The sequence below is a fragment of the Ruegeria sp. CDSB029 genome, from assembly GCF_059611125.1.
On record NZ_JBXWOX010000003.1, the window covers coordinates 1 to 57494 of the forward strand.

Here is a 57494-nt window from a genome sequence, read left to right on the forward strand (position 1 = left end):
CTTCGGTCTCTTGTTTGCCATTCGTGGTCCTCCGTTTCCTAAACATAACGGTGGACCAGTTCAGTGGGGGAGGCTCAGATGGCGGATTGGGTCGTCGATGATCTGGAGTGAATGTATCGCATTGTAGACCTAATGCTTTTGTGCCCACCGACGGACTGCGCTGTCGCTAGATCATTTGATGCGGCGATGTCAGAGAGCACATTGTGCCGAATATCATGTAGCCTCAACTCTGGTAACCCCGCACGTCTCCGGACCATTTCCCAAGTTCGCTTTATGTCTTTAAGAGGCTGTCCGACTATGCCGCCAGGAAACAAATACTCGCTTGTGGCGCGCTTATGGAGTTCATCAAGCCAGCTATGGAGGTCGTCGGACATGTGTTGCTTGCGATCACCTGATTTGGCCCCAATGAACGCTATAGTTTTTCGTTCAAAGTCTAATTCATCCCATCTCATGCGCAGTGCTTCACTGCGTCTGCATCCCGTAAAGAACATGAAGATAATTGCGTTTAGCGAGGCGTCCGAGCCGGGATGCTTGGTGCGAACGTAGTCTAAAGCTTGCGCTAATCTTTCGGTCTCTTCTATTGTGAGTAACCGCTCTACGGCTCGTTCCGTATAGGGTTTAACGCCTTTTGCTGGATTGTAGTCATCGCAGAGACCAATGTTTTCAGCCCAATTGAAGAGCCTTCGGATCAAGGCAATTAGCCGGTTAGCTGTATATGGGGTATTGGCATGATCCCGATGGAAATGGAGTAGGTCATTTCGGGTAATTGATGAGATTGGCCGCTTGCCCAGAGAGTTGACCAAGTTTGCCCGATGCAATTGTCTGTACCCTTTGATCGTCGAAGATCGGAGGTGAAATTGGCCATATTCTTCTAAGAACCGTTCGAACAATTCGTTCAAAGTTAGGCCATGACGTTTTTTTGCGCGCTCGTCGGCTGGGTCGTGGCCCGCAGCAATGTTGTTTAGATGACGTGCTGCCATGTTGCGCGCGAGCGTTACGCTCATGTCTGGAAAATCACCCAGCTTGAACTTTTTTTCCCGTCCAAAAGAATTCCGGTACCTGATTAAGAAACTGCGATTTCCTGCTGGGGTAATTTTTACTTTTAGGCGGGGGACTTCAGTGTCCGCGACCAGATAGTCGTACGGAAAGGAAGGCAGACCCTCTATAAAAGACTTGGTCAGCTTAGCCTTCGATGGTGGTTTTCTTGGTGGTGTCCTTTTTTTGATCGGCATACCAACTCAAAATCCTAGGACGCGTATAGGACGCGTCAAACTGGTAAATCAAGGTAAATCAGTAGTTCAAGATCGGTAAATCAAACGGGATTTTGGTATATAAGTCAACGTACTTTCGATGTTTAGGTAAATGTAGGTAATTTAATGGCATTAGATTTGTAATCAGTAGGTCCGCGGTTCGAGTCCGTGTGGGGGCACCACTAAATCTCCAATATCTAAGATGCAGTAATGTACCGGAATGACTGCACGAACAGATCGATTCTGTCTCAGTCAGATTGGGGCGCTATCTGCGCGCTTGCTCTAGCTGCTATTTGGTGGCTGATTGGGCGATATCAAAATTCTGCTTCGAATGGTGCACGACTCACTTTTCCGCTGCAGCTGGCAGCGATCCCTCGGCCCCCGATATTTAGTTTAATCCGATAGTGATGCCAAAGATGTATAGGCTGGAGGGCTCGGTAATCTTTTGCATGAACTCAACCCAGTCCTCACTGTACATTCGTTCGAATTGAACGGGGTAGGCCCAAACCAGATTGTGGAACGTGAAAGTTGTCAACAAGACCCCAACTGTGCTGGCACTTGCGAACTCTTTTTGCTTGTCCCTGAGAAACATCGAAATGACCATACCCGCCAGACTGGCCATCGCGATGCCGATAAAGTCCTGCGTGTTCACTTTGCCTGCTTCCGGCACGCCCACCATTTGAAACTGAATGAAACGGGTCAGAAAAACCACCATGGAGCCAAGCGTAAATGCGCCCAAGAATGCCCCTGGATAGGCGAGGCGTTTCCAGATGTTATCGGTTTTGGGTCTGGGATTTTTCCGGGCTGTTTCTTCCGTACGTTTATTGATTTGGGCGATACGATCCTCAAAGGACTTTTGCTCGGTGCTCACGATTTAACTCAATTGCTTTTCTGCTCTGCAGCATAGTTTAACTCCAAGTGGAGGTTAAGCAAGCGTCATGCAACCCAAGAGAAAGTGATTGAAGTGCCGCGGCGATGGACGGGCAGGGGAAATGCGGGGGATACCGCGACGTTTTGATGCCGAATTTTCCCAGGTGAAACGCATTGAATTCGTGATCTGATGGCCTTACTGAGTTCCTGAGGTCCAACAGAGGCTTGGCACGCTGAGCGGGCGTGATGGAATGGTAGACATATCAGACTTAAAATCTGAAGGGCGTATGCCCGTGTGGGTTCGAGTCCCACCGCCCGCACCAGCGCATTGTTAAGCTGGAAACCCAAGATCGTTGATCAGTTTCCACATTTCCCGGTTCGCCACTGAAAGTTGGTCGACCACCTTTTCGATTTCTTTCATCGCGCCCTCATCAACCGTATCCTGGCGGCCCAGTTTGATGTCCGTCTTCCGGTCTGCAATGCGCATCAAGATTGTCTTCGGATTGCCGCTGTCGGGGTCGAAGGAATAGATGCAATGGTTGTATCTGTTCCGAATTCCCGAAAGCTTGCTGAGACGCTGCGTGTGCTTAAGGATAGGGTCACGTATGTCTGGCGGGCGGCCTTCCATCTTGGCCAGCCGCTCGACCAGATCAATTCTGGCGCGGGTCGTGTTCAGCGTCAGAAAGATGATGACCGAGATATCCTTGTTGGTGCGGGTCAACCCGGCGATCAGATGAATCAACAGGCTTTCCGTGTTGGTCCACATGTAGTTCAACTTGCCGACCAGCAGGATCAGGCGGTCAAATCGGGCTTCGAAATCGTCAGTCAACGGGCAGTTCTCGCGCTTCGTCCGGCGCAACCTCGAAATAGAATTGCGCGGCTGCAGTCCGGTTGCTGACACCGATCTTGCCCGCCACATTGTGCATATGTAGTTTGACGGTGTGTTCGGTGATGCCCAGGTTCGATGCGATGATCTTGTTGCTTTGACCTTTCGACACCAGTTTCAGCACCTGCTTTTCCCGGCGCGTCAGCTTTGAGTATGTCGGGTGGAGGTCGCTGGGATTTGATGTCGCTACCGGCGCGCCGTACGACTGCGTCGGCGCATGCGCCACGCAATCCGCAAGAAAACACGGCAGGTAAAGCTCTTCATGCAGCAGGAGGCGCAAAATAGATCGCCATACATCCGGCGCGACGTTCATCGGCAGGTATCCGATGTCGCCGAATTTGCTGCGATCCCACTTTTCGAATGCAAGCCGGGCAGCTTCTTCCTTGCGGTAAGCAAAGGCCAAGCTGCCTGATCCCGCGATTTCCATATAGGCCTGCGGTCGGTTCAACAGGTCGTCCAGCATCATCTGGTCGACGACGACCACCTTTCCGGCCCCAACGTCCGAGCCGCTTGGTGCAGACAGCGCGTCAATTGTTTCGATCCGGCGCGTGATCACGCCAAACTCGGATTGGACACCATGGATCGTTTGATTTGAATAGAAGAGTTCTTTGCCGACGAAATTGATCGAGAATTCTTCGGGATTGTAATCGTTTTGACCAGCATCTTCCTGAATCGGAATGCCCATTGCCACGCCCCCTTTTAATTAACCCACGCCGCGAAAAATAACGGCGAAATTGTAACCAGTACTGGTAGAACAGAATTAAAGTAACTTATGCTATTGGGGCACGACTATAGCTGAAAGTACAAGTTTTATCAATGATGTGCGCCGTTCCGAAAATTCAGTTCTAATGCTTTCGTTTAGGTCGGCAGTACTTCCTCTCGCGTAAGTGGTGGAGAACAATGGGTTTCCCAAATTGTGAGATTTGACCCGCGCGATTGGCCATTGCTGCGACTGCTATTCGATCACACGAGCATTACAGTAATGAAATCAAGGCCCTGGGCGTTCTAGTCCTTTAAGGTAGCTATTCACGACGCGCTCTGCCTGTAACCATGATCCCGCTTCTATTCTGAAGCCTTAATTCCTGATGTGTCCGCGAATCGCGCATTTCCGCGAGCTACTTCCGCAGACACGGCGTCGGCTAAGCCGAGAAAGGAGGGTGGGTAAAATTCACTGAACGAAACCGCACACGCGTGTTTTGCGTATGAGTGCGGCCCTTATTATTCAACTGCGCCAGTAACCGTTTTAGAGATGAGTGACGGTCAGCGCGCTTCATAAGTGGAGAACTATTATGAGTAGACGCAACCAACCGTACAACGACATTACTGCAATCGGTGAAGTTGAGGTCGAAGAGGCCCATGTTGATATCGATGCCGATATTACAGTCGAAGAAGCTCAGATTGACGCAAATCTAAATGAGCAAGAGCAAACCAACGACAACAGCGTCGACAACGAACAGAACCAGCAACAACAGCAAAAGAACAAGGTCGAAAACGAACAGGGTCAGGATCAGGATCAGGGTCAAGACCAGGATCAAACACAGTCGCAATCAAATGAAAACGGTGGTGACGACAGCAACGACAACTCGAACAGCAATGCTGTGAACATTGACTTTGGTGGTGGCGAGTGGATCCCGCGTGATGACGATCAAGTCGACCTGGATCTGGGCGACAACGCCAGCATGGGTGACGTAATAATTGCTGGTCGCGATCTTGACTATGATCCCGGCGACGACATGAATCTCAACATTTCGTTGGATGGCGAAGGAAACGATATGTCTTTTGTCAGCAATCAGTTGGCAAGCCTTGAAGACAATGACGACCTCGACAACGCTGAGGTCGGAAACTACGGCGACTTCCAGCAGAATGGCGATGCCAATGGCGGTGAAGCCAACGCTAAGGAAGGTATCGGTTCCGCAGCAAATGGCGCGAGCTCCGGCATGGGCGGCGACAGCCGCGGTGGCGACGGCTATGGTGGCAAAACCATCGGTAGCGATGCGTACGGCGAAGGCGGTCAGACCGGCAACGCAGATGCAGACGCAGAAGGCGGTTATGGTGGCCATACTGGCGATGCCGACAATGAAAACACCGGTAAAGCGCGTTCGAATTCAGAAGCGGATGGTGAAAGCGGCGGTGGCGATGGTGGCGAAGCGGGTAGCGACTCGAACGCTGACAACTCGACCGACGCTGACAACGATGCAGACAATGCAGGCGGTGACGGTGGTTATGTAGACTCTTACGCAGAGGGAGTTGGGACTGCTGATGCCGACAGCGACTCGAATGCACAAGCCGATGGTGGTGACAACGAGTCCGCGTCCAAAGCCAAAGGCTACGGCGAAACCGACAACGATGGTGACGCCTCCGGAGCAGATGGTGGCGATGGTGACGCAGATGCAGACGGCTCTGCTGACAACGCCAGCGACAACAACACCGACGCCAGTGACAATGATGCGGGTGATAATACTGCTGACGGTACAGGCAGTGGTGAATCCGACAACGATACCTCGGCGGCCGGCGGTGACGGAGAAGGCGGCTTCTCGCGTCTCGTAGAAGAAGCCATTGCGCGCCTCCAACAGGAAATCTCGGAAAGCGGAAGAGGCGACGCAGATGCCGACACCGGTAATTCCCAAGCGGATTCTGGTAGCGGTTCGTCGACAGCCGGTGATGGCAACGGTGGTGATGGCAATGCTGGAGACGCCGCTGCAGATGTCGATGGCCAGGGTGTAGGCGATCAATCCGCTTCTGGCCCGGATGTCGACCAGACCTCGGGCGACGTTGCTGGTGCTGCCGATAACGCTACTGATGCGGATGCAGATGGTGGCGACGGTGGAACCAATACAGCTAGCGGTGCCGGCGATGGAACTGGCACCGGTAGCTCAGCAGCTGACGGTGATGGTGGTGCAGGTGGAACAGGCTCTTCGGCGGCTGATGCTGACGCTGATGGCGCCGGTACAGCACAATCTGACGCAGTTGGCGGCGGTGGTGGTGCAGGTGCACTCGACTCCGTGTTCGAAGCCGATGGTTCGGCAGACAGCTTGGCTGAAGCAATCGCCGGGTACGGCGGCGCGTCGGCATCCGATAATGACTCGGATTCGTCCGCTATGAACGAAGCCACGGGTACTGCTGCTAGCGGTGCTGGCGGTGCAGGCGGTGCCGGAACGGCAACGGGCGGCTCAAGCGGCCAGGCCACTGTCGACGTTATGTCCGGGGATTCCATGGGTGGTGACAGCATGGGCGGTAGCTCGGCCGGCGCATACTCGGGCGACGGCGGAGCTGGCGGAAACGCAGGAACCTGGGGCTCTAACAACGGTGGCGACGGTATCATCAACGGCGAGTCGTATGCATCTGCAGCCGCAGTTGTCGATACTTCGGCCTTCAACCAGTCGATCGTCATGGGTGCCAATGTTCTTGGCAACTCGGTCGACACCACGATGGTTGGCGGTGCGATGAATTCGAGCTTCGCAAGCGACGACACCGACGTGTAAGTCGCAGTCAGGGCCCGAATTATCGGGCCCCGACCTTCTGACGAAACCGCCGAGGCCGCGACAAGTGGCCTCGGCACAACAAACCCAAAGCGGAAATTTTAGGCCGGGGCGGGGAAAAGGAAACCGATATGTCTCTCGACAGTATTACAGAAACGATAGCGCATTTTATTGGAACCTTTGAGCTTACGATTGAACAGGCCCGGCTGAGAGATCAGTACGAAGAATTCACGGCGCTTCGGCGCAAAGTCGAACTGGATGAACTTGACGATCCGATATCCATACGGATCGCTACTGAATTAGATCTCCCACCAGGAGAATATGATCCACTCCCTTATAAACTTCTGCCTCCTCCTGCCGATCTTCCTTTGCCGCCCGTGCCCGATGGGCCGCTTGCGTTGTCAGAGATATATGTCGGTCCCAGCTTCGGACCCGATCCCTATATTCCGGATGTTCAGTTGGGGACGGCGCAGACAGCAGTATTAATTCTGGATCCACAAGTCCCACCACTCATCATCGGCTCGGCCGTGACCTACACGTTCCAGGCGATTGTCCTGAACGACAACGATGTCATCGGTCACGGCGATTTTCGCGATATCGAAATCCAGATTGCGCAAGGCGAGCAGATGCTGGATGTCGCGTTGTCGATGCACGCCATTGCAACGCCATCTCTGAACATTGAAGACTATAAGTCGCTGGAATACCTCGAAAGTCTGGCTGAACAGATGCAGTCGCCGATGATATCTCAAATCGAAGGCGTGACCATTCACCAGTTCCACGGCGAGGACGCGCTGGGCGTTATTGTGAATGGCGAAATGGTCGAAGAAATTCCGGATTGGGACGATCTTCTGCCCGCGCATCACCAGACAGAAGACGAGGAAGAAGACGATACGCCAGACATGACCCCGGACGAATGGGATCGCTCGGATGATGATGAGTTCGGCGAGGGCCATACGGTTATCGCGGGCGGAAACCTTGCGGTCAACGAGGTTAACATCACTGTGGCCTGGGTCGACGCGCCCGTCATCGCAGTGGGCGGCAAGTCCGTTAACCTGACAGTGATCAGTCAGGTGGCGGTGGTGTCCGACATCGATCAGGGTGAACCCGGTGTTCAAAGTGACACCAATGTGGTTCAGGCGTCATTTATCGGGACCGAAGCCAGCGAACAGTGGTGGCAGGACGACAATGTAGCAGAGCCGGGTGCGGATCCGATTGTCTCGGTCACGTGGATACAAGGCGATTTGTGGGTCACGAACTTCATCAAGCAGGTGATCGACGCCACAGATATCGACAAGATCAACACGGAAGTCACGGCTTCGACCAGCCTGTTCACATTGGGTGACAACATTCTGACCAATGTTACAAACATCGTTGAACTGGGCAATTTCTACGATCTGATCATGATCGGTGGAAACATGATTTCGGTCGATATGCTGCACCAGACCATCGCGCTGTTGGACGATGACGTCTATGGCGCCGGCAAGCCGGAAGAGGGTGACGACAATCTGGTTATGAACCAGGCCAATCTGACGACGACCGGCGAGGACACGGTGGAAGAATTGGACATGGCCCATGCCGAGGCTATGCCGTTGCAGCAGATTGATCGCGAGGCCTTTGAAGACGCTTTGACATCCAATCCGGACTACGCCGGCATGGAGTTGCTTCGCGTACTGAAGATCGACGGCGATCTTTTGCAGGTCAATTCGGTCGAACAGGTCACATTGTTGCAGGATCAAGACGATATTTCGCTTGAAGCAGCAGCTGCTGTTGATGCCGCGGTCAACGGAGCCGGAAACGCCCTGTTGAATGCAGCCAACATCACCAAGACTGGTGTCGACTCAACCATTATGGCAGCGGGCGGCGAATATTCGGACCTGCTGTTGCATCAGGCAGCACTGATTGACATCCCCGAAGTGCCAGACGCTTCGGAGTTGGCCAATGAAGTCATTGCCATAATAATGGAAGAGACGGCTGGGATTGGCGAAAACGCTATCGCACGGGCACAATCGAACCTTACGCCTTCTGAAAATGCTAGCAACGATGATGCGATGCAAACGATGCTGGCGTGAAATTTCTACCTGATTTGGTCAATTCGTGTTAGCGTAATGACTGTATTTGTTACGAGTGTTCCGAAAGTTATAAAATGTCGATTGTATTTTCGTCGCGTCGTTCTTCTGATGCCAGCCCGCTTGATATTGAGGGCGTTGGCACGCCCACGCAGCCGCATGGCAGCGATGAATCCCTACCAAAAGCAGCTAAGACGCCAAGTTTGCGTTTGAACAAAGAAATGCGTGTACCAGATCCAGAGGACAGTCCCAAGATGACTGCGAAAAAGGACGATGCGGTTGCCGCAAAAGCTGTGAAGCCCAAAAAGCAGGCGACCAAAACCAGGTCGGAACCACCAACTCGTGCCGCGGCTTCGCCCCGGCGCGAACAGTCGCAGCCCGCTCAAGATCAGAATGCCCAGGGCCGCGACGCTGGGGTGGCCGAAGAAGCCCAAAGCCCCGATCCTAACACCGCCACAGAAACGACTGCGCGGGTGACCCCCCAAACGCGCTCGAAGGGCGGTGAACACTTAGGTGCCACTATCGAGGCCAAGGCGAACGAGCCGATGCAACTCCGACAAACGGGCGGAGGTGACGGCAACGGGCCACCCCAGACATTCCACAAACGCACGCCGCCAGAGGATTTCCAAAATACTCTGCGCACCTCTCTAAAGGCGATCTGGCGCAATCTGGCATTTGTCCTGGTTCTGACCTGCGCGACCAACATCCTTATCCTTGCGATCCCGATCTACCTGTTTCAAATCAGTGACCGGGTGCTGACCAGCCGGTCTTTGGATACGCTGATCATGCTGACCGCCATTGTTGCGGGGGCTGTGATCTTTCAGGCGGCATTTGACGCGGTGCGCCGTTTTATTCTGATGCGTACAGCGGTCGAGGTTGCCGCGCGATTGGGCGCGCCCGTTCTAAGTGCGGCAGCACATGCGTCGCTGCACGGCAACGGCCGGGAATACCAGACGCTGGGCGATCTTCAGCAAGTGCGCGGATTTCTGGTGTCAGGCACATTGATCTCATTTCTCGACGTCCCCTTTGCGCCGCTGTTCATCTTGATGATCTTCCTGGTGCATCCGCAGCTGGGATCAATCGTTATCGTAACCGCGCTGTTGCTGATGATTATCGCGGTGATTAACCAGAAAATGACTGCCAAGCCATTTGCCGAGGCGAACAGATCCCAATCAATGGCGAACCTGCACCTCGACTCGATGGCGCGTAACAGCCAGATCATCAACGCTCTGGCGATGATCCCCGAGGCGGTGCGCATCTGGGGTCGCGACACGGCACAATCTCTGACATGGCAAGTACGGGCGCAGGACAGGAACGTGATCTTCGCGGCCATCTCGCGTGCGATACGCCTGCTGACACAAATTGCCATTCTGGGCTGGGGCGCTTATCTGGCGCTGCAGGGCGAGATCACTGGCGGTATGGTCATCGCCGCTTCGATCATCGCCGGGCGCGCATTTGCACCTATCGAAGGGTCGATCGAAGGCTGGAATGCATTCCTGCTGACACGTGCCGCTTTTGGGCGCATCAAGAACCTTTTGTCCAATTCGGCCCTGCAATTTGAAAAGTTGCGCCTGCCGCGTCCCGAGGGGCGCATGGATGTGGAGCGCCTTCTTTATGTTCCGGGTGGCACCAAACGTGTTGTCCTGAACGGCATCAGTTTTTCGCTTAATCCCGGCGAAACACTTGCCGTTATCGGCAATTCTGGGGCGGGAAAAACCACGTTGGGCAAAACGCTGGTTGGGTCGATCCTGCCGACCTCCGGCAGTGTTCGTCTGGATCTGATGGATATCCGCAACTGGGACCCACGTCAGTTTGGTGAGAGCATCGGTTATTTGCCGCAGGATGTTCAGCTGTTCCCCGGTACGATCAAAGACAATATCGGCCGGATGCGTGCCGACGCGACAGATGAGCAAATCCACGACGCCGCTGTTCTGGCTGATGTGCACAACATGATTGCCACGTTGCCACAAGGGTATGAAACTGTGGTTGCGGCAGATGGATCACCGCTGTCGGGCGGGCAAAAGCAGCGTATCGCACTGGCCCGCGCTTTCTTTGGCAATCCGCGCATGGTGGTTCTGGACGAGCCGAACTCGAACCTGGACGTTGCCGGTGATCAGGCGCTGTCGCGGGCGATTGAACAGGCCAAGGAAAGCAAGATTACCGTCGTGGTGATCACTCAGAAACCGACGCTGTTGAGCGTTGTCGACAAAATCATGCTGCTGACAGATGGTCGTGTGGCGCTGTTTGGTCACCGTGAACAGGTGCTGCAGCAGTTGAACGCCTCGCGTGGAAACAAACCAGGCATTCAGTCGCAGCAGGGGGGGCCAAAATGAACGAAGTTGTACCCGTAAACAATGACCCCAAGGATCCAGCAGTTTGGTATGCCGAGGTGCCGCGGTCGATCCACCGCTTTGTTACCATCGGTGTGATCTTGCTGGTTGTCTGCTTTGGCGGGTTTGGCATCTGGTCCTTTAGTGCGCCATTGGCCGCGGCGGTCATTGCGCAGGGCAGCTTTGTTGCCACAGGTCGCAATAAGATTGTTCAGCACCTCGAAGGTGGGATCATCGAAGATATCAAAGTCATCGAGGGTCAAGCCGTTATCAAAGGACAAGTTCTTATGACCCTCGACCAGACTTCGGCCGAGTCAAACGAACGCGAACTGTTCATCCGCAAAATTCGCCTGCAAGCCATGTCCCAGCGCTTGTCCGCTGAAAACAATGAGCGTGATCGGCTTGAGTTCTCGCCGGAACTGATTGAAGCGTCGAACGATGTCGAGGTGATGGCGATCCTTGACGGGCAAAAAATAAGCTTTGATGTATCCCGTAAGACGTTGCTGAACGACATCGCTTTGCTGGAACGCAACATGGAAGCGCTGAAAATTCGCTCAAGCGGGTTCGAGGCGCAGTTGGAAAGTATGGTTCGGCGTTCGGAAATTTTGCAGGAAGAGTTCGAAACCAAACAAGCACTGTTCAAAAAAGGGCTGGTGCGCAAGGGCGACATCAACACGATCCGCCGCGTGCAGGCTGAGGCAGAGGGCCAACTGGCGCGGTTGACGGCTGAAACAGCTGAAATCAACCAGATGCTTCTGAAATACGAAGAACAGATTTCCCGCACGCGATCGGCCTATCGCGAGGCTGCGTTGGATGAATTGAGCGTGATTGCGGCTGATCTGGAAAGTGTGCGCGAAAAATCCCGGCAGGCCCGAAGCGTTCTGGACCGTGCGGTTGTGCGCGCTCCGGTTACGGGAACCGTAGTGCGATTGCACTATCATACGGCTGGCGGTGTTATCGAAACTGGTGAGCCTATCGCGGAAATCCTGCCTTCGGATGCCCCCCTGATTATCGAGGCGCAGATCCCCCGAACGGAAATCGACAGCGTCGTGATGGGGCAGCAAGCAACGGTTCGACTGGTCGGGCTTAACCAGCGTACCACTCCTGTGCTGAGCGGCGAGGTCTACTATGTCTCGGCGGACGCGCTGGTGGAAGATTCTGGAGGAATTCCGCAAGAGGTTTATCTGGCGCGCATTTCGCTGGAACCCGATGAGATGGACCGCGTGCGTGGATTTGTTCCCACACCCGGAATGCCCGCAGAGATCATGATCCAGACCGAGGAACGCACCTTTGCGGCCTATATTGCAAAGCCTGTGACAGACAGTATGTCGCGCGCCTTCCGCGAGCACTGATCATTCTATAGACCTGCTCTTTCCCGGTTTACCGTGTTAGCCTCTGGTGAGATTCACCAGAGGGGACGCCTTATGCCATTAACCGTAGGCCAGATGATGGAGGCAGCAAACACTGCCGTCGAACGGATCGACACAAACACAGCAAAGAAATTGATGGGGGAGGGTGCATTATTGCTGGACGTACGCGACGCGGTCGAGCTGCAGCAAACCGGCCGTGCGCAAGGCGCGCATCATATCCCACGCGGTATGCTTGAATTCCGCGCTGACGACGCGCTGAAATCCCATGACCCCGAGCTGCGCAAGGACCGCGCAATCGTGCTGTATTGCGCGGCAGGTGGTCGTGCGGCACTGGCGGGCAAGCTGTTGAAAGATATGGGGTTTGAAAAGGTCTACAATATTGGTGGGTTGCCGGACTGGGTCAGTGGCGGCGGCGAAGTGGCCTGATTTCTGACCTCTGTCCGTTGAAATCTGACGCAGATCAAGGCGTATAGCAGACCAGTTGTCTAAAGCGATAATCGGGCTTCTGACAAAAGGACAACTGACCATGCTACGCCTTGCCTCTATCCTGTATACTTTGATCGCAACCGCTCTGGCCGGGTCAGGCGTTATTGCCGTCCTGTCCGCAGGATTGGTGTCTACGGTTGCAATCGTTTCTGCAGCCGCAGCTGGCTGTGTGGCGGCCTTGCCAGTGTCCTGGTTGGTGGCGAAGAAACTGTACCAGAATACAGCCTGATCAGGCGTTAAGGTAGGTCCTGACCGCGGCTTCAAACTCACGAGGTTTCTCGGCGTGCAGCCAATGGCCTGCGCCGGGGATTTTCGCAAATCGTGCGGCGGGAAAATGCGCGCGGATGGTGCTGCGATGTTCGGGCAGGACGTAATCGGAATCGCCACCGGACAAAAACAGGGCGGGGCCGTTCCAGGATGCATCAATTTCCGGAAAGCCCATGATTTTGGGCATCTCGGCCGCCAGCGTGTCAAGGTTTAGAAGCCAACGCTTCCCTTTGACGTCCAAAGATTGCGTGAAAAAGCTCTGCAAAGCTTTTTCGACGCCCTGCGCTGCCAACTGTCCCTCGGCGTCCGAGCGTCTTTCAATCGTTGAAAAATCCACGGCTCGCATGGCTTCGATGAATTGGATTTGGCTGTGCGAATAAGTAACGGGCGCAATGTCCGCCACAACCAGCTTGTGCACCAATTCTCCGTGGCTCAGCGCCAACATCATCGCAGCCTTACCACCCATCGAATGCCCGACAACATCCGCTTTGCCGCCAAGGTGCAGGATCACCTCGGCCAGATCTTCGGCCAAATCGGGATAACCGTGCTGATCTGTCCATTCGCTGTAGGCGTGGTTACGCATATCGACTGCAACGACCTGCCTTTCGTCACATAGTCGGCGCGCAATAACCCCCCAGTTTCGGGCTGATCCATACAGCCCATGCGCAATCAGCAGAGGAGGGTTTGAGGTCGGTTCACCGTGAATGATCGTGTTCAGCATTCTGGTTTGATACCTGCGTGCGTTTGAAACGACCAGCCCCCATTGTCGCCCCTGCGGGCTGAGGTTAGATTGCGCAGGCAGGAGGCAACGTCATGTCGCAAACCACAGATATCCAAAGCCAGATCGCGCAGACAGTGCAATTGCTGCGTGAAAAACTGGGTGTAAAGGACCAGACGCTGACGGCTTCGGTCCGCAAGGCCAAGCGCCGATTGCCGCGCCGCGTATACAAGCAGGCAATGTTGCTGGCGGGTGCCGAGCAAATGGCCTCGCACCCCAAGTTACGGTTGGTTTTGGACGCTCCGAAACTGGCCAAGGCATCGGAAGAAGTTCAGACCCATCTGAGCGGTATTAACCTGGCCGATCGCCGCTGGGGCTGGTTCCTGAATTTTCTGGGGGCGGTTGCTTTGGGGTTTCTGGCGCTGGCGGCTTTGGCAGTTATTGTCCTGCGCTGGCGCGGCTACATCTGACTGCATTTCCAACAAAAAAACGGCGCCCTTTGGACGCCGTTCTGATCTGTGATCCCTGTGTGGTTTACAGGTTTGGATAGATCGGGAATTTTGCGCAAAGCTCTGCAACTTCGGCTTTGACTTTGGCTTCAACTGCGCCATTGCCGTCTTCGCCATTGGCAGCCAGGCCATCGACCACTTCGATGATCCAATCTGCGATCTGGCGGAACTCGATTTCGCCAAAGCCGCGGGTGGTGCCGGCGGGGGAGCCCAGACGGATGCCCGACGTAATGGTCGGTTTTTCCGGGTCAAACGGCACGCCGTTCTTGTTGCAGGTGATATGCGCCCGGCCCAGAGCCTTGTCGACAATGTTGCCGGTCACGCCTTTGGGTCGCAGATCGACCAGCACCACATGGGTGTCGGTGCCGTGGGTCACCGTGTCCAGACCGCCCTTGATCAGCTGGTCCGACAGGGCCTGTGCGTTCACGATGACCTGCTTGATGTAATCCTTGAACGCAGGCTGCAACGCCTCACCAAAGGCCACGGCCTTGGCCGCGATCACGTGCATCAGCGGGCCGCCCTGAATGCCGGGGAAGATGGCCGAATTCACTTTCTTAGCGATATCTTCATCATTGGTCAGGATCATGCCGCCACGCGGGCCGCGCAGGGTTTTGTGCGTGGTGGTGGTCGCCACATGCGCATGCGGGAAGGGGCTGGGGTGCTCACCCGCTGCCACCAGACCGGCGAAGTGCGCCATGTCCACGTGCAGGTAGGCGCCGACTATGTCGGCGATCTCGCGCATGCGGGCAAAGTCGATCTGTCGCGGAATGGCCGAGCCTCCGGCGATGATCAGCTTGGGCTGGTGTTCTTTTGCCAGCGCTTCGACCTGATCATAGTCCAGCATGTTGTCTTCTTTGCGGACGCCATACTGCACCGCATTGAACCACTTGCCCGACTGGTTGGGACGGGCGCCGTGGGTCAGGTGACCGCCTGCGTCCAGGCTCATGCCCAGAATGGTGTCGCCGGGTTGGATCAGTGCCTGGAACACGCCCTGGTTGGCCTGAGAGCCTGAGTTCGGCTGCACGTTGGCAAAGCCGCAGCCAAACAGCTCTTTGGCGCGGTCGATGGCCAGGTTCTCGGCGATGTCCACGTACTGGCAGCCGCCATAATACCGCCGTCCGGGATAGCCTTCGGCGTATTTGTTGGTCATCACCGAGCCTTGTGCTTCCATCACGGCGGCAGAGACGATGTTTTCGGATGCGATCAACTCGATCTCGTCGCGCTGACGACCCAGCTCGGATGTGATCGAGCCGAACAGCTCGGGATCACGGTCAGACAGGGACTGGGTGAAAAATCCGGTATCACGGAGATTGGCGTTCATAGGGGCTCCACATGGCTGGGTAAGAATCTTGCGGATTTCCTATCGGAAACGGTACATGCGCAAAAGCTTTAAAGCGACGAATTGGCCCGCTGCGGCGTCAAGTCTGGCTTATCGGGGAAAGGTATGGTTGTTTCGGAACCAAATGTGCAAGACCGGAAACCGCAACAAATGATCCAGAGAATCGCTTTCCTCGCCAGCGACGTCAAAGTGGCCCAAACAGCCCGCGACGTGCTGGTGAAACGTTATGGAAACGCGGCACCGCGGGATGCCGATGTGGTCGTTGCACTGGGCGGTGACGGGTTCATGCTCCATACGCTGCACAGCATGCAGCACCTGGATACACCGGTTTATGGCATGAATCGCGGCACAATCGGCTTTCTGATGAACGAATTCCACGAAGGGGACCTTATGGCCCGTCTGGGGGAAGCCGAGGAAGAAGTCATCAACCCACTGGCCATGCGTGCGATGGATCAGTCAGGTAAGATGCACGAGGCGCTGGCGATCAACGAGGTGTCGCTGCTGCGCGCCGGACCACAGGCTGCGCGCCTCAGGATAAGCGTCGATGGCCGTGTTCGTATGGATGAGCTGGTCTGCGATGGTGCACTGCTGTCTACGCCCGCCGGATCGACCGCCTACAACTACTCGGCTCACGGCCCGATTCTGCCAATTGGATCAGATGTTCTTGCTCTGACGGCTATTGCTGCATTCAGGCCACGCCGGTGGCGCGGCGCGCTGTTGCCCAAGATCGCCAAGGTGCGTTTTGATGTGCTGGATGCGGACAAGCGCCCTGTCATGGCGGATGCAGATTCGGTGTCTTTCGCTGATATCGACTGGGTCGAGATCCGCTCTGAACCTGCAATCCAGCACCGCATTTTATTCGACCCAGGGCATGGGTTAGAAGAGCGCCTGATATCCGAGCAATTCACCTAAATTTTGGGACTTACGAATTTTTTAGAAGTTGTGTGAAGCAGTTCACATGAGGTTCATTAACTTTCCGCTAACCTGATCTTGCCTGGAGAACACGTCTCGGTGGGAGTGAGTGGCCACCAAACGGCGTTTTCGAACGACTGCGCAGTTTCAGCGCTGGCGAGGGTAGGTGGTGCTACGCTCGTTATTGATATCCGGGCATATTTTAGCAAGCGGACCCCGGGCACAATAACCCGGGGTCTATTTTCTTAAGGGGCCTGTTTATGCGCCCGTCTTCTCCCACAGTGGCAGACACATTTGACCGACTCGGTCCTCAATTGCGGCGGCGGCGTCCACGGCCAGATCTTCACGCCAGCGGCGGGCAGCGATCTGGACGTTGATCGGCTGTGGGCCGTTGGGCAAATCCGCCAGCCGGGCCGGAACGCACGCGGCGGGCAAGCCCAGAAAGTTCATCGCATAGGAATACACGGCGCAGCCAAGCACCTCGTGCACCCCTTCGGCACCTTCGGTGTCCCGGTCGGGTTTAAAAAACGGTTGCGGCAGGAAGGGTGACAGGACCAATGCGTAGTCTTCCATAAACAACGACCATTCCCGGGCGAAGTGACTACGCTTGGCCAGCATCCGGATCAGGTCAGTGTCCACAATGGGTGGGAATTCCTGAAAATAGACATCAAAGATCTCGCGGATGGTTTCAGATCCTGCCGCCTTGATGTCGCTTTGCATCAGGGTCAGGACTTCGCCCATCAAGGCGCGATAGCCTGACCGTCCGCATTCAAAGACATCCGGCGGATCGATCTCTTCCACCAGATAGCCTGAGTCGGTCAGCGCATCGCGGGCCGTATCCAGCGCCTTTTCGACCTCGGGGTGCAACGCATAGCCAAACGTGTTCTTGGTGAAGGCCACTTTGATCGGGCTGTCCATGGCTTCCCCGCGCCATGGCATCGAAACGTGAAATGGATCGCGCGGGTCGGGGCCGATCAGGCTGGGCATAGACAGATGCAGGTCCTCTGCCGAGCGGGTGATCAGCCCTTGCACCGACATGGATTGGGCCAGAATTCCGCGTTCGGCCTGTTGGCTGGGGTTCCACGCAGGGACACGCCCCAATCCGGGTTTGACTGTGACCGCTCCATTGGCCGCCGCAGGAAACCGCAGGCTGCCGCCGATGTCGTTGCCATGTGCCAGCGCGCCGATCCCAGCCATCACGCCCGCACCGGCCCCGCCCGAAGACCCGCCGGGCGAGATATGGCGGCCCCACGGGTTATGTGTCCGACCATGCAGCGGGTTGTCTGTATCGGCGCGGAATGAGAATTCGGGCGTATTAGTCCGCCCGATCACGATGGCCCCGGCATTCTGCAGATTGCGCACAACCGGCGCGTCGTCGGGCGCGATCACATTCTTCAGGGCAACAACACCGTTCGAGGTCGCGTGCCCCTTTTGGTCGACGTTGATCTTGATAGTGACGGGAACGCCATGCAACGGCCCCGCGGGTGCACCGCCCGCTACGGCCGCATCCAGTTCACGCGCACGCTCCAACGCCTCGGTGCTCAGGTCTTCAACCACCGCGTTCAGGTCTGGGTTGGCCTGATGCATTCGGTCGACTGCATTCTGAGTAGCCTCCAGCGCGCTCAACTCACCGCTGCGGGTCAAGGCGGTCAGGTCGGTGGCGTTCAGACGCCAGATATCGGTTTGTGTCATGGGCCCTCGCTGTCTTGGGATGACAGTAGGGGGCTTGTTTCAGGTTGCAAGAGAAAGACATGCGGGCGACGGATCGTCGCCCGCATGTCTGCTACTGAGCGTAGCCGAGGGTTTTCAACGCGTCGGTGATCTCGTCCAGAATAGCCGGGTCATCGATGGTGGCTGGCATCTTGTAGTCCTTGCTGTCCGCAATCGACACCATCGTTCCACGCAGGATCTTGCCCGAGCGGGTCTTGGGAAGGCGGTCTACCACCACGGCTAGTTTGAACGCAGCGACCGGCCCGATCTTTTCGCGCACCAATTTGACGACGTCTTGAACCACCTCGCCATGGTCGCGGTCACAGCCTGCATTCAGGCAAAGGAACCCTACTGGCATTTGACCTTTCAACTGGTCGGTCACACCGATCACTGCACATTCGGCCACGTCGGGGTGGGCGGCCAGAACCTCTTCCATCCCGCCGGTCGACAAGCGGTGGCCAGCGACGTTGATCACGTCATCAGTGCGCGCCATGATGTAAAGGTAGCCATCCTCGTCGACCATGCCTGCATCGCCGGTCTCGTAAAACCCCGGGAACTGGTTCAGGTACGAACTTTTGAATCGTTCCTCGGCATTCCACAGCGTCGGGAGAGTGCCGGGGGGCAGGGGAAGCTTGACCGCAATCGCACCCAGCTCACCAGGTTTCATCGGATGACCGCCTTCGTCCAAAATCTGCACATCATAGCCAGGCATCGGTTTGGCGGGTGAACCCAGCTTGACCGGCAGTTCCTCGATTCCCAGTGGGTTGCCGGCGATGGTCCACCCGGTTTCGGTCTGCCACCAGTGATCGATCACCGGCACTTTCAACGCGTCTTGCGCCCATTCGATCGTATCGGGGTCAGCGCGCTCGCCCGCCAGATACAACGCGCGCAGGCAGGAGAGGTCATACTTCGCCAACATCTCGCCCTTGGGATCTTCGCGTTTGACGGCGCGGATGGCGGTTGGGGCGGTGAAAAAGCTTTTGACCTTATGCTCGGAAATCACCCGCCAGAACGTGCCTGCGTCGGGCGTGCCAACGGGCTTGCCTTCAAACACAATCGTCGTGTTGCCGTGAATCAACGGAGCATAACAAATGTAGGAGTGTCCTACGACCCAGCCCACATCCGACGCTGCCCAGAACACATCGCCCGGATCGACATCGTAGATATTTTTCATCGTCCAGTTCAGCGCCACCAAATGGCCTGCGGTCGGACGCACAACGCCCTTGGGCGCGCCGGTCGTGCCCGAGGTGTACAGGATGTATGCCGGATCATTGCCATCGACCGGAACGCATTCGGCCGGTTCGACTCCGTACTGGAAGCCGTGCCAGTTGTAGTCGCGCCCTTCAATTAATTGCGCCACTTCCTGCTCGCGCTGGAAGACCACACAGAATTCGGGCTTGTGGTTAGCCATGTCGATGGCCCCGTCCAGCAGGGGTTTGTAATGCACGACGCGACCCGGTTCCATCCCGCAGGATGCGGCGATGATCGCCTTGGGTTTGGCGTCGTCGATCCGGACAGCCAGCTCATTGCTGGCAAAGCCGCCGAATACCACCGAGTGCACGGCCCCCAGACGGGCGCAGGCGAGCATGGCCTCCAGCGCTTCGGGGATCATTGGCATATAGATGATGACCCGGTCGCCCTTTTCCACGCCCTTGGCACGCAATGCCCCGGCCAGATTGGCCACGCGATTGCGCAGTTCGACATATGAAATCTCGCGCTTGGTGTGGGTGATCGGGCTGTCATAGATGATTGCGGCCTGTTCGCCGCGACCATTTTCGACATGCCGGTCGACCGCGTTCCAGCAGGTGTTCACTTTAGCATCGCTGAACCACTCATACAAAGGGGCGTTGTCGTCAAACAGGGCTTTGGTCGGCGGTTGAACCCAGTCAATTGCCTTTGCAGCGTTCATCCAAAAAGCCTCTGGATCCGATTTCCAGCCTTCGTAAATGTCCTGATATGCCACGGTGAACTCCTCCTAAATCTCCTTGAGAAATGTGTTATGTGGCCAAGGGGCACCGCACAAGCGAGCGCTGTGACGGAGCGTCACTTTATCGCAAAAAATTTGCAAGAATCCGCAGGTTGGCCTGCAAATTTTTGCAAATCATCGCCTTTTTGCTGACTTTCTAGGATCAATTTGGCGCTTTTGCAAAGTTGAATATTTCGGCGTGCAAATTATTGCCTGCTGTGAATCAAACAGGGCGCCGATACTGGCACCCTGAATACTGTGCTCAGGTTTATTAACCGTAATGCGCTACGGGTGTACCCGCGATCGCCGCCATATTCAGCAATCCGCGCGCTGTGATCGACGGCGTCACGATATGCGCCTTGTTGCCCATGCCCATCAGGATCGGGCCGACCTCCAAGCCATCGGCCTTCATTTTCAGGATATTGCGCACTCCGCTCGCCGCATCCGCATGGGCAAAGATCAGAACGTTTGCTGTTCCTTTCAGGCGTGAGTTCGGGAAGATCCGCGAACGCAGTTCAGGGTCGAGGGCCAGATCCAGATTCATTTCACCTTCATATGTGAAATCGCGCGGCTCGGCGTCGAGGATATCCAGTGCCGCCCGCAACCTTTTGCCCGATCCTTCAGCCTGATTGCCAAACTGCGACTGAGAACAGAAGGCGATTTTAGGCTCGATCCCGAAACGCCGAACATGACGCGCGGCGCCAATGGTCGACTCGGCCAGCTCTTCTGGGGTTGGCAGCTGCCGAACATGGGTATCGGCAATGAACAGCGGTCCGTCCTCGAGGATCATCAGCGACAGCGCGCCATGCGGGTGAAGATCGCCATCGCCCAGAACCTGTTCTACGTAGTTCAGGTGCCAACGATACTCGCCGAAGGTACCGCAGATCATGCTGTCTGCCTCACCACGTTGCACCATGATGGCGGCAATGGCGGTGTTGTTTGTGCGCATGATCGCCTTGGCCAGATCCGGCGTGACACCGCGGCGCTGCATAATCTCGTGATACGAGTTCCAGTAGTCGTAATAACGCGGGTCGTCTTGCGGGTTCACAATCTGGAAGTCTTTGCCGGGACGGACCGTCAGCCCCAGCCGCTCGCATCGTGCGTTGATCACTTCGGGGCGGCCGATCAAGATCGGGGTTTCGGTTGTTTCTTCGAGAATGGCCTGGGCTGCGCGCAGAACGCGCTCGTCCTCACCCTCGGCAAACACGATCCGGCGCGAGGCCACGGCCGCAGCCTCAAAGACAGGGCGCATTAGCAGGGCAGACTTGAATACGGACTGATTCAACCGCTCTTTGTATGCCTCGATGTCCGTGATCGGGCGCTTGGCCACACCGCTTTCCATCGCGGCTTTGGCAACGGCCGAGGACACGACGCCGACAAGGCGCGGGTCAAAGGGTTTGGGGATCAGATAATCGGGGCCAAAAGTCAGTTGCTCACCTTTATAGGCCGCTGCCGCCTCGGCGCTGGTCGTCGCCCGGGCCATCTCAGCGATCCCGTCCACGCAGGCGATCTGCATTTCATCGTTGATTTCGGTCGCCCCCACGTCCAGCGCGCCTCGGAAGATGAAAGGGAAACACAAAACGTTGTTGACCTGATTGGGGAAGTCGCTGCGGCCCGTGGCAATAATCGCGTCCGGCGCGACTTCACGTGCTGCTTGCGGCAAAATTTCCGGGCTCGGATTGGCCAGCGCGAAGATGATCGGGCGCTTGGCCATTTTCTCAACCATCTCGGGCTTCAGGACGTTCGGCCCGCTGAGGCCAAGGAACAAGTCTGCATCCCCGATCACATCGTCCAGTGTCCGCAAGTCCGTTTTTTGCGCGAATTGGTCCTTATGCGGATTCATGTCCTCTTCACGGCCTTCATAAACAAGCCCGTGAATGTCGCACAGCCAGATATTCTCGCGCTTGACGCCCAGCTTGACCAGCATCATCAGGCAGGCAATTCCCGCTGCGCCGCCACCGGTTGAGACCACTTTGACGTCTTCGAAATTCTTGCCCGCAACGAACAGCGCATTCTTGGCCGCGGCACCCACGACAATGGCGGTGCCGTGCTGGTCGTCATGAAAGACAGGGATGTTCATTCGTTCCCGGCACAGCTTTTCGACGATGAAACAGTCCGGCGCTTTGATGTCTTCAAGGTTGATCGCGCCAAAGGTCGGCTCCAATGCACAAACGATATCCGCCAGTTTCTCGGGGTCGGGTTGATCGACCTCGATGTCGAAACAATCGATCCCGGCGAATTTCTTGAACAAGACGGCCTTGCCTTCCATCACCGGTTTGGATGCAAGCGCGCCAATGTTTCCCAGCCCCAGAACCGCTGTCCCGTTTGAGACGACCGCAACCAGATTCCCGCGTGCGGTATACAGCTCGGCGTTTGCAGGATCCGCTTTGATTTCCAGGCTGGCTTCGGCCACACCGGGTGAATAGGCGCGTGCCAGATCGCGGCCGTTTGCCATTGGTTTGGTCGCTTTGATTTCAAGCTTACCGGGCTTTGGGTGGGCGTGATATTCAAGCGCGGCCTGCCGCAGGCTGGGTGTGTCCGACATCGGCGACTCAACTCCTCAGAAAATTTGATTTAGTGTTAAACTATTTCCCCGGCTTTGGCTACGCTACGTCATTTTGCAACAGTTTTGCTAAAGTTCACCGACGTCCCGTTGAAAAGCGTCGTATTGCTTTTACATTCGGGCAACTTTGGAGCCAACCTAGACCTGTCGAGCACTGAAAGCCATAAATGAGCTATAAAGATGAATTTCAGGCCGGGACCGCCTTCCCGGCGGACCAGGTTGTTGTTGGTCCGGATCGCGCCGTTTACATATCGGTTTTGCTGATCGCCATCCTTGTCCTTGCCGCCGTCGGTATCTGGCCGGTTCTAGCCCTTGCTCTGAACGAAGAGGGCGGATTGTTCGAAACGATCTCGGCCGCTGCGCTGTTTGTCGCGGGCCTGGCTGCGCTCTGGCGCTATCCCGGCATAACCCGTCTTTACATCGCGCTGGTCTGTCTGTTGCTGGCGGAAAGAGAGCTTGAGGCGGAAATCTATCCAGTTGACAGCCTGCCATATTGGGTCCTGAACGGTTTGGATAATTTGCTTGATATGACGCTGATCCGGGTGGTTCTGGCCGTCATCGTGATCGGAGGTGCCCTATGGCATGGAGCCCCGGCGGCTTGGCAGGCGGTAAAGCGACGGGCGCCTTTTTTCGTGATTTTCGTGCTGGCGGGATTGCTGGCGGTAACCGCTCAGCTGCTCGAGGAAGTTTCCGGAATTTACCAGGCAGATCTGTCCACACTTATGACAGTACGGCTCTTTGTTCTGGAAGAAACGCTTGAGATGTTCTTTTCGATTGGCATTTTGGCTTCTGTTCTGATCGGATGGCCAAAATCCGATGCCGAAGAGACGCTGAATGACCTCAACCAGAAACAACTGCCAGACACGCGCTGAAATCCGTCTGCCGACAGGCGAGCTGCGCGACGACATCCCGTTCTACACAAAAGTGCTCGGTATGAAGATGGATATGATCTATCCCGCCGACGATCCGCGTGTTGCCGTGTTTTCCGGCCACGGGTTGCGCCTTCGGGTCGAGAAGGACGCGCCCGAGGCCGCTGGTACGATCCGTATCCTGACAGACGATCCTGACGGTTTTGCTGATGGGCAGCGTACTTTGGTCGCGCCCAACGGCACGCGGGTTGAGATTGATGAAATGAACCCTCCGATGGTGATGCCCGAAACGGTGCATTCCTTCGTGGTGCGCAGGCTCAAGGATCAGGCCCCATGGATCATCGGGCGGGCAGGGATGCATTACCGCGATCTTGTGCCGGATCGGCTAGGTGGATCGATCATCGCCAGCCATATCCGTATACCCGATGGCGGCCCGGTGCCGGATATGGTGCATTTCCACAAGGTCGGGTTTCAACTGATTTTCTGCATCCATGGTTGGGTCGACGTCGTCTACGAGGATCAGGGCGACAAAATGCGCCTGACAGCTGGGGATTGCTTTATCCAACCCCCAGAAATCCGCCACCGGGTTCTTGAAGCCTCGAATAATGTTCAGGTGATCGAAATCGGTGTTCCCGCCGAACATGTCACCGAAATCGACCACGAGATGGACCTGCCTACGCCGAATTTCCGCCCGGACCGCGAATGGCAAGGGCAGCGTTTTGTTTATAACAAAGCCGAGAATTCAGCGTGGGGACCATTTCGCCTGCCAGGATACATCTGTCGCGACACGACGATTGCCGAGAATACCAAAGGTGTTGCAGGCGTGCAGGTCGTACGAAAAGGGCAGGGTGAACCGGTCTGGGCAACGCATGACACGGATATCCATTTTACCTTCGTCATGACGGGCGAGGTAACTCTGAAAGGTGAAGGGCGCGATCCGTTCCGTTTGGAACAAGGGGATGCGTTCGTGATCCCGCCCGGTATGCGCACCAAACTGTCCGATCCTTCCGATGATGTCGAATTGCTTGAGGTTACGCTTCCGGGGATCTTCAATACCAAGCTGGGCTAAGAGGATTTTAGCCCAGGAATCTTGCGCGCGGGGGTTCAACTCCCTGCGCTCTTTCCTTTAGGGTATGATTTTCTGACCAGTTGATCAAAAACGGGGAATCGCCATGACTTTGAAAGATGCAGCACTGTCTGTTCGGGAAAAAGCCTATGCGCCTTATTCCAACTTCAAGGTTGGGGCGGCGATCCGGTCCGCATCCGGCGAGGTCCACGCGGGTTGCAACGTGGAAAACGTGGCCTATCCCGAAGGCACATGTGCCGAGGCCGGGGCAATCGCTGCGATGGTCGCTGCGGGCGAACAGGAATTGTCCGAGGTCTATGTTGTTGCCTCAAGTCCGCAACCGGTTCCGCCTTGTGGCGGTTGCCGGCAAAAGCTGGCCGAATTTGGCAAGCGGGACGTCAAGGTGACGCTGGCGACCGTGGATGGCGCCGAGTTTGTAACCACGATTGGACAATTGCTGCCGGGCGCTTTCGACGCCTCGCACATGGAGGACGTCTGATCCAATGGACGCCCGTTCGATCATTGCAAAACTGCGCCGGAACGAGGTGCCGACCGGAGATGAGCTGAACTGGTTCGCGCAAGGACTGGCCGATGGCGGGGTCAGCGACGCCCAAGCGGGCGCTTTTGCCATGGCCGTCTGCATGGGCGGATTGGGCACCAAAGGGCGCGCCGATCTGACGATCGCTATGCGCGACAGCGGTCACGTGCTCAGCTGGGATTTCGATGGCCCGGTAATCGACAAACACTCGACTGGTGGGGTCGGGGACAGTGTCAGCCTCGTGCTCGCCCCTGCACTGGCCGAATTGGGCGCCTATGTCCCCATGATCTCGGGTCGGGGGTTGGGTCACACCGGCGGAACACTGGACAAGCTTGAGGCCATTCCCGGTGTCAGCACCCAGATCAGTCAGGACCGCCTCAGGCAGATTTTGCGTGAGACCGGCGCGGCCATTGTCGGGGCTACGGGGCAGATCGCCCCGGCCGACAAGCGCCTTTATGCGATCCGTGATGTGACGGCGACCGTTGAAAGCCTGGACCTGATCACAGCGTCGATCCTGTCCAAGAAACTGGCCGCCAGCCCCGAGGCCTTGGTGCTGGACGTCAAGGTCGGCAGCGGTGCATTTATGAAAACGTTGGAGGATGCGCGCAAACTGGCGCGTGCCTTGTCGGAAACTGCGAATGCGGCAGGCTGCCGGACCTCGGCGGTTATCACCGATATGCACCAACCTTTGGCGCCTGCGCTGGGCAATGCGTTGGAAGTGGCCGAGGTGATGAAGGTCATGACGCAAGACCCCTATGCCCCGCTGGCGGAAATCTCGGCCGAGTTAGGTGGAGTATTGCTGGCCGATGCTGGAATGTTCGCAACTGCCGATGAAGGGCGCGACAAGATCACGGATGTCATCCGCGATGGTCGTGCAGCTGAACGCTTTGGGCGCATGATGGCAGCCGTAGGCGCGCCGCTGCAGTTTGTTGACAACTGGTCCCGGTACTTGCCAGAGGCTAGCGTGATCCTTGAAGTTCCGGCACCGACCAACGGACACATCACTGCGATTAACGGCGAAGCGCTGGGCCTGGCGGTAGTTGCGCTGGGCGGCGGGCGGCAGGTTGAAGACGACGTCATCGACCCGGCCGTGGGTCTGTCTGACATCGTCCGGCTAGGCGACAAAGTCGAGAAGGGTGCGCCGTTAGCAGTAATCCACGCGTCCCGGGAGGATGCCGCGCGGCAGGCCGCGGAGACCGTTCTCGGCGCGATCACGGTAGGCGCCGATGCCCCGGCAGAGCCCATCCTTGTCCACGAAAGGATTACGCCGTGACCCGCGCGTTTCTTGTGGTAATGGACTCGGTTGGCATCGGGGGGGCGCCGGATGCTGATCGGTTTTTCAATGGCGATGCGCCGGACACGGGTGCAAACACACTTGCCCATATTGCACAAGCTTGCGCCGAAGGACGGGCACAAGACGGGCGCTCAGGCGCGCTGCACCTACCAAACTTAGATGCGCTTGGGTTGGGGGCGGCAACGCGGTTGGCATCTGGAGCTGAAACGCCGGGGTTGGAGGTCGATCCGTCTGGGCGCTGGGGGTGCGCGAGAGAGCATTCACTGGGCAAGGATACACCTTCGGGCCATTGGGAGCTGGCCGGTCTGCCGGTGCCGTGGGAATGGCATTATTTCCCGGATACCACGCCTTCATTCCCTGCCGACCTAAGCCGGGCTGCGGCACAGGCGGCTGGAACAGACGGTATTCTGGGTGATTGTCACGCCTCGGGCACGACCATTATCGCCGATTTGGGGGCCGAGCATATACGGACCGGCTGGCCCATCTGCTACACTTCCGCCGACAGCGTGTTTCAGATCGCCGCGCATGAAGAGAGCTTTGGCCTCGACCGTCTGCTGGAGATGTGCAAAGCGCTCGCCCCGCGATTGCATGAGATGAAAGTTGGCCGCGTTATCGCACGGCCGTTTGTTGGTACACCTGAAGAGGGATTTACCCGCACCACCAACCGCAAGGATTTCGCGATCCTACCCCCCGCGCCAGTTCTGACAAATTGGGCACAAGACGCAGGCCGTCAGGTTCATGCCGTGGGCAAGATTGGTGACATCTTTTCGATGCAAGGAATCGACACGCTGCGAAAAGGGTCGGATGCCGAGTTGATGGGTCACCTGTCTGATCTGGTCGATGTGGCCGAAGAGGGTAGCCTGACCTTTGCCAATTTTGTTGAATTCGACAGCCTCTATGGCCACCGCCGCGATATCAGCGGCTATGCCCGCGCGCTAGAACGGTTCGACCGCGAAATCGGTGTGATCCTGAAAAAACTGCGCCCGGGCGATCTTATGCTTTTGACCGCCGATCACGGCAACGATCCCAGTTGGATCGGCACCGACCACACGCGCGAACAGGTGCCCGTTCTGATCGCCGGGCAAGGCACGGACCAAATCGGGGCCGTCGATTTTGCCGATGTCGCCGCAAGTATCGCACACCATCTGAACATTCCGGCACAAGGGCCGGGGAAGAGTTTTCTATGACCGTCGCAGACCTACCAAAAATCGAGTTGCACCTGCACCATGAAGGTGCAGCGCCGCCTGATTTCATCCGCCAGCTTGCGCATGAAAAACGCATAGACCTGAGCGGTATCTTTAAATCAGACGGAAGTTATGACTTCCGCGACTTCGCCCACTTTCTCAGCGTCTACGAGGCCGCCTGCGAAGTACTTAAATCGCCCGAGGATTTCCGTCGCCTGACTTTGGCCATTCTAGAGGAAAGCGCTGCGAATGGGGTGGTCTACTCGGAAACCTTCCTCAGCCCAGATTTCTACGGCGGCGGGGATGTGCACGCCTGGCGTGACTATCTGAACGCCATTCAGGACGCGGCGGACGAGGCCGAGCGCAAGTTCGATATCACCCTGCGCGGCGTTGTCACCTGTGTTCGTCATTTCGGACCCGAGCAGGCAAAACAAAGCGCTTTTTGCGCGGCGGAAACCGCTGGTAATTGGATCACCGGATTTGGAATGGGCGGAAACGAGGGCGTCGGGACGCAGGGCGATTTCAAATGGGCCTTTGAATGTGCCCGCGAAGCTGGGCTGCGCTTGACCACCCATGCCGGAGAATTCGGCGGCCCCGAAAGCGTTCGCGATGCTGTTCGGGACCTCGGTGTCGAACGGGTCGGCCACGGCGTGCGGGCCATTGAGGACGACGATCTGATCCGGGAACTTGTTGACCGCGAAGTCACGCTTGAAGTCTGCCCCGGTTCCAACGTGGTTCTGGGCCTGTTCCCAGATTTTGCGGCACATCCGATTGCCCGGTTGCGCGATCAGGGTGTAAACGTCACAGTTTCCACCGACGATCCGCCGTTTTTCCATACCACCATGCGGCGCGAATATGAGATGCTGCATCAGGCCTTTGGCTGGGACGCCGAGGATTTTGCGGCCCTGAACGACATAGCCCTGAACGCGGCCTTCTGCGATGATGACACCCGCGAACGGGTGAAGAAAAGACTGGAGAGAACATGAGCGAACACCTGACCGTCGTTGACCACCCGCTGGTGCAGCACAAACTGACGCTCATGCGGGACAAGGGCACCTCGACCGCCGTGTTCCGCCAGCTGTTGCGCGAGATCACCCTGCTGTTGGCCTATGAGGTCACGCGCGAACTCAAGCTGACCACCCGCCACATTGAAACGCCAATGGAGGAAATGGACGCCCCCATTCTGGCGGGTAAAAAACTGGCTCTGGTGTCGATCCTGCGTGCCGGAAACGGAATGTTGGACGGGGTGCTGGAACTGGTCCCCTCGGCCCGTGTCGGGTTTGTCGGGCTGTACCGCGACGAAGAAACCCTGAAGCCTGTGCAATACTACTTCAAAGCGCCTGAAGGTCTGAAGGATCGGCTGGTCATCGCGGTTGATCCGATGCTGGCAACCGGCAACAGCTCGGCTGCGGCGATTGATTTGCTGAAAGAAGCCGGGGCGACCGATATCCGTTTCCTCTGCCTGCTGGCCGCGCCCGAAGGCGTCGCCCGCATGAAAGAGGCGCATCCTGACGTGAACATCGTCACGGCGTCGCTGGATCGCGAGTTGAACTCGAAAGGGTATATCATGCCTGGGTTGGGCGATGCCGGCGACCGGATGTTCGGCACCAAGTAACCGGCCTACTCGCCACAGATATTCTGCAGCCGGACCCAATCGCGGTCCGGCAGTACTTGCGGCAGCGGGCGCCCGGCCATCGGGTCGGCCTCGATCAGGCCGAGAGTGTCTTCCCCCGTGACATCCACAGCATAGGCATATGGCGTTGAAGGCAGCGCCGCCTGGGCGAATACCTCTAGCAAATCTTGATCGGACAAAGTTGGGCGCGGTTCTGACAAGACCTGCTCGGTATAGGTGTCAACGATCTCAGGTGTCAGTTCTCCGGTTGTCAGCAGGCGGAACGCCGTGGTCGGGCCAGTTCGATCCAGCACCTCGTCCAATGGGTCTTGTGCGGCGGCTCGCGCGCGTTCGGCGATGATGTAACCGGCAGCGATGGATGGGTCCTCGTGATCTTCGACCAATGAGCGGTTCAGCAGAATGATCCCACCAGGCAGGCCGAGGCTTGTTTGTACCCCCGCGGGCAGAATAACGACCTCTCGCACGCCGGTTCGGGCTGCCAGTTGGTCCAACGCAGCCTGCGCATCCTCTGAGGTGCACGAGACACCAGAAACCCGTTCAATCCGGTGCAGGATCGCATCCCCGATATCGTATCGCTTAATCTCGGGGACAACAGAAACGACGTGGTTTTGCAGCGCGGCTGGAACCCAAAGCAGCAATAATGCGGCAACTGCAGCAATCACACCCGCAACACTAAGCCAACGCAACCGTCCGGGATGCGGGCGCGACCGATCAATTGCCTTTTGCAAACGGTCGATCGCCGCGATCATCGTGGTCTCTGTTTCTTCCAGCTCCAGCGTTTCGTCGGGGTCGCCGTCCGGGTTGAAGATGGCTGGATAGCTTCCGGGATTCTGCCGCTCCAAAGCTGCCAGCGACCAGTGCGTCAGTGCCCGGTCGTTGAAATCAGAAATCGTCAGCGTTGCTTCGCCAATCGACACCACAACCTCGCGCCGCTGCACGTCGGGCGAGGGGCGCCACAGACCGGTGGCTTCGATCCGTTGGTACTGTTTCAGAGCCGTCATCAAGGTGAGGTTTGCTCGTTATTATTTTGCCCCAGCTTAACATGGTAAATTCAAAGGGCGCAAACCAGTTGCGCCATCTGCGATAAATGTGCTGGATACAACGACACGTGCAGGGTTGTCCTGTCGTGCCCCACCATTTTACCGAGGCGAAAGATGCAGGCGGACACTCAGACCTCACCGATACTGGCATCGGTGCTGATGATCAGCGCCATGGCGATCATCGGGGTGATCGACAATGTGGTGATCCTGTTGGCGGAAACGGTTGGCCTGTGGCAATTCCACCTGAGCCGCGCGTTGCTAATGTTGCCGCTGATCTTCGGTCTATCGCTATTGGGGCTGGGCAGTATGCGCCCGAAACGATTTGGCCCGGTGATTCTGCGCAGCGTACTGATCACCCTGGCCATGTTGTTCTATTTCGCATCGCTTGCGGTCATGCCGATTGCGCAGGCGCTGGCCGGGTTGTTCACATCGCCGATTTTTGTCCTTTTGATCTCGGCCCTGGCAATGAAGCAGCGGATTGGCCCTTGGCGTATTGTTGCGGTTCTACTGGGGTTTGCGGGAATTCTGTGCGTGCTGCAGCTTGACCCCTACGATTTCGATACTCGCAGCCTGTTGCCGGTCGCCGGGGGTCTGTTCTACGCGCTGAGTGCCGTTATCACGCGCAGCCATTGTTCCGATGAAAGCACCGTGGCGCTGCTGGCTGCGATGATCATCACGCTGGGATCGGCCGGGGCGATTGGCCTTCTGGTACTTGAGCTGTTTCCGGTGGCCGCGCCGGATGGTCCCGACGGCTTCGCCGCGCGGGGTTGGGTCTGGCAGATGCAACCTGCATTGCCGTGGATCGCAATACAGGCGGTTGGTTCCACGATTGCCGTCTTCATGTTGATCAAGGCCTATCAGGTGGGCGAGCCGTCCTATGTCGCGGTCTTTGAGTACTCGGTCATGATTTTTGGTCCGCTCTTTGCCTTTGCGGCTTTCGGGCAGGCGATCGGGCCGATGCAGATTGGCGGGATTGGCTTGATTGCAATCGCAGGTACCCTGTTGGGATGGCGAGCAGGGCGCGAGGCTGCCCGGCCAGAACCGGTTTAGCCTTATCCTGAGGCCAGCCATTTGTTTTGGGTGGGCAATCGGGGATCATTCAGACCGGATACCGATGGGTGTAACACGACCTGCCCGATTTCAGCCGACGGGCTCAGACAGATTCGGCGGCACGGATGACCGCTGGTGTAAATTATAGTTTCCAAAAATCTGCCAATTTTTACCAATTGCGCAGTGTTGTTTAAAGAATTGTTGTTTTTCACGGCTTTAAGAGCGCAAATTGGGCGGCAATGTGTCTGAATTAAGTCGCCCATGGTTAAGTCGTGCTAGTCGTTATGAGTAGTTGTTTTTGTGTCAGAAATGGGTGCGACACGTGTTAAATGTACAGAGTGTTTTGAGTTATGAGGCCGTTCCGAACCGGGAAGTGCAGGACAATCCTGCGATTTCGCTGAACGCGCGTCGGGGTGGTTTTGTCCACGGAACTAAGATTGCGACGGATCGCGGTTGGCAGCCTGTTGAAGGACTGCAAGCAGGCGATCTGATCCGCACGATGGACAACGGGTTCAGGGCAGTCTCGCGGGTTGCGACGGATTGCATAGCAATCGCTGCCAGCGAGTCCAGGTCGGAAAACTTACCTGTCCGTGTGCCATCGAACACTTTGTATAACGGCGATCCGGTCTGGTTGATGCCAGAGCAGGGCGTGGCGTTGGACAACACCAAGCTGAGCCAGGGTCCGATCACGCTGCCGATCAGCATGCCTGTGGTGCCTGCGCGGGTTCTCAGTGGAACGTTTCGACTTTCGTCCAGCGCGCCCTCATTGCTGTTTGAGGTTTGTTCGTTGTTCTTTGAGCAAGACGAAGTGATCTATATCGAGGGCGGTTTGCGCGCCTTTTGTCCTGCGGGCCGCTTTGGGTCGAACAGCCGGCCCGCGAACGCCTCATACAAGGTGGTCGATGCTGATCGGACCGAAGACCTGATCGACATGGTCGCGCATAGCAGGGACATTGCTGTTCTTGCGAATTCACTGGGCGCATTACCGGCTCCGATCATGCAGAACCCGATTTTTCCAGCGCGGCCTGTCATGGGTGCGCGACGTCCTGGTCGGCCGGGGCGGCCTGCACCGATATTCTAATTATTTTAAGCTATTGATTAATGAATGACGCTGGCGCGGTAACCCGCACCAGCGTCTATTTTTTTAGGCAGCTTTTGCTTCGGGGTCAAAGCGGCCATAGAAGCTTTGGCCTTTCTCAGCCATCTCACGCAGCAGCGGCGGGCAGGCGAAGCGTTCGCCATACTGCGCAGCCAACTGGTCGCAACGCTCGGCGGCGTAGGGCGTGCCGATGATGTCCAGCCAGCTGAGCGGACCACCCGACCATGGTGCAAAGCCCCAACCAAGGATCGCGCCCACGTCGCCCTCGCGGATGTCCTCCAGAACGCCTTCTTCCAGCGCGCGGACCGCTTCCAGAACCTGTGCGAACATCAGACGTTCCTGAACTTCGATCAGATCAGGCTGGTCCTCGGCATGCGGGTATTTCTCCTGCAGACCCTTCCAGTACTCAGTGCGCTTGCCCTTTTCGTCATAGTCGAAGAAACCTGCGTTTGCCTTGCGTCCCAGACGACCCTCTTCCTCCATCCAGAAGATCAGATCATCGCCGGGGTTATCCGGATAGGCATTACCCATCGCGGCTTTGGTCGCACGAGCAATTTTGGCCCCCAGATCAATCGAGGTCTCATCGTTCAGCTGGATCGGCCCAACGGGGAAGCCCAACTGACGCGCGGCGTTGTCGATCAACACTGGGCTGACGCCCTCGGTGATCATGCGCAGACCTTCGTTGATATAGGGAATGATGCAACGGTTGGCGTAGAAGAAACGCGCATCGTTGACCACGATCGGCGTCTTGCGGATCTGGCGCACATAGTCCAGCGCCTTGGCAACCGCGCGATCACCGGTTTCTTTACCCTTGATAATCTCGACTAGGAACATCTTCTCGACCGGTGAGAAGAAGTGAATACCGATGAACTGATCCGAGCGCACGGATGCTTTGGCAAGATCGGTGATCGGCAAGGTCGAAGTGTTCGAGGCAAAGATGCAATCCTCGGGGATAATCGCCTCGACCTTCTTGGTCATCTCGGCCTTGACGCCCACGTCTTCGAAGACGGCTTCGATGATCAGATCGCATCCTTTGAGGTTGTCCAGATCCGGGGTCGCGGTGATGCGGGCCAGCATGGCCTCTTTCTTCTCAGCCGTGACTTTGCCGCGCTTCATGCCCTTGTCGAGATAGCTCTCGGAATAGGCTTTGCCTTTGTCCGCAGCTTCCTGGTCGCGGTCCACGAGAACCACTTCCATCCCGGCCTGGGCCGACACCAGCGCGATACCGGCACCCATCATGCCTGCGCCCAGTACGCCGATCTTCTTGACCGACTGATCGGGAACACCGGCAGGACGCACGGCACCTTTTTCCAACGCTTCCTTGTTCAGGAACAGCGACCGGATCATCGCACCCGAAGAGGGGTTCATCAGGACAGAGGTGAACCAACGCGCCTCGATCTTCAGGGCGGTGTCGAAATCGACCAGCGCACCTTCGTAAACCGCGCTCAGCAGAGCCTTGGCCGCAGGGAAGGCGCCTTGGGTCTTGCCGTTTACCATCGCCGATGCACCAACGAAGTTCATGAAACCAGCAGGGTGGTAAGGCGCGCCGCCGGGCATCTTATAGCCCTTCGCATCCCACGGTTTGATGATGTCTGCGTCCTTGGCGTTCAGCACCCATTCCTTGGCTGCGGCCATCGGGTCGGCTGCGACCTCGTCAATATAACCCGCGCCCTTGGCTTTCTTGACGTCCAGCATTTTGCCTTCCAGCAGCAGCGGAGCCGCCGCAATCGCGCCAACCTTGCGGACCATCCGGGTGGTGCCACCCGCGCCGGGGAAGATGCCGACCATGATCTCGGGCAGGCCATATTTGGCCTTGGGGTTTTCGGCCGCAAAGATGCGGTGCGTGGACAGCGGCAGTTCCATGCCAATGCCTGCGGCAGTGCCGGGCAGAACGGTGGCAATCGGCTTGCCGCCCTTCTTGGTCTTGGGGTCCATGCCCGCCATCTCGATCTTACGCAGCAGTGCGTGCATCTGCATTGTGCCCTCGAACAAGCCTTTTGCCGGGTTGTCGCCCGCCTGTTCCTTCATCACTGCCAACAGGTTCAGGTCCATGCCACCAGCGAAGGACCCTTCCTTACCCGAGGTGATGATGATGCCTTTGACGTCGTCATCAGCCAGCGCCTGATCGACCAGATCGCTCAGCTGTGCCAGCCCGTCAAAGGACATCACGTTCATGGTTTTCCCGGGCACATCCCAGGTGATTGTGGCGACGCCGTCTGCGTCTTTGCTCAGAGTGAAATCAGTCATTGTCATCTCCAATCTGGTCAGCCGTCAACGGGCTGCCATCCTTGCGGGTGAAGGAGAATCCGTTCTCATCATCCTTCACCATCATGTCTAAGTCGCTGTAATATGCGGTCTCGGTCGGGGTCCGTGTTCCCACCACCAGAAAGGTCGCGGGCGCATCGGTTTTGTTCACAAGGTGATGGCCGTTGGCCTCACCTGCGGGCCAAGCGGCGCAGTCGCCGGGCTGCATCTCATGCTCACCATCGTCATCAATCAGCACGCAGGTGCCGCTGAGCATGATGGCAAATTCGTCCTGCTCCATGTGGTAATGGCGCAGCGAAGACATGCCCTGCGGTTCCAACCGCACGATGTTGACCCCGTATTGGGACAGCCCGCCTGCATCGCCCACACGCTGAACGAAACGACCTGCGGTCGCTTCAGCCAGCTTGCCGGGATAGGCCGAGCCGCCCTTGAACGGAATCTGAGAGAGATCCAGCTTGGGCATCAGACCCGCTCGATAATGGTTGCTGCACCCATGCCGGATGCAATGCAGAGCGTCGCCAGACCGGTTTCCTTGTCCTGACGCTCCAACTCATCCAGCAGAGTTCCAATGATCATCGCACCGGTTGCGCCCAGCGGGTGGCCCATGGCGATCGAACCGCCGTTGACGTTGACCAAACCGGGGTCGACGTCGAACGCCTGCTGGAAGCGCAGCACGACCGAGGCGAAGGCTTCGTTCACTTCGAACAGGTCCAGATCACTGATCTTCATACCGTTGTCGGCCAGAATCTTCTCGGTCACCGGTACCGGGCCAGTCAGCATGATGGTCGGGTCGGTGCCAATCTTGGCGGTTGCCTTGATGCGAGCGCGCGGCTTGAGGCCGTATTTCTCGCCGAACTCCTTGTTGCCGATGAGAACCGCCGCAGCACCATCCACGATGCCCGAGCTGTTGCCCGCGTGGTGGATGTGGTTGATCTTTTCCAGATGCGGGTATTTCAGCATGGCCACCTTGTCGAAGCCGGGCATCTGTTCGCCCATCATCTGGAAGGCCGGGTTCAGGCCACCAAGGCTTTGCATGTCAGTGCCGGGGCGCATGTATTCGTCGCGGTCCAGAATGGTCAGTCCGTTCTGATCCTTGATGGTGATAACCGATTTATCAAAACGGTTGTCTGCCCATGCTTCCGCGGCTCGGCGCTGCGATTCCATCGCCAACGCGTCGGCGTCGTCACGGCTAAAGCCATATTCGGTCGCGATAATGTCGGCCGAGATACCCTGCGGCACGAAATAGGTGTCCATCGCCAACGAGGGGTCAACGGCAATTGCAGCACCATCGCTGCCCATGGCCACGCGGCCCATCATTTCCACGCCACCTGCGATGTACGCTTGGCCAGCGCCGCCCTTGACCTGGTTTGCCGCCAAGTTCACAGCTTCCATGCCGGACGCACAGAAACGGTTGATCGCCAGACCGGGGATCGACTGATCCAGATCAGAGGCCAGAACCGCCGAGCGTGCCAGACAGCCGCCTTGTTCCATCACCTGCGTGACGTTGCCCCAGATCACGTCTTCTACGGCGTGGCCTTCGAGGTTGTTACGCTCTTTCATCGCGTTCAGGGTCAGGGCGGACAGGCGCACCGAGGTTACCTCGTGCAGGCTGCCATCCTTGCGGCCCTTGCCGCGCGGGGTGCGCAGGGCGTCATAAATATAAGCTTCGGTCATGGGTCTTCTCCTCAAGCTCGATCCGACGGGTTGCCGGGCATCAGGTCATAGGGGTGTTTCCAGCCAGGCTGCTCGGACAAGCGAGACAGCCAGGCGTCGATATGGGGCCAGTCGGCGCGGTCAAAGCCGAATGGTTCGGGGTAATAGAGATAGCTGCAGCAGCTGAGATCGGCGTTCGTGACATCGTCGCCAACAATCCAGGCGCGGCCGTTCAGATGATCGTTCAACACTTGGTAAGCGGCCTTCAGGCGCCCTTGATTGAAAGCGATCACATCGGGATTGCGGTGCTGTTCCGGGAGGAAATTGATCAGGAAGCGGGTCAGGCCGGCCATCGAGCTGAGTTTGTGATTATCCCACAGCACCCAGCGCAGAACATCGTAATTCTCTTCCCGGTTCTTGCCACCGAACTTACCTGACTTCTCAGTCACATAGGTCTGAATGGCGCCAGACTGGCTTGTGCGGAAATCACTGTCGATCAGGACAGGTGCTTCGCCCATTTCATTCACTTCGGCGCGAAACTCGGGCGTGCGAGTTACACCTTTGAAAAAGTCGACAAAGACCGGTTCCCACTCCAGCCCGGACATTTCCAGCGCCAGCGCAGCCTTATAACTGTTTCCGCTTTCTCCGAAGCAATGAAGCATAATTGTCATGTGATCGCCCCTCCCAAGGCGCATGGTGCGAAGTCGAATTTCGCGTATTTCGAGAAAGACGAACCATAAGGCTAAGCGCCATTGGGGTTTGGCTTTCTGAAAACACGCCCACCTGATTGAAGGTGGCTGATGTTTTTACCGCTTGCGGTCATCCAGCTCCGAATTGAAGATACGCAGGCGGTGGGTCAGGTTGTCCTCGTTGATCACGCTGTTGAAATTCTCGAACAGAAACGACAGCGCCTCTCCTTCGTCCAATCCAGCATCACGCGCGAATGCTTTGAGCTTGCGATACCCGTCTTCGGTCATTGCGACGGGAAAGCGGCGGGTTAGTCGAAAACGCTTTGGCATGTGGTTCCTCCGGTAAGCTGGGTCCGGGCAATATCGCCCGGACCCAGACTGAGATCAGAAGTTCGCCGCGTCCAGAGCCATGACCGTGTCCGCGCCCGTCTGGATGCGCGCCAAATGCATGCCTGTGGCGGGCAGGCGGCGCGCCATGTAGAAGCGCCCGGTGTTGATCTTGGTCTCGTAGAACTCCTTGTCCGACGCGCCGCCATCCAGCGCATCTTGCGCGGCTTTGGCCATCTGCGCCCACATCAAGCCCAGGCAAACATGTCCGAACATGTGCATGAAGTCATAAGAACCGGACAGAGCATTGTTGGGGTTCTTCATGCCTTCCTGCATGAAGTACATGCCAGCGGCCTGCAGGTCTTTGGACGCAGCCTTCAGCGGTTCGATGAAGGCCTTGTCATAGGCTTCGTCTTTACCAGCGTTGTCTTTGCAGAAGGTCTTGACCATGTCGAAGAACGCCATGACGTGCTTGCCGCCGTCTTGCGCCAGCTTACGACCGACAAGGTCCAACGCCTGAACGCCGTTGGCGCCTTCGTAGATCATCGCGATGCGTGCGTCGCGGGTGTATTGCGACATGCCCCATTCTTCGATGTAGCCATGACCGCCATAGACCTGCTGTGCCTGAACAGTCATGTCATAGCCCTGATCGGTCAAAAAGCCTTTGATGACCGGTGTCAGCAGCGAGATCAGTCCGTCCGCATCTTTGTCGTCAGACCGATGCGCCTTGTCGATCATGGTCGCGCCCCACAGGATGAACGCACGCGCACCTTCGGTGAAGCTTTTCTGATCCATCAGGTTGCGGCGGATGTCCGGGTGCACGATCAGCGGATCAGCTGGGCCGTCCGGGTTCTTTACACCGGTCACGTCACGGCCCTGCAGGCGGTCTTTAGCGTATTCGACGGCATTCTGGTACGCGGCCTCTGCCTGAGACAGACCTTGCATGCCCACACCCAGACGCGCTTCGTTCATCATGGTGAACATGGCACGCATGCCTTTGTGCTCTTCGCCCAGCAGCCAGCCGGTGGCTTCGTCATAGTTCATGACGCAGGTCGAGTTGCCGTGGATACCCATCTTCTCTTCGATCTTGCCGACCGAAACTCCGTTACGCTCGCCCGGCGTACCATCTTCATTGACGATGAACTTGGGCACGATGAACAGGGAGACGCCCTTGATGCCTTCGGGACCGCCGGGGATCTTGGCCAACACCAGGTGGATGATGTTGTCAGCCATGTCGTGATCGCCGGACGAGATAAATATCTTCTGGCCCGAAATCTTATAGCTGCCGTCGCCCTGCGGTTCTGCCTTGGTGCGCATCAGGCCCAGATCGGTGCCGCAATGCGGTTCCGTCAGGTTCATGGTGCCGGTCCATTCGCAGCTGACCATATTGGGCAGGTATTTGTCTTTCTGTTCGTCGGTTCCGTGCGCCAGGATCGCTGACGCCGCGCCGTGCGTCAGGCCCTGATACATCACGAATGCCTGGTTCGCAGCCGAGAACATCTCGCCAACGGCGGTGCCCAGGACGTATGGCATATTCTGACCGCCATACTCTTCCGGCATGTCGAGGCCAGTCCAGCCACCTTCTTTCATCTGCTCAAAGGCGTCTTTGAACCCGGTGGGCGTGTATACGATACCGTTTTCCAACCGGCATCCTTCGGTGTCCCCAACCACGTTCAGTGGGTGCAGAACATTGGTGGCCACTTTGCCTGCTTCTTCCAGAACGGCGCCTGTGAATTCGGCTTCAAGCTCGTTGTACCCCGGAACGTCGGAGTCCGAGATTTTCAGTACGTCGTGCAGAATGAACTGCGTATCTTTGGTTGGCGCGTTGTAGACGGGCATGTGAAGCTCCCTTTAATTCATATGTCCGGGTGGTAGGCAGGCGAGGGGGTTACTCGGCAGCCTTTTTGTCTTGTTTGACCGAGGCGATGACTTTCTCGCCCCAGCGCAACTGTTCTTTCAGGTCGTCGATCGCCTGGGTCAGTTCCTCACGGCGCGCTTCCATGTCTTCCAGACGCTCGCACGCAATTTCATAGGTGCGCGATATCTGAGTCATCTGTTGGTCGCCGACATGGTAAAGGTCCAGAAGCTGGCGTATTTCTTCAAGGCTGAACCCAAAGCGCTTGCCGCGCAGGATGAGTTTCAGGCGGGCACGATCACTTTTGGTGAACAGCCGTTTCTGACCTTCACGGATCGGAAACAAAAGCTCTTTGGCCTCGTAAAACCGCAACGTGCGGGGCGTGACATCATATGTCTCGCACATTTCTCGGATGGTCATCAGATCTTCGGTCATGGTTTCAGCACTCTCGTCACTGGCGTCAATGAAAGTCAGTTGCGCAGTCGATGCGCACGTTACAACACGTAGATGACGTTCACGTAATGTGAACGCTGCGTCACAAAATAAGTTTACGTAACTTCCACACGCGTCAAGTCGCGGATTTCCGACTTTTTCGAATTTAACGTAACGGAATTTGGGGGTTCAAAAACCAAAAGAGCGACCCGGCACGCCTTAAAGCATGGTCGAACTTAGCGAGGGTCGCTTCTTTTTCTGGCGCGCCTTGGCGCGTCGACGGAATCACTCGAGGGATTTGGCCGTCTGGTCGCGCATCTCGGTCAGGGCATCAATCGCCTCGTCCAGTTGCTGCCGTTGCTGGTTCAGTTCGACGATCTGCTTGTCCGCGACGTCGACAAAAGCGCGCATCTGGACCTCGTTGCCCTCATTTTCATAGATCAGCAGCCACTGGCGGATATCTTCCAGCGAAAATCCATACTTGCGGCCACGCAGGATCAAAGTCATGCGCGCGCATTCTCGCGGACCATAAAAACGCGATCTGCCTTCGCGGTCTGGTTGCAGCAATTCAATGTATTCATAGTAGCGCAGGGTACGTGGAGTCACATCGTACTCGGCGCACATCTCTTTGAATGACAAACGGTTGTCGGACATTCCTGATCTCCTCTGGCGCAGCCTATGTTCTGTCAGCCGCAAGCGCAACCGGCGGGCTTGCTCTTTTGGCGGACACGGGCTCATAAAGGGATGAACCAAGAGAACGGATTCAAGTACATGGTCGACAAAGCCGCAATTGCGCGCCAATTCATCGAGGCGATCCCGCATGCAAAAGCGTTGGGTCTGAAGCTGACCTCAATCGGAAATGGTGAAGCGGGTATTACAATGCCGTACAGCAAAGAGCTTGTTGGCGATCCGCGCACCGGGGTGATTCATGGCGGCGCTGTATTTGCCGCATTGGACACCTGTTGTGGTGCCGCCGTCATGAGCCATCCGTCGGCTCCCGGCGGTACGGCGACGATTGACCTGAGGATCGACTACATGCGGGCGGCAACACCGGGACAGACGATAACGACCCAGGCGACATGCTACCACATCACACGGAACGTCGCCTTTGTGCGCGCGACGGCGATGGACGAAGACGAAGGTCTTCCGGTGGCCACAGCGGCAGGGTCATTCACGGTGGAGGGTTTGTAATGGCGCGTACTCGCCCCGAACCCGTCCAGGTCGTAAAACAACGCCGGGATGCGGCGCTGAACGCTATAGTCGAAGGTGTGCCCTACATCCGGTTCCTCGACATCGGCTTTGATCGCCGCGGTGATGAACTGACTGGCGTGTTGAACTTCGACCAGAAACTGATCGGCAACCCGTTACTGCCCGCATTGCATGGCGGCGTCACGGCGGCGTTTCTAGAAGTCACGGCTGTCATCACGCTGAGTTGGGAGTTCTTGCTGCCCAAGATCGAAAGCGGGGAACTGAATGCCAGTGATATCGCCGACTATGAAACGGTACGTTTCCCAAAGACCGTCGATTTCACCGTCGACTATCTGCGGTCAGGCCTGCCGCGTGATGCCTATGCGCGCGCATTCATCAGCCGGGCCGGGCGTCGCTATGCCTCTGTCAGGGTCGAGGCCTGGCAAGACAATCACGCGAAGCTCTTTGCGCAGGCTTCCGGGCATTTCCTGATGCCACAGCCCACTACTGACGGAAAATAGAACGCTATGCAGGACGCTTCGGCACCCATTACGCATAAGCGGGTGCTCCGGATTGCAGCGCCGATCGTATTGTCCAATGCGACGGTGCCAATACTGGGGGCGGTGGACACTGGTGTTGTGGGGCAGTTGGGGCAGGCGGCCCCGATAGGCGCTGTCGGCATGGGTGCCGTTATTCTGGCCACCATCTACTGGGTGTTCGGGTTCCTACGTATGGGTACAACCGGTCTTGCTGCCCAGGCACGTGGTGCAGGGGACACGGCGGAAACCGGAGCCTTGCTGATGCGCGGGCTGTTGCTGGGCGGCGCGGCGGGTCTGTTCTTTATACTGACGCAGGTCTGGTTGTTCTGGGGGGCGTTCGCCCTGTCTCCAGCCAGTCCAGAGGTTGAATCTCTGACCCGCGCCTATCTGGAGATCCGTATCTGGGGGGCTCCGGCTACGATCGCGCTTTTTGCCGTTACAGGTTGGCTGATCGCGGTAGAGCGCACCAAGGGTGTGTTCGTTTTGCAGATCTGGATGAACGGGCTGAACATCGTTCTGGATCTCTGGTTTGTTCTTGGCCTTGGCTGGGGCGTCGAAGGTGTCGCCATCGCGACGCTCATCGCCGAATGGACCGGGTTGGCGCTTGGTCTCTGGTTGTGCCACGACGCTTTCGCTGGAAATCAGTGGCGCGACTGGCCCAGGATCTTTGACCCAGCGCGTCTGCGCCGAATGATGCAGGTGAACGGCGACATCATGGTGCGTTCGGTGCTTTTGACCGGCGCGTTTACCACTTTTTTGTTTGTTGGTTCAGATCTGGGGGACGTCAATCTGGCGGCAAATCAGGTGCTGCTGCAATTTCTTGAGATCACGGCTTTTGCCTTGGACGGTTTCGCCTTCTCTGCCGAGGCGCTGGTGGGCAGTGCGGTCGGCGCGCGTGATCGGGCCCAGGTACGGCGAGCGTCGATCATGGCCTCGCAATGGGGCGTCGGAGGTGCGTTTGCCCTGGGTCTTGTGTTCTTTCTAACCGGACCATCCCTGATTGATCTGATGTCAACCTCACCGGAAGTACGGATTGCCGCGCGGGAGTTTCTGCTCTGGGCGGCCCTTGCGCCGGTGATCGGCGTAGCCAGCTGGATGTTCGACGGTATCTATATCGGGGCGACCTGGACCCGCGCCATGCGGCAGGCGATGATCCAGTCCGTCGCGATCTATGTGGTGGCCCTGTTCCTGCTGGTGCCGACGTTCGGCAACCATGGGCTTTGGGCCGCGCTGATGGTCCTGAACATCGTGCGCGGGGTCACGTTGGGATGGCGTTACCCTAAGCTGGAAGCGCAGATCGCCTAAAGCAGCGACAGCAGGTTTTCGGGCGGACGACCGATCGCGGCCTTATTGCTGGCCACGGCCAGAGGACGTTCGATCAGGATGGGGTTTTCCACCATCGCTTGAATCAAGTCATCGTCTGGTGTCGTTTTAGTCAGCCCCAGTTCTTTGAAGCGCTTTTCGCCCGTCCGTATCATCTCGATGGCCGGAACTCCCAATTGGGACAGCACTGCGCGCAACTCTTCGACTGACGGCGCATCCTCCAGATACTTCCGAATTTCGACCGTCGCACCGTTTTCTTCCAGCAATGCAAGTCCGGCGCGGGATTTCGAACAGCGCGGGTTGTGCCAATATTTGATCACAGCCAGTCCTCTCTTTTGCTGCCAACGGCCTGATCGACCGACGTGAAACCATCCTGCTTCAGCAGGTCATCCAGACCTTGGGCAATCTCTGCTGCCAGCGAAATGCCGCCGTAGACCATAGCTGTATAGAACTGTACGGCTGATGCCCCGGCGCAAATCTTGGCGTATGCCTGCTTTGCTGACCCGATCCCGCCAACGCCGATCAGCGGGATTTTCCCGTCGGTCAGTTGGCTGAGCTGCGCCAGCACGTGGGTTGATTTCTGGAACACAGGTGCGCCGGACAGCCCGCCCGCTTGGCCCTTATGGGCACTTCGCAGGCCATCTCGTGACAGGGTGGTGTTGGTTGCAATCACTGCATCGACGCCGGTTTCGCGGGCCACTTCGGCGATGTCCTGCAATTCGGTCTCGGTCAGGTCGGGGGCAATCTTTAGAAAGATCGGCAGCGGACGGGGCAGAGCGTTGCGGGTTTCAATCACGCTGCTCAACAGGGCAGAAAGTGCCGCCTTGCCCTGCAGATCCCGCAGCTTTTCCGTATTCGGGGATGAAACATTGACCGTTGCAAAATCCAAAAGCGCGGCGCAATGAGCCAGAACTTTTGCGAAATCACCTGCGCGGTCATCACTGTCCTTGTTGGCACCCAGGTTCAGGCCGATCACCGCGTCCTTTGGACGGTCAGCCAAACGGCGGGCCATGACCTCCATGCCTTCGTTGTTGAAACCGAACCGGTTGATGGCGGCCATGTCTTCGGTCAGGCGGAACAGGCGGGGTTTTGGATTACCGGGCTGTGGGCGCGGTGTCACGGCGCCAACCTCGATAAACCCAAACCCGGCACGGGACAGCGGCCTAAGAACCTCGCCGTTCTTATCAAACCCAGCAGCCAGTCCCACAGGGTTTGGCAATTCCAATCCCGCAACTTGAGTGCGAAGCCGAGGCGACGTCACTGGACCCGGGGCAGGAGCCAAACCGGCTTTTAGCGCTTTGATCGACAGGCTGTGTGCGGTCTCAGGATCCAAGCGGTGCAGAGCAGCCAGGCCCAGTTTTTCGGTCAGTTTCATCCGAATGACTCTCCGACTTGGGCAGGGGTGCATCTTATTAGCCGAGAGGTCATAACCGCGGCTTGCCGGTGCACGACAGCTTTTTGATATGCAGTGTCCGTCACCATTTCCAAGAACGCGTTCGCAGAGGGATAACGGGCGATGAACACTGCGTCCCAGTCTTCGTCCTGCGGGCCGATCAGCGTTGTTTCAAACTCGCCGCGCCATAGGATCGAGGCACCAAGGCGGCCAATGATCGGTGCTGTTTCCGAGCCGTAGTTGCGATAGGCCTGCGCGCCGGACAGGCCGGCGTCGGCAAGTTCGTGCCCTGCGGGATACGCGGCATTGGTACGAAACTTAACCAGGTTCAGCATTTCGATCGGGTGGTTTCGATCGAGGTCCTTGAAGGCCTCAAACTGGGCACGCTCCGGATCGACAAAATCGGTCATTTCATTTCCTTCGGAAATTGGTGAACCGTTCCATCAAAGGGGAGGGGGTGCGACCAAACGATATCGCTCATACGAATTTGCCGGTAGAGATGCGGGAACAACGCATCACCGCGTGAGACTTCCCATTTCAGGTCGTCGCCCATCGCATCAACGTCACAGGCCAGAAGGGTCAAACCTTCGACCCCGGCAAAATGTTTGGCGGCTGTTTCTGCCGCCTGCTTGGCAGTCGAGAAATGAACATATCCGTCAGAGACATCAATCGGCGCCCCGTCTGATGCGCCTTGCGCCTGTAACGTGGCCCATTCATCGGCCCGAAAAATTTTGTAAATCAGCATGCGGTCGTGATGCACCGGGCCACGGGTAGAATCAAGCCGGATTTCCCCCTTTGACTCTCGGCGTTGCGCGTCGCAACATCTCCGCAATTAACAATAGGGAGTTAAACTATGCTCACCCGTCTTTTGACATCTGCCGCCGCGCTCAGCCTGACCGCAGGCATGGCATTTGCCGAGTACAAACTGACGATTCTGCACACTAACGATTTCCACTCGCGTTTTGAGCCGATCAACAAGTACGACAGCGGTTGCGGTGATGAAGACAACGCCGAAGGCAAGTGTTTCGGTGGTTCCGCACGCCTGGTCACTGCGGTCGAAGAAGCACGTGGCCGTGCCGAAAACTCGATTCTGGTGGATGGTGGAGACCAGTTCCAGGGATCGTTGTTCTACACCTACTACAAGGGTAAGGTCGCGGCCGAGTTTATGAATAAGCTGGGCTACAACGCGATGACAGTGGGTAACCACGAATTCGACGACGGCCCCGAGGTTCTGCGCGGCTTTATCGACTCGGTCGATTTCCCTGTTCTGATGTCCAATGCGGATATTGCGGACGAAGAGTTGCTGACCGACAAAATCAAGAAATCGGCCGTGATCGAAGTTGGCGGCGAAAAGATCGGCCTGATCGGCCTGACACCAATCGACACTGACGAGCTTGCCTCGCCCGGTCCGAATATCTCGTTCTCGGACCCGGTGCCTGCGGTTCAGGCCGAGGTGGACAAGCTGACCGGTGAAGGGGTTAACAAGATCATCGTTCTCAGCCACTCGGGCTACGGTGTGGATCAGCGCGTTGCGCAGGAAACCACCGGAGTTGACGTGATCGTAGGTGGTCACTCGAACACATATCTGTCGAATACGTCGGACAAGGCCGCTGGCCCGTATCCGACTGTGGTCAACGGCGTTCAGATTGTTCAGGCCTACGCCTATGGCAAATTCCTGGGTGAGCTGAATGTGACCTTTGACGATGACGGCAACGTGGTCTCGGCTGCTGGTGAGCCGCTGATCATGGACAACACCGTCACCGAGGATCAGGCCGCGCTGGATCGTATTGCCGAGCTGGCCGTGCCATTGGATGAAATCCGCAACAAAGTGGTTGCAAACTCTGCCGATGCCATCGAAGGCGACCGCGCTGTTTGTCGTGTTCAGGAATGCCAGATGGGCAACCTTGTGGCCGACGCAATGTTGGCACGCGTCGCGGATCAGGGCGTTAAGATTGCGATTGCCAACTCGGGCGGTCTGCGGGCTTCGATCGATCCGGGCGACGTGACCATGGGCGAAGTGCTGACCGTTCTGCCGTTCCAGAACACGCTGTCGACCTTTGAGATCAGCGGCCAGGGCGTCATCGATGCGCTGGAAAACGGCGTCAGCCAGGTGGAAGAGGTCAAAGGCCGCTTTCCGCAGGTTGCTGGCCTGACCTTCACCTGGGACCCGGCCGTTGCGCCGAACGAAGGACGTATCGCTGAGGTCATGGTTGCCGACGGAGACGGGTTTGTTCCCATCGATCCGGCCGCGACTTATCTGGTGGTCACCAACAACTACGTCCGCAATGGCGGTGATGGCTACAAGATGTTCTCGGGCGACGACAAGAACGCCTATGACTTTGGCCCCGATTTGGCAGATGTAACGGCGGAATACCTGGCCGAAAACGCGCCTTACACGCCCTATCTGGATGGGCGGATCAAGCAGAAGTAAATCTGTTTCGATATTCAACCCAAAAGGCCGCGTTTGACGCGGCCTTTTCAGTCTTATGGTCAGAAACGGCTTGATGGTGTTCCGCTCGGTATCGGTGCGGGCGACATTAACCTACAATTTCTGAAAAAGGGACAAAGCCTATGTGCGGACGGTTTGCCGTAACACTTCCCAACGATGCAATGGCGCAGCTTTTTTCGGCGCGCCCGGCTAACACTTTGCCTGCGGTGCCAAATTTCAACGTCTGCCCGACCAATCAGGTGCATGTGGTGCGCGCCGGGGAAACTGGGCGCACGCTTGATCCGCTGCGCTGGGGGTTTTTGCCCCATTGGTACAAGGCGGAAAACGCAGGACCTCTGTTGATCAACGCGCGGGCGGAAACGCTTGCCGAAAAGCCCGCCTTTCGCGCTGCATGCCGGGAACGCCGCTGCCTGATCGCTGCGACGGGGTTCTATGAATGGACCAAGACAGAACAAGGCGACCGGTTGCCGTGGTACATTTTCCGTCAGGACAACGCACCGATTGCCTTTGCCGGTGTTTGGCAGGATTGGGGGCCTGAAGATGCGCGACAGGGCACCTGCGCCATCGTCACGACACTGGCCAACCGTCACCTCAGCGCAATCCATCACCGCATGCCTCTGATCTTGGAACCTGATGACTGGCCCCTTTGGCTGGGCGAGGCGGGCAAAGGGGCCGCGCGTCTGATGCGACCGGGGGCCGAAGATGTCCTCAGCTATCACCGCGTCGACCCGACCGTGAATTCGAACCGCGCCAGCGGGCCGGAATTGATTGAACCGATCGAAACTTAGCGCTGCCTTTTCATTCGCAGCCTTGCGGGATAGACCTCTGACATGGTTCTAAAATTCGACAGTTTGCCCGATCTTTACGCGCATGAATTCGACACGGTAATCGACGTGCGCAGCCCGGCGGAATTTGACGAAGACCACCTTCCCGGCGCCATCAGCCTGCCTGTTCTCGACAACGAGGAACGCGCCCGTGTCGGCACGATCTATGTTCAGGAAAGCCCATTTTTGGCGCGCAAACTGGGGGCCGCGCTGGTGTTTCGGAATGCGGCCAATCACATCGAGAACAGCCTGTCTCATCACGAAGGCGGGTGGCGGCCGCTGGTTTATTGCTGGCGTGGCGGGCAAAGATCAGGGTCATTCACCTGGATGCTGCAACAGATTGGCTGGCGAGCCGAAGTGGTCGAGGGTGGCTATCGCAGCTATCGCCGCTTGGTGAAGCGGTATCTTTATGATGACCCGCTGCCGCATCGTTTGATCGCGTTGGACGGCTATACTGGCACGGCCAAGACCGAATTGTTGGCGCATCTTGCCGTACGTGGCGTTCAGGTTCTGGATCTGGAAGGGTTGGCTAACCATCGCGGATCCTTGCTGGGTGAAATGCTCGGCGGCCAACCCAGCCAAAAGGGGTTCGAGTCTGCCCTGTCGTCTGCGCTGTGCCGTCTGGACATGTCGCGCCCCGTGGTAGTTGAAGCGGAGTCGTCCAAAATCGGGTCTCTGATCCTGCCGCCGACGCTTTGGGCGGCTTTGCGCCAAGCCCCGCGAATCCAGATCACAGCGTCCGTTCCGGCGCGTTCGGACTACTTGGTATCCGCCTATGATGACGTTCTGTCGGACTCTGACCGCCTCCGTGACCGCCTTTCCCCGCTGCGGTTTCACCGCGGGCATGACGTGGTGGACGGTTGGCTGGACATGATTGACGCTGGTGACAAACGCGCACTGACTCAGGCGTTGATCGAACAGCATTATGATCCTGCATATAGTAAGTCCAGCCGTGTGCGCAGGTCAGACGTTATCGCAAATATCCATGCGTCAGCGCTGGATGATGCTGGCTTGTCTGCAACAGCAGCGCAGATCGAAGCCATTCTGGGTCAGCTTTGAACGCGAAGCCCCGGCGCATCGGTCATGTGCCCAATGATTACGGCAGGATATCCCGCTTCGCGCAAAGTTTCGCAGATCATCTGTTCTTGATCTGCTGGTACCGCGGCCAGTAAGCCTCCGGCCGTCTGAGGATCATACAGCAGGTCAGCTTTGCCGCCCGTCGGTAGTTCGGGCGTAATCGCACGATTGTCTTTGAACAAGGTTGACCGGATGCCCTGCGCGGCCAGTTCTTGCGCGCCGTCCATAACCGGAACTGCCTCTAGATCCAGGGTGGCACCGCAACCCGCGGCCTCGGTCATGCCCAGCAGGTGCCCGGCCAGACCAAATCCCGTTACATCGGTCATCGCATGTGCATCTACCAGTACTTCCGAAGCCCTGCCTTGTGGTTGCACCATATGTGCAAGAGCGGCCGCAACCCATTCACCCTTTGCCGCGCCCGCCATCTCTGCGGCCATCAGAACGCCGCTGCCCAATGGTTTGGTCAGGATCAAAGAATCACCAGGTGCCGCGCCGGACAGTGTGATCGGGTCGGCGTCGCACAGGCCAGTCAGGGTGAACCCGATCGTCATCTCGTCACCCATCGAGCTGTGCCCGCCGACAATCTCGGCCCCAGCGTTACGGATGACGTCGCTGGCCGTTGCCATGATCTCGGCCATGGTGCGATGCTGAAGGGTTGGCGACATGCGGGGCAGGATGATCGTTGCCGTGGCGGCTTGTGGGCGGGCTCCCATAGCCCAGATATCCCCGAGCGCGTGAACCGCTGCAATGCGCGTCATCAATGCGGGATCGTCCACGAAGCTGCGCAAATGGTCCGAGGTCATGACCTGCCGAGCACCCCCGGTCTGCAACAGGGCGGCATCATCGCCGGGCAGTGGAGTCACATCCGCACGAACAGGGGAGGGCAGATCGGCAAGCGCAGTATGCAGCGCACCGCGTCCGACCTTGGCACCACAGCCCCCGCACATGGGTTTGTCGCTCAAGGCTTCGGTTAAACCAGCCGCGTGATGGCGGGGTAAGGCCGGAGGCTTCATCTGCGGCAGATTGCGAAACTTGTCCATAAAACTTTGATCGATGTGGTTTTTCCATTTCCACATCAACGACCCGCTGAACGAGGTCCCCAGCCGTTCTCCCAATGCAGACTTGCCGCCTAGTGATATGAGCTTGAGGTAATCCTTTTGCGGCTCATACCGCCGCATGGCACCTGACCCCAAGGCGGCCCTCAGGTTTTGGAACAAAACGGGGGCCTCGCGGACTGCATAGACACCTGCTTTGGGGCGGGGATTTTCGCTCAGATGTGCGCAGTCGCCCGCAGCAAAAATCGCAGTATCGCTGGACTGCAGGTGCCCGTCGACGCGGATGAAGCCGTCCTGAAGATCCAGCCCTGTATTCGTGATCCAGTCATAGGGTTTTGCACCGGCCGCACCAGTTACAAAGCTGGCCGCGATTTGACGGCCATCCTGCAGTGCGACGTGATCCTTGGCGATGTTCGAAACAGATGCCTGTTCGACCACTTCGATACCCAGATCAGCCATTGCCTTGCGAATGGTCTGCGCGGATTTGGGATGAGTCGCCGTCAGGACATGTGCGCTGTCAATCAGGGTCAGGTACGCGGTGCGCCCCTTGGTGCGCAAGGCAAAGGCCATAGCCATGATAAGCTCGGCACCGGCCACCCCGCCGCCGATCACAGCGACCGAGGCTTCACCCGATCTTTCAAGATATTCTGCCCATCTGGCAGCAAACGGGCCCAACGGTTTGGCCGGAACCGCATGCTGGGCAAAACCGGGCACGACGGGCATGTCCGATGTAATTCCGACATTGACTGAAGCCACGTCAAACGCCACCGGAGGACGGTCTGGCACATGAACCTCGCGCCGTTCTGGGTCGATGCCGGAAACCGCGCCCAGAATGATCCGCGCGCCGGCAAAGCGGGCTAGTTTGACCAGATCTATGTTCAGGTCCTGACGTGCGTAGTGCCCGGCGACAAAGCCCGGCAGCATCCCCGAATATGGCGCCGTGGGACCGGGGTTGATCACCGTCACCCGCGCGCCGGGCAGGGGGTTCATGCCCCACTTGCGCAGCAACAATGCATGGGTGTGACCGCCGCCGATTAAAACCAGATCGCGGGTTAGGGGCAGCGGTGGGTGGTGCATCAAACTCAGGACTTGCTGTGATCAGGGACGTCTTCGACTTGCTCAACCGCGTGCGTGGCCCAAAGTTCATCCTCGCCCGCATCTGGCAGATCGCTGGGTTTTTCATGGCGGTGAATGTGCCATTTGGCAATGAACAGGGCCGTGATCGGCGCCGTCAGGAACAAGAACAGTGTGATCAGAAGCTCGTGCAGTGACAGGTGCTGTTCGATCAGAACCGAGTGGCAGATCGATGCCAGCAACACGCCTCCCACGCCCAGGGTCGTCGCCTTGGTGGGTGCGTGCAGGCGGGACATCGGGTCTTTCAGCTTGATCATGCCGTAAGACCCGACAAAGCCGAAGATACCTGAAACAACTAGGAAGAAGGCGATCAGAAGTTCTATGATGAAACTCATACCACCCTCACTCGATGATATTGCCACGCAGCATGAAGCGCGCGTAGGCAACCGTTGAGACAAAGCCCAGCATGGCAATGATCATGGCCGATTCAAAGAACACTTCGGTTCCCAGAGTCAGACCATAGAGGATCAACAGCGCGATCGTGTTGATGACCATCGTATCCAGCGCCAGAACGCGGGTGCCGACGCCGTCTGCGGTGATGATCCGCCAAAGGCACATCATAATGGCCGCGCCGAAGCAGGCGAATGCAAAGGCGATTGCAATGTCGATCATTCGAAAATCTCCTTCAGGCGACGCTCATAGCGGCTTTTGATCTGGTCGCGCACGGCATCAGGATCGGGGGCATCTAGACAATGCACCAGAAGATTATGCCCCTGTGCGGACAGATCGCTGCTGACGGTTCCGGGGGTCATGGTGATCGTACCCGCCAGCACTGTGATAGCTTCAGGTGTGCGCAATTCCAGCGGGATCGAGATCCAGGCCGGCTGACGATCTGCGTCGCGTTTAAACAGGATAATCCGGGCAACGGTGATGTTCGCGATCACGATGTCCCAAAGCACAACCAGGATGTATTCAACGACCATGGGCCAGTTGCGCAGCTTTGGGCGATCAGGCCAATAAGGCTGTGTGATGAAGGGAATGATGATGCCCAGGATCAGGCCAAAAACCAGCGAATTCAGCGTCAAGTTATTGGCCAGCAGGACCCACACGATGGTCAGCAGGAACGTCAGATGCGGGTGCGGAAATATTCGGTGCAGAAGTCTGATCATGTGTCGCCTCCCAATACGGCTGCGATGTAGTTCTCAGGTGTGAACAATTGCTGGGCCGTTTTATTGGTATACTCCAGCGCAGGTCCCGCAAACAGGGTCAGCAGCACAAGGCCGATCGCCATTGCGCAAACGGCGGTGAAAGCCAGACCGGGGTTGGGCTCGGGCGCAGGCGCGGGCGGGGTTTCTTCTTCGTTTTCAGGGTCCGTTTCCGTGTTTTGCTGGGCATCATGGCTTTTCCAGAAGATCAACGAGCCCGCTCGGGCAAGGCCAACAATGGTGACGAAGGAACCGATCAGGATTACGGCCCAGATGGCGTTTGCATCCGGTGCGTCCCGTGCGGCGTCCAGCACCAGCAACTTGCCGACAAAACCCGATAGCGGCGGCATGCCCGCCAGTGCAATGGCACCCACAAAGAACAGAGCCGATATCAGACCCGTTTGCGGCATTGGTGCAGTTGGGGCAATCGCGCCGCCCCGGCGTTCCATCACCAGATCGGCAACCAGGAACATAAGCGCAGTGGCCAAGGTGGAATGATACACGTAATACAGTGCCGCCGCTGTGGCCGTTTCCGTGAACAGCGAGATCGCAATCAGCAACGTTCCCATCGAGGTGATGGCACAGAACGCCACCATACGCGCAATATGCTGTGTGCCCAGAATGCCCATGGCACCAACGGCCAGCGTCACCAAAGCGGCGGGTTGCAACCAAGCGCCAACAAGGCCCTGCGTTGCCTCAACCTCTGGGCCGAAGCCCAGCGTGTACATCCGCAGGATCGAGTAGGCGCCGACCTTGGTCATGATCGCAAACAGGGCGGCCACGGGCATGGGTGCACTGGCGTAGCTCGCCGGTAGCCAGAAGTGCAGTGGCAACACAGCGGCTTTGATGCAAAACACCAGCAGCAGCAAAACCGCACCAACCCGCAGCAGGGCGGTGTCATCCGCTGGCAATTCGGCCACCCGCACGGCCAAGTCGGCCATGTTCAACGTTCCGGTCACAGCATAAAGCGTGCCTAAAGCAAACAGGAACAGGGTGGACCCCAGCAGGTTATAGGCCACATATTGCACCCCGGCTTTCAGCCGTACTGCACCGCCCCCATGCGTCATCAGGCCATAGGACGCGATCAGCAGAACTTCGAAGAAAACGAATAGGTTAAAGGCATCGCCGGTCAGAAATGCGCCGCAGACGCCCATCAACTGAAAGTGGAATAGGGCATGGAAGTGTTTGCCCCTGTCGTCCCAACCGGACGCGATCGCATAAAGAACGATCGGCAAAGCCAGCAGCGCCGTCAGCAGCACCATCATGGCCGATAGCCGGTCCAGCACCAGAACGATGCCAAAGGGCGCGGGCCAGTTGCCCAGTTCATAAACCTGAATATCGCCGCCTGCCGCCTGTGCGGTGACGGTCAGGGCAATCCCCAACAGGGCCACCACACCAGCGACCGAAAAGATGCGTTGCAGGTCCAAGTGAAAGCGCAGGACCATGATAATGAACGGGGCCAGAATCGCGGGCAGGACGATTGGCGCAACGATCCAATGGTTCATGCGTCTTCTCCCGGCGCGTCAACGCTGTCATGGGCGTTCATGTCGATATGGTCATCCTTCGAGGACAAATAGGCGCTGAGCGCGATCATTACGATTACGGCGGTCATCCCGAACGAGATCACGATGGCCGTCAGCACCAAAGCCTGCGGCAGAGGATCGGTATAGGGTACCTCTTTGTATTTGTTCAAAACGGCAGGCGCGTCCAAAGCCAACCGGCCCGTTGCGAACAAGAACACGTTCACCGCGTAAGTCAGCAGAGACAGGCCCAGAATGACAGGGAAGGTCCGGCGGCGCAGGATCAGGAATATCCCGGCAGCAGTCATGACGCCAACGGCAGAGGCTACGAGCGCTTCCATCAGGCCTGCTCCTTGTTTTCTTCTTCTTGCGGCGGATTGTCCCGCAATGGGTTGATATCCATCGGGAATTCTTGCGCCATACCCGGTTGCCACGCAAATCGGGACAGGCTGTCTAGCGCCAGCATTACGGCCCCCAGTACAGCCAGGAAGACGCCGGTGTCGAACAGGATGGCGGTGGCCCATTCGAACTCTTCCAATGGTGGCCAATGGATATAGCCAAAATCGCTGGTAAGGAACGGACGCTCGTTAAACCAAGCACCCAGCCCGGTGGCGGCAGCGATAAGCACACCCCAACCGATAGACCCGTGGTAGTAGAACCTCTGACGTTCGATGGCCCAGGTATAGCCGCTGGCCATGTATTGCATCAGGAAGGCAATGGCGACGACAAGACCCGCGATAAAGCCGCCCCCCGGCTGATTGTGGCCACGGAAAAAGATGTAAGCCCCGACCATCAGCGCGATTGGCATCATCATCCGGGTGACGACCACCATCATCAACGGGTGCGAGTCTCCGGACTGCGGCCAATGCGGTTTCCGGTTCAGCAAGTAGCTGCGGACATTCGTGCCCAGCACCGACTCGGTCAGGGCAAAAATGATCAGCGCAGCGATGCCCAGAACGATGATTTCGCCGAAGGTATCAAAACCCCGGAAGTCCACGAGGATGACGTTGACAACATTGGTACCGCCACCACCTTTGTATGAATTCGCCAGATGGAATTCGGAAATTGTCGGAAAGGCAAAATCCCGCAGCAGCAGCGCATAGATCAGCGCGCCCGAACCAATGCCTGCCACGACTGAGATTGCAGCGTCGCGCCAGCGGCGCGCGGCGCTGCTGTCCCAAGGCGTATCCGTGGGTAGGAAGTTCAGTGACAGCAGCAGCAGGATCATCGTGACCACTTCGACCGAGATTTGTGTCAGTGCCAGATCCGGTGCAGACAAGTAGTTGAACGCCATCGAAACGATCAGGCCGACAACACCAATCAGAACCAGCGACAACAGGCGATTGCGGTGGAACCACATGATCGCGAGCGTCGCGCCGACAAGGCAGATCCAGCCGATCAGCGGAATGATCTGTATGGGCAAAGCCTCACGCGTTTCGGGGCCGATCGAACCGCTCGTATAAGCGTAGTAACCAAGACCAACCGTGAAGGCGATCATGATGATCGCATAGCGGCTGAGGACACCGTTGTGCAACGTATCAGTGATCACCTGGCTGATCTTTGTCAGCATCGCAATCACCGCGTCAAAGATCGCCTTGGCTTCGGGACGCGGCAGGGAGTTCCAGACTTTTTCTTCATGCTTGTGCAAGCTCAGCAGGAACAGGCCGCCCAGCGTCGCGACCACGGACATGTAAAGGGCAGGCGTGAAGCCGTGCCACAGTTTCAGTGAATAGTAGGGCAGTTTCTCGCCGCCGATGACCGCGCTGGATACCACCGCAACCAATGGCCCGACGATAGCCTTGGAATAGAGCCCGATCAGGACTACCAGAACCACGAGGAATGCTGGGGCCAGCCACAAACCAACTGGCGGGTCATGAGGATGCGCCGGATAGTCGTGCCGCTCGGGGCCCATGAACACATGGCTGACAAAACGGAAAGAATAGGCCGCCGAAAACAGCGCCGCCAGCAAAGCCAGCCCCGGTACAAGGTAGTGCGAGTTCAGCCAGGTTGTGTGGACGGTCTCCTCAAGCATCATTTCCTTTGACAGGAACCCGTTGAGAGGCGGAATCCCGGCCATAGACAGCGCAGCGATTGTGCCAATCGTAAAAGTGATCGGCATCAGATGGCGCAGTCCGCCCAGCCGCTTGATGTCACGGGTGCCGGTTTCGTGATCCACAATCCCGGCGGTCATGAACAAGGCCGCCTTGAAGGTCGCGTGGTTGATGATGTGGAACACCGCGGCGACCGCGGCGAATTTGGTACCAAAGCCCAAAAGCATGGTGACCAGCCCCAGATGCGACACGGTTGAAAATGCCAGCAGGGCCTTCAGATCATCCTTGAACAGAGCGATCACCGCGCCCATCAGCATGGTGATAAGTCCAGTTGTGGCAACAATGTAGAACCAAGCGTCGGTGCCGGCCAAAACGGGCCACATCCGGGCCATCAGGAACAACCCGGCCTTCACCATGGTGGCCGAGTGCAGGTAGGCAGAAACCGGTGTCGGGGCCGCCATGGCGTGGGGCAGCCAGAAATGGAATGGGAATTGCGCCGACTTGGTAAAGCAACCTAGCAGGATCAGGATCAACGCGGGCAGGTAATAGGGTGACGCCTGGATCAGCTCTTTGTTTTGCAAAATTACGCTTAGGTCATAAGACCCGACGATATTGCCCAGGATCAGCATCCCGGCGATCATCGCCAACCCGCCAGAGCCGGTCACTGCAAGCGCCATCCGCGCACCTTGACGTCCTTCGGGCAGGTGTTTCCAATATCCGATCAACAGGAAAGAGCTAAGCGACGTGAGTTCCCAAAAGATGAGCAAAAGCAGTATGTTGTCGGATAGAACGATCCCAACCATCGCACCCTGAAACAGCAGCAGATAGGTGTAGAACTGCCCCATCGGGTCCTCGCGCGACAGGTAAAATCGTGCGTAGAGGATGATAAGTAACCCGATACCAAGTATCAGCAAAGCAAACAAAAATCCCAAGCCATCCAGCATGAAATTTGCGTTCAATCCAAGGGCTGGTATCCACTCGAACCGGGCGGTCACAACATCGCCTCGCATCACAGACGGGATGTGGATCAACAGACCCATCAGCGCCAGAAATGTGGTCAACCCAGCAGCAGAAGCAGCTGCATTTCGTCCTGCCCTGATCAGAAGAGCTGGAAAAACAGCGCCGAGAAAAGGAAGGGCCGCGATGAGGAATAGGGACAAGTGCGATACTCCGTTCTGGGCGGTCAAGTAGTACTGATTTTGTAAGGATAATTTTCTTACTGTCCAGCTAATACAACTCATTTGCCGCGCGCCAACACAGCGAGGCTGCGGCTTTTGCCTGCAAAAATGACGTGAACTTGAACTGCCAGGATAAATTCGGCGCGGATTCCAAATCTGCGCTGTGATAGAAACCCCATGTCAGGTCAGGAGGGTGCGACGTGGCCCGAAACTTAAACCGATCCCGCAGGTGGATCTTGATTGGAGGCTGTGCCGCAGTGGCGGGGGGATTTGCGATACGCGAATACCGGCTTATTCCGCCTGACTATTCGGGACGGCAACTTAGCGTGCAGGATGCGCATAGGCAGGCCGAGGCCGGAGACGTATTGTTGCTGGACATTCGCACCCCGAAAGAGTGGCAGTCCACTGGGATAGGAGAGGGCGCGAAATATTTGGACATGCGCCGTGACGATTTCATTCCCGCTCTGACGCAGCTCGTCAAAGGTGACAAGGGCGCGGCAATTGCGTTGATCTGTGCGCGGGGCGTGCGTTCGGCGCGGTTGAGCAACCGGCTGACCGAGGCAGGATTTACGAATATTATTGATGTGCCCGAAGGCATGTTGGGGTCGGCCGCCGGGCCGGGATGGGTGCGCGCCGGATTGCCGGTTCGCGACTACGACAGGAGTGCAGTATGATCCGGGAATTAACACTGGCAACGGGTTTGGCGCTGGTCGGGCAGTCGGGGCTGGCCGCCTGTGCCGATCAGGAGGGTATGTGCGAGACCACCTCGGGTGGATATCACATCGAACTGCCCGAAGATGAGAACCCTCCGCTGGTGGTGTTTCTACACGGCTATGGTGGCACCGCCACCGGTACGTTGAAAAACCGAGGCATGGTGGAACCTCTGCTGGAGCGCGGCTACGC

At 57.4% G+C, this 57494-nt stretch carries 54 protein-coding genes and 1 tRNA gene (1 of these 55 running past the window's edge); 26 read left to right on the plus strand and 29 right to left on the minus strand.

Annotated elements, in window-relative coordinates:
- Positions 1-74: 74 nt before the first annotated feature.
- Both AC2FI8_RS04405 and AC2FI8_RS04410 read right to left on the minus strand, forming a co-directional pair.
- Positions 75-1232 carry a site-specific integrase gene (locus tag AC2FI8_RS04405; RefSeq protein WP_496777402.1) on the minus strand — a complete coding sequence of 386 codons (1158 nt, stop codon included), beginning with the start codon at positions 1230-1232 and terminating at the stop codon, positions 75-77.
- Between the two features lie 406 nt (positions 1233-1638).
- Positions 1639-2121 carry a hypothetical protein gene (locus tag AC2FI8_RS04410; protein ID WP_496739766.1) on the minus strand — a complete coding sequence of 161 codons (483 nt, stop codon included), beginning with the start codon at positions 2119-2121 and terminating at the stop codon, positions 1639-1641.
- Positions 2122-2357: 236 nt separating this feature from the next.
- Between AC2FI8_RS04410 and AC2FI8_RS04415 the strand changes: the two genes are divergently transcribed.
- A tRNA-Leu gene (locus AC2FI8_RS04415) sits at positions 2358-2443 on the plus strand.
- An 8-nt stretch (positions 2444-2451) separates the two neighbouring features.
- On the opposite strand, the gene AC2FI8_RS04420 is transcribed toward AC2FI8_RS04415, so the two are convergent.
- Both AC2FI8_RS04420 and AC2FI8_RS04425 read right to left on the minus strand, forming a co-directional pair.
- Complete coding sequence (locus AC2FI8_RS04420; RefSeq protein ID WP_496724962.1) at positions 2452-2949, minus strand: hypothetical protein; 498 nt, start codon at positions 2947-2949, stop codon at positions 2452-2454.
- Positions 2942-3691, minus strand: coding sequence for a helix-turn-helix transcriptional regulator (locus AC2FI8_RS04425; RefSeq protein WP_496777405.1), 750 nt, complete (start codon positions 3689-3691; stop codon positions 2942-2944). Before AC2FI8_RS04425 ends, AC2FI8_RS04420 begins: the two co-directional genes overlap by 8 nt.
- Before the next feature lie 604 nt (positions 3692-4295).
- Here AC2FI8_RS04425 and AC2FI8_RS04430 point away from each other — a divergent pair.
- The 6 genes from AC2FI8_RS04430 to AC2FI8_RS04455 all read left to right on the plus strand — a co-directional run bounded on the left by AC2FI8_RS04430 (position 4296) and on the right by AC2FI8_RS04455 (position 12966).
- Entirely contained in the window at positions 4296-6488 is a 2193-nt protein-coding gene (locus tag AC2FI8_RS04430; RefSeq protein WP_496777407.1) for a hypothetical protein, read from the plus strand.
- 128 nt (positions 6489-6616) lie between these two features.
- Positions 6617-8554 (plus strand): type I secretion protein, encoded by a 1938-nt coding sequence (locus AC2FI8_RS04435; RefSeq protein ID WP_496777409.1) that lies wholly within the window; start codon positions 6617-6619, stop codon positions 8552-8554.
- Between the two features lie 251 nt (positions 8555-8805).
- Complete coding sequence (locus AC2FI8_RS04440) at positions 8806-10884, plus strand: type I secretion system permease/ATPase (protein WP_496777411.1); 2079 nt, start codon at positions 8806-8808, stop codon at positions 10882-10884.
- On the plus strand, positions 10881-12233 hold the full coding sequence (locus AC2FI8_RS04445) for an HlyD family type I secretion periplasmic adaptor subunit (RefSeq protein ID WP_496768256.1): 1353 nt from the start codon (positions 10881-10883) through the stop codon (positions 12231-12233). Before AC2FI8_RS04440 ends, AC2FI8_RS04445 begins: the two co-directional genes overlap by 4 nt.
- A 72-nt stretch (positions 12234-12305) precedes the next feature.
- On the plus strand, positions 12306-12677 hold the full coding sequence (locus AC2FI8_RS04450) for a rhodanese-like domain-containing protein (protein ID WP_496777413.1): 372 nt from the start codon (positions 12306-12308) through the stop codon (positions 12675-12677).
- Positions 12678-12777: 100 nt separating this feature from the next.
- Positions 12778-12966 carry a hypothetical protein gene (locus AC2FI8_RS04455; protein WP_496739759.1) on the plus strand — a complete coding sequence of 63 codons (189 nt, stop codon included), beginning with the start codon at positions 12778-12780 and terminating at the stop codon, positions 12964-12966.
- On the opposite strand, the gene AC2FI8_RS04460 is transcribed toward AC2FI8_RS04455, so the two are convergent.
- Positions 12967-13725: an alpha/beta fold hydrolase gene (locus AC2FI8_RS04460; RefSeq protein ID WP_496739758.1), complete on the minus strand. Its 759-nt coding sequence runs from the start codon at positions 13723-13725 to the stop codon at positions 12967-12969.
- Between the two features lie 92 nt (positions 13726-13817).
- On the opposite strand from AC2FI8_RS04460, the gene AC2FI8_RS04465 reads away from it, so the two are divergent.
- Complete coding sequence (locus tag AC2FI8_RS04465) at positions 13818-14192, plus strand: hypothetical protein (RefSeq protein WP_496739757.1); 375 nt, start codon at positions 13818-13820, stop codon at positions 14190-14192.
- A 64-nt stretch (positions 14193-14256) separates the two neighbouring features.
- On the opposite strand, the gene glyA is transcribed toward AC2FI8_RS04465, so the two are convergent.
- Complete coding sequence (glyA, locus tag AC2FI8_RS04470) at positions 14257-15552, minus strand: serine hydroxymethyltransferase (protein ID WP_496777416.1); 1296 nt, start codon at positions 15550-15552, stop codon at positions 14257-14259.
- A gap of 168 nt (positions 15553-15720) precedes the next feature.
- On the opposite strand from glyA, the gene AC2FI8_RS04475 reads away from it, so the two are divergent.
- A complete protein-coding gene (locus tag AC2FI8_RS04475) occupies positions 15721-16482 on the plus strand; it encodes an NAD kinase (protein WP_496768265.1) in 762 nt (253 codons plus the stop codon).
- 258 nt (positions 16483-16740) lie between these two features.
- On the opposite strand, the gene AC2FI8_RS04480 is transcribed toward AC2FI8_RS04475, so the two are convergent.
- From AC2FI8_RS04480 to AC2FI8_RS04490, 3 genes are all read right to left on the minus strand, one after another.
- A complete protein-coding gene (locus tag AC2FI8_RS04480) occupies positions 16741-18174 on the minus strand; it encodes an amidase family protein (protein WP_496777418.1) in 1434 nt (477 codons plus the stop codon).
- 91 nt (positions 18175-18265) lie between these two features.
- The gene (gene prpE, locus AC2FI8_RS04485; protein WP_496777420.1) at positions 18266-20155 is read right to left on the minus strand and encodes a propionate-CoA ligase PrpE; all 1890 of its coding nucleotides are present in this window, start codon (positions 20153-20155) and stop codon (positions 18266-18268) included.
- A 274-nt stretch (positions 20156-20429) separates the two neighbouring features.
- Positions 20430-22703 carry an NADP-dependent malic enzyme gene (locus tag AC2FI8_RS04490; protein WP_496768269.1) on the minus strand — a complete coding sequence of 758 codons (2274 nt, stop codon included), beginning with the start codon at positions 22701-22703 and terminating at the stop codon, positions 20430-20432.
- 185 nt (positions 22704-22888) lie between these two features.
- On the opposite strand from AC2FI8_RS04490, the gene AC2FI8_RS04495 reads away from it, so the two are divergent.
- The 7 genes from AC2FI8_RS04495 (at position 22889) to upp (ending at position 29287) form a co-directional block, all read left to right on the plus strand.
- Positions 22889-23593, plus strand: coding sequence for a hypothetical protein (locus AC2FI8_RS04495; RefSeq protein ID WP_496768271.1), 705 nt, complete (start codon positions 22889-22891; stop codon positions 23591-23593).
- Entirely contained in the window at positions 23556-24659 is a 1104-nt protein-coding gene (locus tag AC2FI8_RS04500) for a cupin domain-containing protein (protein ID WP_496777422.1), read from the plus strand. The genes AC2FI8_RS04495 and AC2FI8_RS04500 overlap by 38 nt, the downstream gene beginning before the upstream one ends.
- A gap of 103 nt (positions 24660-24762) precedes the next feature.
- On the plus strand, positions 24763-25155 hold the full coding sequence (locus tag AC2FI8_RS04505; RefSeq protein WP_108860194.1) for a cytidine deaminase: 393 nt from the start codon (positions 24763-24765) through the stop codon (positions 25153-25155).
- Between the two features lie 4 nt (positions 25156-25159).
- Positions 25160-26467, plus strand: coding sequence for a thymidine phosphorylase (locus tag AC2FI8_RS04510; protein ID WP_496777424.1), 1308 nt, complete (start codon positions 25160-25162; stop codon positions 26465-26467).
- Complete coding sequence (locus AC2FI8_RS04515) at positions 26464-27675, plus strand: phosphopentomutase (RefSeq protein ID WP_496777427.1); 1212 nt, start codon at positions 26464-26466, stop codon at positions 27673-27675. Before AC2FI8_RS04510 ends, AC2FI8_RS04515 begins: the two co-directional genes overlap by 4 nt.
- Positions 27672-28658 carry an adenosine deaminase gene (locus AC2FI8_RS04520; RefSeq protein ID WP_496777429.1) on the plus strand — a complete coding sequence of 329 codons (987 nt, stop codon included), beginning with the start codon at positions 27672-27674 and terminating at the stop codon, positions 28656-28658. Before AC2FI8_RS04515 ends, AC2FI8_RS04520 begins: the two co-directional genes overlap by 4 nt.
- Entirely contained in the window at positions 28655-29287 is a 633-nt protein-coding gene (gene upp, locus AC2FI8_RS04525; RefSeq protein ID WP_058274218.1) for a uracil phosphoribosyltransferase, read from the plus strand. Before AC2FI8_RS04520 ends, upp begins: the two co-directional genes overlap by 4 nt.
- A 5-nt stretch (positions 29288-29292) precedes the next feature.
- Here the strand turns inward: upp and AC2FI8_RS04530 are convergent, their stop codons facing one another.
- Positions 29293-30306 (minus strand): hypothetical protein, encoded by a 1014-nt coding sequence (locus tag AC2FI8_RS04530; protein ID WP_496768281.1) that lies wholly within the window; start codon positions 30304-30306, stop codon positions 29293-29295.
- A 153-nt stretch (positions 30307-30459) separates the two neighbouring features.
- On the opposite strand from AC2FI8_RS04530, the gene AC2FI8_RS04535 reads away from it, so the two are divergent.
- Positions 30460-31395 carry a DMT family transporter gene (locus tag AC2FI8_RS04535; RefSeq protein ID WP_496777432.1) on the plus strand — a complete coding sequence of 312 codons (936 nt, stop codon included), beginning with the start codon at positions 30460-30462 and terminating at the stop codon, positions 31393-31395.
- Positions 31396-31717: 322 nt separating this feature from the next.
- Entirely contained in the window at positions 31718-32476 is a 759-nt protein-coding gene (locus tag AC2FI8_RS04540; RefSeq protein WP_496726093.1) for a Hint domain-containing protein, read from the plus strand.
- Between the two features lie 63 nt (positions 32477-32539).
- On the opposite strand, the gene AC2FI8_RS04545 is transcribed toward AC2FI8_RS04540, so the two are convergent.
- The 8 genes from AC2FI8_RS04545 to AC2FI8_RS04580 form a co-directional block, all read right to left on the minus strand.
- Positions 32540-34741 carry a 3-hydroxyacyl-CoA dehydrogenase NAD-binding domain-containing protein gene (locus AC2FI8_RS04545; RefSeq protein WP_496777434.1) on the minus strand — a complete coding sequence of 734 codons (2202 nt, stop codon included), beginning with the start codon at positions 34739-34741 and terminating at the stop codon, positions 32540-32542.
- A complete protein-coding gene (locus AC2FI8_RS04550) occupies positions 34734-35222 on the minus strand; it encodes a cupin domain-containing protein (protein ID WP_496768287.1) in 489 nt (162 codons plus the stop codon). The genes AC2FI8_RS04545 and AC2FI8_RS04550 overlap by 8 nt, the downstream gene beginning before the upstream one ends.
- A complete protein-coding gene (locus AC2FI8_RS04555) occupies positions 35222-36433 on the minus strand; it encodes an acetyl-CoA C-acetyltransferase (protein WP_472724145.1) in 1212 nt (403 codons plus the stop codon). Before AC2FI8_RS04555 ends, AC2FI8_RS04550 begins: the two co-directional genes overlap by 1 nt.
- Positions 36434-36444: 11 nt before the next feature.
- Positions 36445-37083 carry a glutathione S-transferase family protein gene (locus AC2FI8_RS04560; protein WP_496777437.1) on the minus strand — a complete coding sequence of 213 codons (639 nt, stop codon included), beginning with the start codon at positions 37081-37083 and terminating at the stop codon, positions 36445-36447.
- A 135-nt stretch (positions 37084-37218) separates the two neighbouring features.
- On the minus strand, positions 37219-37431 hold the full coding sequence (locus AC2FI8_RS04565) for a hypothetical protein (RefSeq protein ID WP_058274212.1): 213 nt from the start codon (positions 37429-37431) through the stop codon (positions 37219-37221).
- 54 nt (positions 37432-37485) lie between these two features.
- Positions 37486-39267 (minus strand): acyl-CoA dehydrogenase C-terminal domain-containing protein, encoded by a 1782-nt coding sequence (locus AC2FI8_RS04570; RefSeq protein WP_472724143.1) that lies wholly within the window; start codon positions 39265-39267, stop codon positions 37486-37488.
- Positions 39268-39316: 49 nt separating this feature from the next.
- Entirely contained in the window at positions 39317-39718 is a 402-nt protein-coding gene (locus AC2FI8_RS04575) for a MerR family transcriptional regulator (RefSeq protein ID WP_058274210.1), read from the minus strand.
- Positions 39719-40000: 282 nt separating this feature from the next.
- Positions 40001-40369 (minus strand): MerR family transcriptional regulator, encoded by a 369-nt coding sequence (locus AC2FI8_RS04580; RefSeq protein ID WP_496726099.1) that lies wholly within the window; start codon positions 40367-40369, stop codon positions 40001-40003.
- Positions 40370-40486: 117 nt separating this feature from the next.
- Between AC2FI8_RS04580 and AC2FI8_RS04585 the strand changes: the two genes are divergently transcribed.
- From AC2FI8_RS04585 to AC2FI8_RS04595, 3 genes are read left to right on the plus strand one after another with little or no spacing between them, the layout of a single operon-like run.
- Positions 40487-40906 (plus strand): PaaI family thioesterase, encoded by a 420-nt coding sequence (locus AC2FI8_RS04585; protein ID WP_058274208.1) that lies wholly within the window; start codon positions 40487-40489, stop codon positions 40904-40906.
- A complete protein-coding gene (locus tag AC2FI8_RS04590; RefSeq protein WP_496777440.1) occupies positions 40906-41424 on the plus strand; it encodes a PaaI family thioesterase in 519 nt (172 codons plus the stop codon). Before AC2FI8_RS04585 ends, AC2FI8_RS04590 begins: the two co-directional genes overlap by 1 nt.
- Before the next feature lie 6 nt (positions 41425-41430).
- The gene (locus AC2FI8_RS04595; protein ID WP_496739735.1) at positions 41431-42747 is read left to right on the plus strand and encodes an MATE family efflux transporter; all 1317 of its coding nucleotides are present in this window, start codon (positions 41431-41433) and stop codon (positions 42745-42747) included.
- Here the strand turns inward: AC2FI8_RS04595 and arsC are convergent.
- The 4 genes from arsC to AC2FI8_RS04615 are packed head-to-tail and all read right to left on the minus strand — an operon-like array spanning position 42744 to position 44903.
- Positions 42744-43085, minus strand: coding sequence for an arsenate reductase (glutaredoxin) (arsC, locus tag AC2FI8_RS04600; RefSeq protein WP_496726102.1), 342 nt, complete (start codon positions 43083-43085; stop codon positions 42744-42746). The genes AC2FI8_RS04595 and arsC overlap by 4 nt on opposite strands.
- Positions 43082-44140: a quinone-dependent dihydroorotate dehydrogenase gene (locus AC2FI8_RS04605; RefSeq protein WP_496777442.1), complete on the minus strand. Its 1059-nt coding sequence runs from the start codon at positions 44138-44140 to the stop codon at positions 43082-43084. Before AC2FI8_RS04605 ends, arsC begins: the two co-directional genes overlap by 4 nt.
- Positions 44137-44568 carry a DUF1330 domain-containing protein gene (locus AC2FI8_RS04610; RefSeq protein WP_496777445.1) on the minus strand — a complete coding sequence of 144 codons (432 nt, stop codon included), beginning with the start codon at positions 44566-44568 and terminating at the stop codon, positions 44137-44139. The genes AC2FI8_RS04605 and AC2FI8_RS04610 overlap by 4 nt, the downstream gene beginning before the upstream one ends.
- Positions 44565-44903, minus strand: coding sequence for a DUF952 domain-containing protein (locus AC2FI8_RS04615; protein WP_496777449.1), 339 nt, complete (start codon positions 44901-44903; stop codon positions 44565-44567). The genes AC2FI8_RS04610 and AC2FI8_RS04615 overlap by 4 nt, the downstream gene beginning before the upstream one ends.
- Positions 44904-45011: 108 nt before the next feature.
- Between AC2FI8_RS04615 and AC2FI8_RS04620 the strand changes: the two genes are divergently transcribed.
- The 3 genes from AC2FI8_RS04620 to mnmH all read left to right on the plus strand — a co-directional run bounded on the left by AC2FI8_RS04620 (position 45012) and on the right by mnmH (position 48490).
- Positions 45012-46589, plus strand: a complete 1578-nt coding sequence (locus tag AC2FI8_RS04620) for a bifunctional metallophosphatase/5'-nucleotidase (protein ID WP_496777453.1) — start codon at positions 45012-45014, stop codon at positions 46587-46589.
- Between the two features lie 140 nt (positions 46590-46729).
- A complete protein-coding gene (locus AC2FI8_RS04625) occupies positions 46730-47395 on the plus strand; it encodes an SOS response-associated peptidase (protein WP_496726107.1) in 666 nt (221 codons plus the stop codon).
- Positions 47396-47437: 42 nt separating this feature from the next.
- Positions 47438-48490 (plus strand): tRNA 2-selenouridine(34) synthase MnmH, encoded by a 1053-nt coding sequence (gene mnmH, locus AC2FI8_RS04630; protein WP_496777455.1) that lies wholly within the window; start codon positions 47438-47440, stop codon positions 48488-48490.
- Here mnmH and selD read toward each other — a convergent pair.
- From selD to AC2FI8_RS04665, 7 genes are read right to left on the minus strand one after another with little or no spacing between them, the layout of a single operon-like run.
- Entirely contained in the window at positions 48481-50640 is a 2160-nt protein-coding gene (selD, locus tag AC2FI8_RS04635; protein WP_496777458.1) for a selenide, water dikinase SelD, read from the minus strand. The genes mnmH and selD overlap by 10 nt on opposite strands.
- A gap of 5 nt (positions 50641-50645) precedes the next feature.
- Entirely contained in the window at positions 50646-51032 is a 387-nt protein-coding gene (locus tag AC2FI8_RS04640) for a Na+/H+ antiporter subunit G (RefSeq protein ID WP_282119930.1), read from the minus strand.
- Positions 51033-51039: 7 nt separating this feature from the next.
- Positions 51040-51309: a K+/H+ antiporter subunit F gene (locus tag AC2FI8_RS04645; protein WP_058274196.1), complete on the minus strand. Its 270-nt coding sequence runs from the start codon at positions 51307-51309 to the stop codon at positions 51040-51042.
- A complete protein-coding gene (locus AC2FI8_RS04650; protein ID WP_370247519.1) occupies positions 51306-51806 on the minus strand; it encodes a Na+/H+ antiporter subunit E in 501 nt (166 codons plus the stop codon). Before AC2FI8_RS04650 ends, AC2FI8_RS04645 begins: the two co-directional genes overlap by 4 nt.
- Entirely contained in the window at positions 51803-53347 is a 1545-nt protein-coding gene (locus AC2FI8_RS04655; protein ID WP_496777460.1) for a monovalent cation/H+ antiporter subunit D, read from the minus strand. Before AC2FI8_RS04655 ends, AC2FI8_RS04650 begins: the two co-directional genes overlap by 4 nt.
- Complete coding sequence (locus AC2FI8_RS04660) at positions 53344-53703, minus strand: Na+/H+ antiporter subunit C (protein WP_108860216.1); 360 nt, start codon at positions 53701-53703, stop codon at positions 53344-53346. Before AC2FI8_RS04660 ends, AC2FI8_RS04655 begins: the two co-directional genes overlap by 4 nt.
- The gene (locus tag AC2FI8_RS04665; RefSeq protein WP_496777462.1) at positions 53703-56573 is read right to left on the minus strand and encodes a monovalent cation/H+ antiporter subunit A; all 2871 of its coding nucleotides are present in this window, start codon (positions 56571-56573) and stop codon (positions 53703-53705) included. The genes AC2FI8_RS04660 and AC2FI8_RS04665 overlap by 1 nt, the downstream gene beginning before the upstream one ends.
- Before the next feature lie 218 nt (positions 56574-56791).
- On the opposite strand from AC2FI8_RS04665, the gene AC2FI8_RS04670 reads away from it, so the two are divergent.
- Positions 56792-57265, plus strand: coding sequence for a rhodanese-like domain-containing protein (locus AC2FI8_RS04670; RefSeq protein ID WP_496777464.1), 474 nt, complete (start codon positions 56792-56794; stop codon positions 57263-57265).
- Positions 57262-57494, plus strand: the start of a protein-coding gene (locus tag AC2FI8_RS04675) for a CE1 family esterase (RefSeq protein WP_496768320.1). The gene runs 583 nt beyond the window's last position; 233 of the gene's 816 nt are visible here — the first part of the coding sequence; the start codon lies at positions 57262-57264; the stop codon falls past the right edge of the window. Before AC2FI8_RS04670 ends, AC2FI8_RS04675 begins: the two co-directional genes overlap by 4 nt.

Coding starts and splice junctions, on each gene's coding strand:
- AC2FI8_RS04455 (WP_496739759.1), top strand. CDS start 12,778: ATGCTACGCCTTGCCTCTATCCTGTATACTTTGATCGCAACCGCTCTG.
- AC2FI8_RS04625 (WP_496726107.1), top strand. CDS start 46,730: ATGTGCGGACGGTTTGCCGTAACACTTCCCAACGATGCAATGGCGCAG.
- AC2FI8_RS04530 (WP_496768281.1), bottom strand. CDS start 30,306: ATGACGGCTCTGAAACAGTACCAACGGATCGAAGCCACCGGTCTGTGG.
- AC2FI8_RS04495 (WP_496768271.1), top strand. CDS start 22,889: ATGAGCTATAAAGATGAATTTCAGGCCGGGACCGCCTTCCCGGCGGAC.
- AC2FI8_RS04545 (WP_496777434.1), bottom strand. CDS start 34,741: ATGACTGATTTCACTCTGAGCAAAGACGCAGACGGCGTCGCCACAATC.
- AC2FI8_RS04425 (WP_496777405.1), bottom strand. CDS start 3,691: ATGGGCATTCCGATTCAGGAAGATGCTGGTCAAAACGATTACAATCCC.
- AC2FI8_RS04500 (WP_496777422.1), top strand. CDS start 23,556: ATGACCTCAACCAGAAACAACTGCCAGACACGCGCTGAAATCCGTCTG.
- AC2FI8_RS04565 (WP_058274212.1), bottom strand. CDS start 37,431: ATGCCAAAGCGTTTTCGACTAACCCGCCGCTTTCCCGTCGCAATGACC.
- AC2FI8_RS04645 (WP_058274196.1), bottom strand. CDS start 51,309: ATGATCGACATTGCAATCGCCTTTGCATTCGCCTGCTTCGGCGCGGCC.
- AC2FI8_RS04555 (WP_472724145.1), bottom strand. CDS start 36,433: ATGACCGAAGCTTATATTTATGACGCCCTGCGCACCCCGCGCGGCAAG.
- AC2FI8_RS04475 (WP_496768265.1), top strand. CDS start 15,721: ATGATCCAGAGAATCGCTTTCCTCGCCAGCGACGTCAAAGTGGCCCAA.
- AC2FI8_RS04465 (WP_496739757.1), top strand. CDS start 13,818: ATGTCGCAAACCACAGATATCCAAAGCCAGATCGCGCAGACAGTGCAA.
- AC2FI8_RS04615 (WP_496777449.1), bottom strand. CDS start 44,903: ATGCTGATTTACAAAATTTTTCGGGCCGATGAATGGGCCACGTTACAG.
- upp (WP_058274218.1), top strand. CDS start 28,655: ATGAGCGAACACCTGACCGTCGTTGACCACCCGCTGGTGCAGCACAAA.
- AC2FI8_RS04560 (WP_496777437.1), bottom strand. CDS start 37,083: ATGACAATTATGCTTCATTGCTTCGGAGAAAGCGGAAACAGTTATAAG.
- AC2FI8_RS04575 (WP_058274210.1), bottom strand. CDS start 39,718: ATGACCGAAGATCTGATGACCATCCGAGAAATGTGCGAGACATATGAT.
- AC2FI8_RS04605 (WP_496777442.1), bottom strand. CDS start 44,140: ATGAAACTGACCGAAAAACTGGGCCTGGCTGCTCTGCACCGCTTGGAT.
- AC2FI8_RS04405 (WP_496777402.1), bottom strand. CDS start 1,232: ATGCCGATCAAAAAAAGGACACCACCAAGAAAACCACCATCGAAGGCT.
- AC2FI8_RS04650 (WP_370247519.1), bottom strand. CDS start 51,806: ATGATCAGACTTCTGCACCGAATATTTCCGCACCCGCATCTGACGTTC.
- AC2FI8_RS04595 (WP_496739735.1), top strand. CDS start 41,431: ATGCAGGACGCTTCGGCACCCATTACGCATAAGCGGGTGCTCCGGATT.
- AC2FI8_RS04610 (WP_496777445.1), bottom strand. CDS start 44,568: ATGACCGATTTTGTCGATCCGGAGCGTGCCCAGTTTGAGGCCTTCAAG.
- AC2FI8_RS04660 (WP_108860216.1), bottom strand. CDS start 53,703: ATGGAAGCGCTCGTAGCCTCTGCCGTTGGCGTCATGACTGCTGCCGGG.
- AC2FI8_RS04570 (WP_472724143.1), bottom strand. CDS start 39,267: ATGCCCGTCTACAACGCGCCAACCAAAGATACGCAGTTCATTCTGCAC.
- AC2FI8_RS04480 (WP_496777418.1), bottom strand. CDS start 18,174: ATGACACAAACCGATATCTGGCGTCTGAACGCCACCGACCTGACCGCC.
- AC2FI8_RS04640 (WP_282119930.1), bottom strand. CDS start 51,032: ATGAGTTTCATCATAGAACTTCTGATCGCCTTCTTCCTAGTTGTTTCA.
- AC2FI8_RS04505 (WP_108860194.1), top strand. CDS start 24,763: ATGACTTTGAAAGATGCAGCACTGTCTGTTCGGGAAAAAGCCTATGCG.
- AC2FI8_RS04440 (WP_496777411.1), top strand. CDS start 8,806: ATGACTGCGAAAAAGGACGATGCGGTTGCCGCAAAAGCTGTGAAGCCC.
- AC2FI8_RS04550 (WP_496768287.1), bottom strand. CDS start 35,222: ATGCCCAAGCTGGATCTCTCTCAGATTCCGTTCAAGGGCGGCTCGGCC.
- AC2FI8_RS04445 (WP_496768256.1), top strand. CDS start 10,881: ATGAACGAAGTTGTACCCGTAAACAATGACCCCAAGGATCCAGCAGTT.
- AC2FI8_RS04460 (WP_496739758.1), bottom strand. CDS start 13,725: ATGCTGAACACGATCATTCACGGTGAACCGACCTCAAACCCTCCTCTG.
- AC2FI8_RS04435 (WP_496777409.1), top strand. CDS start 6,617: ATGTCTCTCGACAGTATTACAGAAACGATAGCGCATTTTATTGGAACC.
- mnmH (WP_496777455.1), top strand. CDS start 47,438: ATGGTTCTAAAATTCGACAGTTTGCCCGATCTTTACGCGCATGAATTC.
- selD (WP_496777458.1), bottom strand. CDS start 50,640: ATGCACCACCCACCGCTGCCCCTAACCCGCGATCTGGTTTTAATCGGC.
- AC2FI8_RS04490 (WP_496768269.1), bottom strand. CDS start 22,703: ATGTCGGACACACCCAGCCTGCGGCAGGCCGCGCTTGAATATCACGCC.
- glyA (WP_496777416.1), bottom strand. CDS start 15,552: ATGAACGCCAATCTCCGTGATACCGGATTTTTCACCCAGTCCCTGTCT.
- AC2FI8_RS04585 (WP_058274208.1), top strand. CDS start 40,487: ATGGTCGACAAAGCCGCAATTGCGCGCCAATTCATCGAGGCGATCCCG.
- AC2FI8_RS04535 (WP_496777432.1), top strand. CDS start 30,460: ATGCAGGCGGACACTCAGACCTCACCGATACTGGCATCGGTGCTGATG.
- AC2FI8_RS04520 (WP_496777429.1), top strand. CDS start 27,672: ATGACCGTCGCAGACCTACCAAAAATCGAGTTGCACCTGCACCATGAA.
- AC2FI8_RS04450 (WP_496777413.1), top strand. CDS start 12,306: ATGCCATTAACCGTAGGCCAGATGATGGAGGCAGCAAACACTGCCGTC.
- AC2FI8_RS04430 (WP_496777407.1), top strand. CDS start 4,296: ATGAGTAGACGCAACCAACCGTACAACGACATTACTGCAATCGGTGAA.
- AC2FI8_RS04620 (WP_496777453.1), top strand. CDS start 45,012: ATGCTCACCCGTCTTTTGACATCTGCCGCCGCGCTCAGCCTGACCGCA.
- AC2FI8_RS04510 (WP_496777424.1), top strand. CDS start 25,160: ATGGACGCCCGTTCGATCATTGCAAAACTGCGCCGGAACGAGGTGCCG.
- AC2FI8_RS04580 (WP_496726099.1), bottom strand. CDS start 40,369: ATGTCCGACAACCGTTTGTCATTCAAAGAGATGTGCGCCGAGTACGAT.
- AC2FI8_RS04655 (WP_496777460.1), bottom strand. CDS start 53,347: ATGAACCATTGGATCGTTGCGCCAATCGTCCTGCCCGCGATTCTGGCC.
- AC2FI8_RS04590 (WP_496777440.1), top strand. CDS start 40,906: ATGGCGCGTACTCGCCCCGAACCCGTCCAGGTCGTAAAACAACGCCGG.